At 73.1% G+C, this 54,768-nt stretch carries 53 protein-coding genes, 2 pseudogenes and 1 riboswitch (1 of these 56 only partly in view); of the genes and pseudogenes, 29 read left to right on the forward strand and 26 right to left on the reverse strand.

Annotated features, from left to right (window positions below):
• Positions 1 to 387 precede the first annotated feature (387 nt).
• Entirely contained in the window at positions 388 to 1,878 is a 1,491-nt protein-coding gene (locus ACFYE1_RS12755; protein WP_387743300.1) for a NupC/NupG family nucleoside CNT transporter, read from the reverse strand.
• Between the two features lie 154 nt (positions 1,879 to 2,032).
• Between ACFYE1_RS12755 and ACFYE1_RS12760 the strand changes: the two are divergent.
• The 3 genes and pseudogenes from ACFYE1_RS12760 to ACFYE1_RS12770 all read left to right on the forward strand — a co-directional run.
• Positions 2,033 to 2,935, forward strand: a pseudogene (locus ACFYE1_RS12760) (nucleoside hydrolase); the annotation flags it as partial.
• A 36-nt stretch (positions 2,936 to 2,971) separates the two neighbouring features.
• Positions 2,972 to 3,907, forward strand: coding sequence for a ribokinase (locus ACFYE1_RS12765; RefSeq protein WP_387743505.1), 936 nt, complete (start codon positions 2,972 to 2,974; stop codon positions 3,905 to 3,907).
• A gap of 269 nt (positions 3,908 to 4,176) precedes the next feature.
• Positions 4,177 to 5,193: a CPBP family intramembrane glutamic endopeptidase gene (locus ACFYE1_RS12770; RefSeq protein WP_387743303.1), complete on the forward strand. Its 1,017-nt coding sequence runs from the start codon at positions 4,177 to 4,179 to the stop codon at positions 5,191 to 5,193.
• Between the two features lie 66 nt (positions 5,194 to 5,259).
• On the opposite strand, the gene ACFYE1_RS12775 is transcribed toward ACFYE1_RS12770, so the two are convergent.
• The 4 genes from ACFYE1_RS12775 to ACFYE1_RS12790 all read right to left on the reverse strand — a co-directional run bounded on the left by ACFYE1_RS12775 (position 5,260) and on the right by ACFYE1_RS12790 (position 7,802).
• Positions 5,260 to 5,556: a hypothetical protein gene (locus ACFYE1_RS12775; protein ID WP_387743305.1), complete on the reverse strand. Its 297-nt coding sequence runs from the start codon at positions 5,554 to 5,556 to the stop codon at positions 5,260 to 5,262.
• Positions 5,557 to 5,781: 225 nt separating this feature from the next.
• Positions 5,782 to 6,042 carry a TM2 domain-containing protein gene (locus tag ACFYE1_RS12780; RefSeq protein WP_387743307.1) on the reverse strand — a complete coding sequence of 87 codons (261 nt, stop codon included), beginning with the start codon at positions 6,040 to 6,042 and terminating at the stop codon, positions 5,782 to 5,784.
• Complete coding sequence (locus ACFYE1_RS12785; protein ID WP_387743310.1) at positions 6,039 to 6,920, reverse strand: HNH endonuclease family protein; 882 nt, start codon at positions 6,918 to 6,920, stop codon at positions 6,039 to 6,041. Before ACFYE1_RS12785 ends, ACFYE1_RS12780 begins: the two co-directional genes overlap by 4 nt.
• A gap of 108 nt (positions 6,921 to 7,028) precedes the next feature.
• On the reverse strand, positions 7,029 to 7,802 hold the full coding sequence (locus ACFYE1_RS12790) for a hypothetical protein (protein ID WP_387743313.1): 774 nt from the start codon (positions 7,800 to 7,802) through the stop codon (positions 7,029 to 7,031).
• A gap of 418 nt (positions 7,803 to 8,220) precedes the next feature.
• Here ACFYE1_RS12790 and ACFYE1_RS12795 point away from each other — a divergent pair, with 418 nt between their 5' ends.
• Positions 8,221 to 9,327, forward strand: coding sequence for a zinc-binding dehydrogenase (locus ACFYE1_RS12795; protein ID WP_387743315.1), 1,107 nt, complete (start codon positions 8,221 to 8,223; stop codon positions 9,325 to 9,327).
• Between the two features lie 23 nt (positions 9,328 to 9,350).
• On the opposite strand, the gene ACFYE1_RS12800 is transcribed toward ACFYE1_RS12795, so the two are convergent.
• The 3 genes and pseudogenes from ACFYE1_RS12800 to ACFYE1_RS12810 all read right to left on the reverse strand — a co-directional run.
• Positions 9,351 to 12,530 carry a DEAD/DEAH box helicase gene (locus tag ACFYE1_RS12800; protein ID WP_387743318.1) on the reverse strand — a complete coding sequence of 1,060 codons (3,180 nt, stop codon included), beginning with the start codon at positions 12,528 to 12,530 and terminating at the stop codon, positions 9,351 to 9,353.
• An 89-nt stretch (positions 12,531 to 12,619) separates the two neighbouring features.
• The gene (locus tag ACFYE1_RS12805) at positions 12,620 to 13,339 is read right to left on the reverse strand and encodes a histidine phosphatase family protein (protein WP_387743320.1); all 720 of its coding nucleotides are present in this window, start codon (positions 13,337 to 13,339) and stop codon (positions 12,620 to 12,622) included.
• 94 nt (positions 13,340 to 13,433) lie between these two features.
• Positions 13,434 to 13,619 (reverse strand): annotated as a pseudogene (locus ACFYE1_RS12810) (IMP dehydrogenase); the annotation flags it as partial.
• 6 nt (positions 13,620 to 13,625) lie between these two features.
• Here ACFYE1_RS12810 and ACFYE1_RS12815 point away from each other — a divergent pair.
• A complete protein-coding gene (locus ACFYE1_RS12815; protein WP_387743508.1) occupies positions 13,626 to 14,033 on the forward strand; it encodes a helix-turn-helix domain-containing protein in 408 nt (135 codons plus the stop codon).
• A gap of 64 nt (positions 14,034 to 14,097) precedes the next feature.
• On the opposite strand, the gene ACFYE1_RS12820 is transcribed toward ACFYE1_RS12815, so the two are convergent.
• On the reverse strand, positions 14,098 to 14,481 hold the full coding sequence (locus ACFYE1_RS12820) for a hypothetical protein (RefSeq protein ID WP_387743323.1): 384 nt from the start codon (positions 14,479 to 14,481) through the stop codon (positions 14,098 to 14,100).
• Positions 14,482 to 14,573: 92 nt separating this feature from the next.
• On the opposite strand from ACFYE1_RS12820, the gene ACFYE1_RS12825 reads away from it, so the two are divergent.
• Complete coding sequence (locus tag ACFYE1_RS12825) at positions 14,574 to 15,779, forward strand: cupin domain-containing protein (protein ID WP_387743326.1); 1,206 nt, start codon at positions 14,574 to 14,576, stop codon at positions 15,777 to 15,779.
• Positions 15,780 to 15,846: 67 nt separating this feature from the next.
• Positions 15,847 to 16,686, forward strand: a complete 840-nt coding sequence (locus ACFYE1_RS12830; protein ID WP_387743511.1) for a sucrase ferredoxin — start codon at positions 15,847 to 15,849, stop codon at positions 16,684 to 16,686.
• Positions 16,687 to 16,883: 197 nt separating this feature from the next.
• Here the strand turns inward: ACFYE1_RS12830 and ACFYE1_RS12835 are convergent, their stop codons facing one another.
• Both ACFYE1_RS12835 and ald read right to left on the reverse strand, forming a co-directional pair.
• Complete coding sequence (locus ACFYE1_RS12835; RefSeq protein ID WP_387743329.1) at positions 16,884 to 17,552, reverse strand: SDR family NAD(P)-dependent oxidoreductase; 669 nt, start codon at positions 17,550 to 17,552, stop codon at positions 16,884 to 16,886.
• 169 nt (positions 17,553 to 17,721) lie between these two features.
• Complete coding sequence (gene ald, locus ACFYE1_RS12840) at positions 17,722 to 18,837, reverse strand: alanine dehydrogenase (RefSeq protein ID WP_387743331.1); 1,116 nt, start codon at positions 18,835 to 18,837, stop codon at positions 17,722 to 17,724.
• A gap of 109 nt (positions 18,838 to 18,946) precedes the next feature.
• On the opposite strand from ald, the gene ACFYE1_RS12845 reads away from it, so the two are divergent.
• The 3 genes from ACFYE1_RS12845 (at position 18,947) to ACFYE1_RS12855 (ending at position 21,373) form a co-directional block, all read left to right on the forward strand.
• Entirely contained in the window at positions 18,947 to 19,456 is a 510-nt protein-coding gene (locus ACFYE1_RS12845; RefSeq protein ID WP_387743334.1) for an Lrp/AsnC family transcriptional regulator, read from the forward strand.
• 138 nt (positions 19,457 to 19,594) lie between these two features.
• Positions 19,595 to 20,308, forward strand: a complete 714-nt coding sequence (locus tag ACFYE1_RS12850) for an HNH endonuclease family protein (RefSeq protein ID WP_387743337.1) — start codon at positions 19,595 to 19,597, stop codon at positions 20,306 to 20,308.
• A 402-nt stretch (positions 20,309 to 20,710) separates the two neighbouring features.
• Positions 20,711 to 21,373 carry a YitT family protein gene (locus ACFYE1_RS12855; protein ID WP_387743339.1) on the forward strand — a complete coding sequence of 221 codons (663 nt, stop codon included), beginning with the start codon at positions 20,711 to 20,713 and terminating at the stop codon, positions 21,371 to 21,373.
• Between the two features lie 52 nt (positions 21,374 to 21,425).
• Here the strand turns inward: ACFYE1_RS12855 and ACFYE1_RS12860 are convergent, their stop codons facing one another.
• On the reverse strand, positions 21,426 to 22,139 hold the full coding sequence (locus tag ACFYE1_RS12860) for a TSUP family transporter (RefSeq protein WP_387743342.1): 714 nt from the start codon (positions 22,137 to 22,139) through the stop codon (positions 21,426 to 21,428).
• A 222-nt stretch (positions 22,140 to 22,361) separates the two neighbouring features.
• Between ACFYE1_RS12860 and yczE the strand changes: the two genes are divergently transcribed.
• The 10 genes from yczE (at position 22,362) to ACFYE1_RS12910 (ending at position 32,418) form a co-directional block, all read left to right on the forward strand.
• The gene (yczE, locus tag ACFYE1_RS12865; protein WP_387743344.1) at positions 22,362 to 23,009 is read left to right on the forward strand and encodes a membrane protein YczE; all 648 of its coding nucleotides are present in this window, start codon (positions 22,362 to 22,364) and stop codon (positions 23,007 to 23,009) included.
• A gap of 251 nt (positions 23,010 to 23,260) precedes the next feature.
• A complete protein-coding gene (locus ACFYE1_RS12870; protein ID WP_387743346.1) occupies positions 23,261 to 24,061 on the forward strand; it encodes an ATP-binding cassette domain-containing protein in 801 nt (266 codons plus the stop codon).
• Positions 24,061 to 24,831 (forward strand): ABC transporter ATP-binding protein, encoded by a 771-nt coding sequence (locus tag ACFYE1_RS12875; protein ID WP_387743349.1) that lies wholly within the window; start codon positions 24,061 to 24,063, stop codon positions 24,829 to 24,831. Before ACFYE1_RS12870 ends, ACFYE1_RS12875 begins: the two co-directional genes overlap by 1 nt.
• 202 nt (positions 24,832 to 25,033) lie before the next feature.
• Positions 25,034 to 26,578, forward strand: coding sequence for an ABC transporter substrate-binding protein (locus ACFYE1_RS12880; RefSeq protein WP_387743514.1), 1,545 nt, complete (start codon positions 25,034 to 25,036; stop codon positions 26,576 to 26,578).
• 50 nt (positions 26,579 to 26,628) lie between these two features.
• A complete protein-coding gene (locus ACFYE1_RS12885) occupies positions 26,629 to 28,431 on the forward strand; it encodes an ABC transporter permease subunit (RefSeq protein WP_387743352.1) in 1,803 nt (600 codons plus the stop codon).
• Positions 28,432 to 28,505: 74 nt separating this feature from the next.
• On the forward strand, positions 28,506 to 29,327 hold the full coding sequence (locus ACFYE1_RS12890; RefSeq protein WP_387743355.1) for a metal ABC transporter ATP-binding protein: 822 nt from the start codon (positions 28,506 to 28,508) through the stop codon (positions 29,325 to 29,327).
• On the forward strand, positions 29,324 to 30,250 hold the full coding sequence (locus ACFYE1_RS12895; protein ID WP_449274641.1) for a metal ABC transporter permease: 927 nt from the start codon (positions 29,324 to 29,326) through the stop codon (positions 30,248 to 30,250). Before ACFYE1_RS12890 ends, ACFYE1_RS12895 begins: the two co-directional genes overlap by 4 nt.
• A gap of 2 nt (positions 30,251 to 30,252) precedes the next feature.
• Entirely contained in the window at positions 30,253 to 30,642 is a 390-nt protein-coding gene (locus ACFYE1_RS12900; RefSeq protein ID WP_387743357.1) for a Fur family transcriptional regulator, read from the forward strand.
• Positions 30,643 to 30,700: 58 nt separating this feature from the next.
• The gene (locus ACFYE1_RS12905; RefSeq protein ID WP_387743359.1) at positions 30,701 to 31,720 is read left to right on the forward strand and encodes a metal ABC transporter substrate-binding protein; all 1,020 of its coding nucleotides are present in this window, start codon (positions 30,701 to 30,703) and stop codon (positions 31,718 to 31,720) included.
• Positions 31,721 to 31,878: 158 nt separating this feature from the next.
• Positions 31,879 to 32,418: a hypothetical protein gene (locus tag ACFYE1_RS12910; RefSeq protein ID WP_387743361.1), complete on the forward strand. Its 540-nt coding sequence runs from the start codon at positions 31,879 to 31,881 to the stop codon at positions 32,416 to 32,418.
• A 49-nt stretch (positions 32,419 to 32,467) separates the two neighbouring features.
• On the opposite strand, the gene ACFYE1_RS12915 is transcribed toward ACFYE1_RS12910, so the two are convergent.
• Complete coding sequence (locus ACFYE1_RS12915) at positions 32,468 to 33,697, reverse strand: chorismate-binding protein (RefSeq protein WP_387743364.1); 1,230 nt, start codon at positions 33,695 to 33,697, stop codon at positions 32,468 to 32,470.
• Between the two features lie 205 nt (positions 33,698 to 33,902).
• Positions 33,903 to 35,117 (reverse strand): MFS transporter, encoded by a 1,215-nt coding sequence (locus ACFYE1_RS12920; RefSeq protein ID WP_387743366.1) that lies wholly within the window; start codon positions 35,115 to 35,117, stop codon positions 33,903 to 33,905.
• A gap of 457 nt (positions 35,118 to 35,574) precedes the next feature.
• Between ACFYE1_RS12920 and ACFYE1_RS12925 the strand changes: the two genes are divergently transcribed.
• The 3 genes from ACFYE1_RS12925 to ACFYE1_RS12935 are packed head-to-tail and all read left to right on the forward strand — an operon-like array spanning position 35,575 to position 38,723.
• On the forward strand, positions 35,575 to 36,306 hold the full coding sequence (locus tag ACFYE1_RS12925) for a YcnI family copper-binding membrane protein (RefSeq protein WP_387743369.1): 732 nt from the start codon (positions 35,575 to 35,577) through the stop codon (positions 36,304 to 36,306).
• A gap of 29 nt (positions 36,307 to 36,335) precedes the next feature.
• Complete coding sequence (locus tag ACFYE1_RS12930) at positions 36,336 to 37,169, forward strand: PTS sugar transporter subunit IIA (RefSeq protein ID WP_387743372.1); 834 nt, start codon at positions 36,336 to 36,338, stop codon at positions 37,167 to 37,169.
• A gap of 12 nt (positions 37,170 to 37,181) precedes the next feature.
• Positions 37,182 to 38,723, forward strand: a complete 1,542-nt coding sequence (locus ACFYE1_RS12935; protein WP_387743375.1) for a PTS ascorbate transporter subunit IIC — start codon at positions 37,182 to 37,184, stop codon at positions 38,721 to 38,723.
• Between the two features lie 10 nt (positions 38,724 to 38,733).
• Here the strand turns inward: ACFYE1_RS12935 and ACFYE1_RS12940 are convergent, their stop codons facing one another.
• The gene (locus tag ACFYE1_RS12940; RefSeq protein ID WP_387743378.1) at positions 38,734 to 39,834 is read right to left on the reverse strand and encodes an alanine racemase; all 1,101 of its coding nucleotides are present in this window, start codon (positions 39,832 to 39,834) and stop codon (positions 38,734 to 38,736) included.
• Positions 39,835 to 40,005: 171 nt separating this feature from the next.
• Positions 40,006 to 40,950 carry an NAD(P)/FAD-dependent oxidoreductase gene (locus tag ACFYE1_RS12945; protein WP_387743381.1) on the reverse strand — a complete coding sequence of 315 codons (945 nt, stop codon included), beginning with the start codon at positions 40,948 to 40,950 and terminating at the stop codon, positions 40,006 to 40,008.
• 98 nt (positions 40,951 to 41,048) lie between these two features.
• Here ACFYE1_RS12945 and ACFYE1_RS12950 point away from each other — a divergent pair, with 98 nt between their 5' ends.
• Complete coding sequence (locus tag ACFYE1_RS12950; RefSeq protein ID WP_387743384.1) at positions 41,049 to 41,699, forward strand: helix-turn-helix domain-containing protein; 651 nt, start codon at positions 41,049 to 41,051, stop codon at positions 41,697 to 41,699.
• A 43-nt stretch (positions 41,700 to 41,742) separates the two neighbouring features.
• On the opposite strand, the gene ACFYE1_RS12955 is transcribed toward ACFYE1_RS12950, so the two are convergent.
• On the reverse strand, positions 41,743 to 43,113 hold the full coding sequence (locus tag ACFYE1_RS12955; protein ID WP_387743387.1) for an MFS transporter: 1,371 nt from the start codon (positions 43,111 to 43,113) through the stop codon (positions 41,743 to 41,745).
• 229 nt (positions 43,114 to 43,342) lie between these two features.
• Between ACFYE1_RS12955 and ppgK the strand changes: the two genes are divergently transcribed.
• Entirely contained in the window at positions 43,343 to 44,197 is an 855-nt protein-coding gene (ppgK, locus tag ACFYE1_RS12960) for a polyphosphate--glucose phosphotransferase (protein WP_387743389.1), read from the forward strand.
• Positions 44,198 to 44,212: 15 nt separating this feature from the next.
• Here ppgK and ACFYE1_RS12965 read toward each other — a convergent pair whose 3' ends face one another.
• The gene (locus ACFYE1_RS12965; protein WP_387743392.1) at positions 44,213 to 44,404 is read right to left on the reverse strand and encodes a hypothetical protein; all 192 of its coding nucleotides are present in this window, start codon (positions 44,402 to 44,404) and stop codon (positions 44,213 to 44,215) included.
• Positions 44,405 to 44,754: 350 nt separating this feature from the next.
• On the opposite strand from ACFYE1_RS12965, the gene ACFYE1_RS12970 reads away from it, so the two are divergent.
• Complete coding sequence (locus ACFYE1_RS12970; protein WP_387743394.1) at positions 44,755 to 45,102, forward strand: hypothetical protein; 348 nt, start codon at positions 44,755 to 44,757, stop codon at positions 45,100 to 45,102.
• A 48-nt stretch (positions 45,103 to 45,150) separates the two neighbouring features.
• On the opposite strand, the gene ACFYE1_RS12975 is transcribed toward ACFYE1_RS12970, so the two are convergent.
• The 5 genes from ACFYE1_RS12975 to ACFYE1_RS12995 all read right to left on the reverse strand — a co-directional run bounded on the left by ACFYE1_RS12975 (position 45,151) and on the right by ACFYE1_RS12995 (position 48,512).
• Positions 45,151 to 45,354 carry a hypervirulence associated TUDOR domain-containing protein gene (locus ACFYE1_RS12975; protein ID WP_387743396.1) on the reverse strand — a complete coding sequence of 68 codons (204 nt, stop codon included), beginning with the start codon at positions 45,352 to 45,354 and terminating at the stop codon, positions 45,151 to 45,153.
• Between the two features lie 246 nt (positions 45,355 to 45,600).
• Entirely contained in the window at positions 45,601 to 47,271 is a 1,671-nt protein-coding gene (locus ACFYE1_RS12980; RefSeq protein ID WP_387743399.1) for an MDR family MFS transporter, read from the reverse strand.
• Complete coding sequence (locus tag ACFYE1_RS12985) at positions 47,268 to 47,894, reverse strand: TetR/AcrR family transcriptional regulator (protein WP_387743402.1); 627 nt, start codon at positions 47,892 to 47,894, stop codon at positions 47,268 to 47,270. Before ACFYE1_RS12985 ends, ACFYE1_RS12980 begins: the two co-directional genes overlap by 4 nt.
• A 97-nt stretch (positions 47,895 to 47,991) precedes the next feature.
• The gene (locus ACFYE1_RS12990) at positions 47,992 to 48,321 is read right to left on the reverse strand and encodes a DUF3140 domain-containing protein (RefSeq protein ID WP_387743405.1); all 330 of its coding nucleotides are present in this window, start codon (positions 48,319 to 48,321) and stop codon (positions 47,992 to 47,994) included.
• Entirely contained in the window at positions 48,318 to 48,512 is a 195-nt protein-coding gene (locus ACFYE1_RS12995) for an FCD domain-containing protein (protein ID WP_387743408.1), read from the reverse strand. Before ACFYE1_RS12995 ends, ACFYE1_RS12990 begins: the two co-directional genes overlap by 4 nt.
• Positions 48,513 to 48,700: 188 nt before the next feature.
• Between ACFYE1_RS12995 and ACFYE1_RS13000 the strand changes: the two genes are divergently transcribed.
• Positions 48,701 to 50,227, forward strand: coding sequence for an AMP-binding protein (locus tag ACFYE1_RS13000; RefSeq protein ID WP_387743411.1), 1,527 nt, complete (start codon positions 48,701 to 48,703; stop codon positions 50,225 to 50,227).
• A gap of 18 nt (positions 50,228 to 50,245) precedes the next feature.
• Here the strand turns inward: ACFYE1_RS13000 and ACFYE1_RS13005 are convergent, their stop codons facing one another.
• From ACFYE1_RS13005 to thiE, 3 genes are all read right to left on the reverse strand, one after another.
• Positions 50,246 to 51,157: a VOC family protein gene (locus tag ACFYE1_RS13005; protein ID WP_387743413.1), complete on the reverse strand. Its 912-nt coding sequence runs from the start codon at positions 51,155 to 51,157 to the stop codon at positions 50,246 to 50,248.
• 162 nt (positions 51,158 to 51,319) lie between these two features.
• The gene (locus tag ACFYE1_RS13010; protein ID WP_387743415.1) at positions 51,320 to 52,354 is read right to left on the reverse strand and encodes a hypothetical protein; all 1,035 of its coding nucleotides are present in this window, start codon (positions 52,352 to 52,354) and stop codon (positions 51,320 to 51,322) included.
• Between the two features lie 99 nt (positions 52,355 to 52,453).
• Positions 52,454 to 53,173, reverse strand: coding sequence for a thiamine phosphate synthase (thiE, locus tag ACFYE1_RS13015; protein ID WP_387743418.1), 720 nt, complete (start codon positions 53,171 to 53,173; stop codon positions 52,454 to 52,456).
• A 15-nt stretch (positions 53,174 to 53,188) separates the two neighbouring features.
• Positions 53,189 to 53,292: riboswitch (TPP riboswitch) on the forward strand.
• Here thiE and ACFYE1_RS13020 point away from each other — a divergent pair.
• A complete protein-coding gene (locus ACFYE1_RS13020; RefSeq protein ID WP_387743420.1) occupies positions 53,288 to 54,688 on the forward strand; it encodes an FAD-dependent oxidoreductase in 1,401 nt (466 codons plus the stop codon). (Overlaps the previous riboswitch by 5 nt.)
• Positions 54,685 to 54,768, forward strand: the 5' end (the start) of a protein-coding gene (thiS, locus tag ACFYE1_RS13025; protein ID WP_387743423.1) for a sulfur carrier protein ThiS. Its footprint extends 156 nt past the window's final position; only the first 84 of its 240 coding nucleotides appear in the window; it begins with the start codon at positions 54,685 to 54,687; its stop codon lies off the right edge, out of view. The genes ACFYE1_RS13020 and thiS overlap by 4 nt, the downstream gene beginning before the upstream one ends.

The following is a 54,768-nucleotide window of genomic DNA, read 5'->3' on the forward strand; positions in this document are numbered from 1 at the left end:
TGCCGCGACACCGTGCTGCTGACCACGGTGATCGCGATGCTGACCATGGCGGTCGTGGCCCTGCTGCTCTCCTGAACCCGGCCAGGGCACGGGGCCTGCGCGGACTCCGGGTACGCCCGGGAGCGACCCTGTCGCACGACCACGACCCGAGGAGTCCGCCCCCTGGAGGACACCCTTCTCGGCAGTTCCGGCCTCTTCGTCTCCCGGATGGCCCTGGGAACCGGCCCGAGCCCGCGGAGGCGGAGTTCTCCGCCGGGCAACGGGGCCACGTCGTCGGGCAAGGACCAGGCCGAGGCGCAGGAGGGCAGGCCTTCTCGAGACCGGGACGAACCAGGACCCTGCCCGGGACCAGTGGGCGATCCTGCCTGCAGTGCTCCCACGAGGAGGTCAGCCGATGAGCATGCCCGCGATCGCGGCGCTCATGAGGTTGGCGAGCGTCCCGCCGAGCACGGCCCGCAGGCCGAGCTGGGCGATGTCCCGGCGGCGGCTCGGGGCGATGCCGCCGAGTCCGCCGAGGAGGATCGCCAGGGAGCCGAAGTTCGCGAATCCCGTCAGCGCGAAGGTGACGATGGCCTGGGTCTTCGCGGAGTAGGTGTCGATCTGCGGGGCGAAGTCGGCGAACGCGACGAACTCGTTGAGCACGAGCTTCTGCCCGAGAAAGCTGCCGGCGTCGAGCGCCTCGGCCCAGGGCACCCCGACGGCGAACATCACCGGCGCGAAGACGTACCCGAACAGCTGCTCGAGGGTGAGGTCGCCCATCCCGAACAGGCCGCCGATCGAGCCGAGGATCACGTTGGCGAGCGCGATGAGCGAGATGAAGGCGATGAGCATCGCCCCGACGTTGAGGGCCAGGCTCAGGCCGTCGGACGCGCCGCGGGCGGCGGCGTCGATGACGTTGGCCGGCGCCTCGTCCTCGTCGGCGGGGTCGCCCGCCGCGTCCGTCGCGGACACCCCCTCCGGGTCGGCGGACCGGGCGACGTCATCGGGCCGGACGGCGTCGCCGTCGTTCCGGTCCGCGGTCTGGGCGTCCTGCCGGCGGGCGATCTCGAGGGCCGCGTGCGACGTCGCCCCGCGCCGGGCGCCGCCGGCAAGCCACCGCCGCGCGCCGCGGGCCTCCTCCCTCGCCGGTTCGTCACGCACCGGGTCACCGGTGCCCCGGTCGGTGCTCGCCGGGCTGCCGGCGACTCCTGGATCACCCGCGGGCGCGGCCGCCGGCGCCTCCATCGCCCCGGTGGGGACGAGGATCTTGGCCATGAGCAGCGCGGCCGGCGCCGCCATGAACGAAGCGGCGATGAGGTACTCGAGCGGCGCACCGAGCAGGGAGTAGCCCACGAGCACCGAGCCGGCCACGGTTGCCAGCCCGCCGCACATGACGGCGAAGAGCTCGGACCGCGTCATCTTGGCCACGTAGGGCCGGATGACCAGCGGCGCCTCGGTCTGCCCCACGAAGATGTTGGCGGCCGCGTTCATCGACTCCGGCGTCGTCGTCCCGAGGAGCTTCGCCAGCCCGCCTCCGATGATCTTCACGACCCACTGCAGGACGCCCAGGTAGTACAGCACCGACGTCAGGGCCGCGAAGAACACGATGACCGGCAGCACCTGGAAGGCGAAGACCCCGCCCTCCTCGGGCAGCACCGGGCCGAAGAGGAAGTCGATGCCTGCGGCGGAGGAGTTGATGACGGCCTGGACCGCCCTGGTGACGGTCTCGAGCACGGCGCGACCGGCCGGGACGTAGAGCACGAGCACGCCGAAGGTCACCTGGAGGGCCAGCGCCAGGGCGACGGTCCGGATCCGGATCCTGCGGCGGTCCACCGAGAACAGGAGCGCAATGGCGAGGAGCGCGATCATCCCGCCGATGCCCCAGAACACGTCGACCATGTGCGTTGTCCTTCCGTCGAGGATGCCCAGGCTGCCGGCAACAACGTCGGTGCGGTGTCTGCCCGGTGCGAACGGCGACGCCGGCGTGGTACGGGGTACTCTAGCCGGAGCGTTGCGGAGTCCCTGTCGTCGACCGGTTCGAAGGGTGAGAGCGATGGCCGATCCGGAGGCCCGGCCCTTCTACCTGGACTGCGACACCGGCATCGACGACGCCATCGCCCTGACCTACCTGATGGCCACACCCTCGGTCGACCTGCGGGGCATCGGCACCGTCAGCGGCAACACCGACGCCGTGACCGCTGCCCGCAGCACCGTGGATCTGCTGGCCCTGCTGGATCGGCCCGACATACCGGTCGCGGTCGGCGCCCAGCACCCCCTCGGCAGCCGGTTCGGCGGAGGCAGCCCGGCAGTGCACGGCGCCAACGGCATCGGGGGCGTGCAGCTGCCGAGGGCGGACGCTGCACCGGTGACCGAATCGGCGGACGCGATGCTGATCCGGCTGGCCCACGACCATCCGGGCGAGCTCCACGTGGTGGCCATCGGCCCGTTGACCAATCTCGCCCGCGCCCTGCGGCAGGACCCCGCTCTGCCCGAGCTGGTGGGCAGTGTCACCGTCATGGGCGGTGCCGCGCTGGTCCCCGGCAACCGGACGCCGGTGGCCGAGGCCAACATCCTGCACGACCCCGAAGCGGCCGCCGAGGTGCTCGCCGCCCCGTGGGAGGTGACCCTGGTGCCGCTGGACGTCACCATGACCCACCTCCTGGACGAGGACCAACGAAAGCAGATCGCCGCCATCGATCATCCGGTGATGCCTCCGCTGGCCGCGATGCTCGAGCGCTACGCCGGCTTCTACGTCGACGTCTTCGGCCGGCCGTCGTCCGCCGTGCACGACCCGCTGGCCGCAGCGGTGGCGGCGGGCACCGTCCGGCCCGGCCTCGCGCCGGTGGTCCGGGTCCAGGTCGACACGACCGACGGCCCGGGGCGCGGTCAGACGATCTGCGACATGCGTGGCCGCTACGCCGGATATCCCACTCCGGCCGGGGCCCGGTGCCGGGTGGTGCTGGAGCTGGCGGAGGACTTCGCGCCGCACCTCCTGAGGGCGTTCCGCCGGCTCGCCCCGTCGTCACCGGAGGAGTCCGCACGGCCGGCGCTCACCGTGGTGGGCAGCATCAACATCGACCTGACGGCGGTGTGCGAGCGGCTGCCAGCTCCTGGGGAAACCGTCGGCGGCGCTGCCCTGCACCGGCAGCCGGGTGGCAAGGGCGCCAACCAGGCCGTCGCCGCGGCGCGACTCGCCGGGCGCTCACGGATGATCGGCGCCGTCGGCGACGACCCGGACGGCGACGTCGTCCTCCGCAGCATGGCAGCCGCCGGAGTCGACATCACCGGCGTCGGACGCGTGCCGGCGCCGACCGGCACCGCCCTCATCGCCGTGGATCGTCACGGGGAGAACCAGATCGCGGTCTGTGCCGGTGCCAACGCCGACGTGTCCGTCGAGGGCGTGACCTTCGCCCCGGACGAGGTCGTGCTCTGCCAGCTGGAGATCGAGCTCGACACCGTGCGCGAGACCGCCCGGCGGACCACCGGCTTCTTCGCCCTGAACGCCGCCCCGGCCGTGCCCCTCCCGGGGGATCTGGTGGACCGGTGCGACCTCATCATCGTCAACGAGTCCGAGTACGCCCTCCTCCCCGAGCTGGCCGACGCCGAGCTGGTCGCGGTGACCCGTGGCGGCGAGGGCTCGGCCCTCTACGTCCACGGGCGACGAGTCGCCTTCGCCCCCGGCAACACGGTGGCCGTGGTCAGCACGGTCGGCGCCGGTGACGCGTTCTGCGCCGCGCTGGTGCTGGCCCTGACCTCCGGGCTCGACCACGAGACGGCGCTGCGCGCCGCCAATGCCGTGGGCGCTCATGCCGCCGGCGACCCCTCCGCACAACCGGCCTTCTTCCCGCTGGCGCACTACCTGCCGCCCCCGGACGACGCCGAGAAAGCCTCATCGGCCGACGGATCACGCTCTCCTGATCGTCCCTGACCGCGCGCGGAGCCGCTCCTCCGGCGGCAGAGGGCTGCCGATCAGCGGCCACGGGGAGTCGTCCCGGTCCCTCCGGTGACGCCGCGACCGCCGGACCGCCCCGGTGAGCACCGCCCGGGTGTGGATTCCTCCGGCCGGCTCGACACCTCGTGCGGAGCCGGGCCAGCTCGTGGTCCCGGAGTTCCGGGGCCGTCATCGGGAACTAGCCTGGGCACATGACCTCGCACCCTCCGCGGCGACCGGCTCCCTGGCAGCCCGAAGGGCCGGCCGTGTCCGGACCCCCGGGCCTCGGCCGCCCTGTCCCGCCCGCCGGCCGGGCGGGGGCGCCCACCCCGTACCCGGGGCCTCCGGGAGAACCCGTTCCGCCCACCGGTGGTCCGACGACGGCGGCGCCGCTCACCCACTCGGAGTTCTACCGCACGCCCCGGAACCGCTGGTGGAAGGGGTTCCTCAGCATCCTGGCGCTCGGCGCGGCGATCATGCTGTTCTCGATCGTGCTGGCCTTCGCCGCCACGGCGATCGACGTCCTCCTGGGCAGCACCACGATGGAGGAGCTCGGGAGCGGGCAGATCACCATGACGCCGGTGCTGCTGCTGGCGACCAACCTGTCGCTGATCGCCTCGGCCGCCGTCGCCGTGCTCCTCCACCGCTATCTGCACCGGCAACCGGTCGGCACGCTGCACTCGGTGGTGGGCCGCTTCCGGTGGGACTGGCTGGGGCGGGCGTCCGTCGTCGTCGTCCCGCTGTTCGTGGCCTACGTGGCGGTCGTGGCGCTCGTCGAAGCCCAGCGTCCGGTCGTCCTGGACGCGACCGCCTGGGCCTTCCTCGCGATCGTCCTGCTCACCACGCCCCTGCAGGCGGCGTCCGAGGAGTACATGTTCCGCGGCGTGATCCAGCGCGCGGCGGGCTCGTGGGTTCCCGGGGCCGTCCCGTCCCTGGTGCTCGGCACCCTGGTGAGCGCGGTCCTGTTCTCCCTCGCGCACTTCGCGACCGACGTCTGGCTCATCGCCTACTACCTCGTCTTCGGGATCGCGATGTCGCTGCTGACCCAGTTCACGGGCGGGCTCGAGGCGGCCTCGCTCGTGCACGCGGCGAACAACGTCCTGCTGTTCATCGTGTCCGCGTCCACGGGAATGATGAGCGAGGGGTTCGACCGCTCCGCCGGCGCGGGCGGCCCGGTCATGCTGTTCCCGATGCTCGTCGTCGCGGCTGTGGCCGCCGTCCTGATCGTTCTCGGCCGGCGGCGGGGACTGCAGCACCGGGCCGTTCCGCCAGCGACTGCCTGAGGCCGTTCCGCCGGCGACGGGAAGGTCCGACCGGTGGGTGAGGCCCACCGGTCCGGACCCAGTGGGCTAGAGCTCGCGGTCCTCCGTGACGTCGAGGTCGCGGAACGTGGGCTCCCCGTCCATGAGGTCGGTCAACTTCCTGGCGTACTCCTGGGTCTGCGGGAGCTGGGAGTTCTCCATGGCGGACTCGTAGGAGTCGAAGAAGACGATCTCGCAGTAGCGCTTCGGGTCGTTGCGGTCCGTTGTGGTGAGGACGCGGCGAGCCGTGCGGTTCCCCTGCGAAGCCTGCTCCCACTCCGCATAGACCTGGGCCACCTCCTCCGGCTTCGAGGTGGTGTATTCGATCAGCTGGATGAAGGCCATCACGCACACTCCTTGGGATGTGACCCCCTGCCCCGGGCCACCAGTTTAAGCCCGGGCCGCCGGGCCGGCGCTCAGATGACGGTCATGGTCCCCTGACCCGCCGGGGAGTCTTCGGGGGTTTGGCCGGCGGCCCGGTGCGGCAGCTGCCGGGCCCGTCGATCCCACAGTCCCCGCCGAGGACGGACCGGCGGACCGATCAGCGAGCACGCCCGGCGCGAGGTCTGGTCACAGCCGGCCGCTGTTGATCCGCCGGAGACGTCGGGTCAGGAAGAAGCCGTCGAGCAGCGACCAGAGGCCGAGTCCGCCGAGCGTGAGGGTCATGGCGATGCCCCTCTTCCAGTCCCCGAGGTAGTAGCGGTGCAGTCCCAGCCAGCCGAAGAAGATCCAGAGCAACCAGGCGTCGGTCGGGTTCCGGTAGTGGCGCTGGTGGCGGGACGTCCTGTTCCGGGGGCGCGGTCTGCCGACGACGGGGGCGTTCCCGATCACGTCAGGTCCTCGTTCCGGTGGTCGGTGGGAAGCTCCTGGCCGGGGCAGGCGGACAGGACCTCGGCCATGGCCGCCTTCTCCGGAGAAGTCACCCGGAGCCCGTACTTGGCCTTCACCGCGATCTGGGTGGCCACGTACTCGCAGTGGAAGGACTCCTCGGGCGGCAGCCACTCGTCGGCCGGGGAGTCGGACTTCGCCGCGTTGACGGAGCCGTCCACGGCCAGCAGGTTCAGCGGGTCGTTGTAGAACTCGACCCGCTCGGCCGGGGAGAGGCCGCTCGCCCCGGAGACCCACGCGTTGCCGGCGGCCACGACGTGGTCGATCTGCACGTCCGAGGAGGTGGTGACCCCACGGGTGAAGAAGATCGGGGTGCCGGTGTAGGGGTCGTCCAGCGTCCCCGACTCCACCCGGCACCCGTCATGGGACTCGACATCGGTCAGATCCCTGGCGAGGATCTCGTTGCGCGTGTCCACGCAGTTCCCGTCCGCGTCGACCCAGTCGCCGAACAGGGCAGAGCGGTCGTAGTCGGACAGGGAGCCACGGGCGGCCACCTCCAGTCCGTCCAGGGCGGCGAGGGCTTCCGACGACGACGTCCGAGCCGCTGTGGGCTCCGGCGAGGCGGTGACCAGCCTGTCCTCGGTCGTGGTGGGAGACGGCGAGGGGGTCGGCGCCGTGGTGCCGGCAGCGGCCGCCGGCGGCAGCGGGGACGACTCGGCGACCAGTGCGGAGGGCGCCGCCGACAAGGCGACGGCCAGCACGCTGCCCACCATGGCCAGGTGCGCCGGCACGGCGAGGAGCCATCTGCCGGTCCGGAAACCAGGATGGGAGGTGAAGGCGGTGCGCCCGGGATCAGGGGGCGACTGGCGGGCGGTGGTCATGGTTCTCCTGGGGGACACGAAGGATCCGGGGGGCATGTCGGCGGGCGCTGGTTCCTGGACCGCGGAATGACGCTGACGGATCCGGGCCCGCAGGGTGGTCCGCGGGGGTCACCGTCCGAGGTCCTCGGCCGCGGCGTCCCAGGCGGCGTGGGCGTCCCGGGTCTGGGTGGGCCGGTAGGTGTTCCGCAGCTGGTCGAACGCGGCGTTGCGCTGCTGGGCCAGGAACGCCGCGGAGCCCTGCGTGGCGGCGTCCTGGCGGACCCGGTCCCGGGCCGCCGTGATGGTCTCCATGATCCGCTCCGCAGCCTCGGTGCCGCCCTGGAGATAGGCCTCCCGGACCTCCCGGTCCTCGTGGAAGAGGTACTGCTCGCTCGTCTGACCCCGCGCGGCGTCGAACGGGCTGTCGGCCAGGTCGGAGACCATGGCGGCCATCCAGTCCAGGCGGGCATCGACCTTCTGCCGCCAGGCGGGCGTGACAGCCTGTGGCCGGAGGGCCCAGACATCCGCACCGTGCTCGCGGAACCGCTCGACGCTCCAGTCGGCCCTCGGCACCACGCCCAGCGTCCTGGACAGGGACGAGAGCTCGCTGAGGGCCTTCTGGGTGTTCCTGGGCCGGAGATGCCACTGGAGCCAGGCCGAGCGCATGTCCTCCGCACCGGCCCGCCGGGCCGCCGCAAGAGCCTTGTGCTCGGGTCGCCGGGTCGGCGAGGGCACCGACCCGTGGAACATCTTCTGCACGGCGGCGGTCACGGCACTGCCCAGCACGTAGACGAGCCGCAGGACCAGCACGATGAGGCCCAGTGCGGCGAAGAACAGGCCCACGGGCTGGATGAGCGGCAGGAGCTCCGGGAGCAGCTCGGGCAGGGAGACGGTGGTGGTCATGGTGGATCCCCCGACGACGTGTAATTGCTTAAGCATGCACATTACCCACACTGCCTCCCGGAGCGACGTCCGTTCGGGGCTCCGGAGACCGGTACATGCACTGCCGGAGCGGCGCCCGGTGCCGGCGAGCCACGACCCTTGTCCGAAGGCCCAGGTCAGCGCCGGATCCCCGGGTGCAGAAGGCGCCGATCAGCCGGGACGCGCCCTGTCCCCTCTTCGGAGGGCGGTGCCGTGTGTGACGGAATAGGGCGCAGCAGAGGCTTTCGGGTGGGGTGGATCCGAGAGGACCGACACCACGGGCCCCGGGGAACCAAGAGACTCTCCGGTGGAACTCCGGGCCGCACGTCGTCTCGATAACCGGGGGATCGGACGGTACGGTGAACGGCGTCACACCCGTGCACCGAGACCGGAGGTCGTCGTGAAGATTCGTGGAGCCGTCCTGGAGACCATGGAGGCCTCTGCCCCGTACGCGGAGTCCCAGCCGCTGCGCGTCGAGGAGTTCGAGCTCGGCGAGCCCGGGCCCACCGAGCTGCGCGTGCGGATCACCGCCGCCGGGGTGTGCCACTCCGACCTCTCCGTGGTCAACGGCAACCGGCCGCGGCCCCTGCCGATGCTCCTGGGGCACGAGGCGGCGGGCGTCGTGGAGCACGTGGGCGCCGAGGTCACCGACCTGGCCGTGGGCCAGCACGTGGTCATGGCGTTCCTGCCGCGCTGCGGCGAGTGCGCCGCGTGCAAGACCGAGGGCCTGCTGCCGTGCACGGTCGGCTCGAAGGCCAACGCCTCCGGCACACTCATCGAGGGCTCCCAGCACCTCACCTCCGAGACCCGCGGGAACGTCTACCACCACCTGGGGGTCTCCGGGTTCGCCACGCACGCCGTGGTGGACCGGCGCTCCGTGGTGCCCGTGGGCGAGGACGTCCCGGCCGCGATCGCGGCCGTCATGGGCTGCGCGGTGCTCACCGGGGGAGGGGCCGTCATCAACGCGGCGCAGGCCACCCCCGACGACGCCGTGGCCGTGGTCGGCCTCGGCGGCGTGGGGCTCGCCGCGGTGCTGGTCGCCAAGGCCGTGGGCTGCCGCCGGGTCATCGCCGTGGACGCGCTGGCCGAGAAGCTGGAGCTGGCCAAGGAGTTCGGCGCGGACGAGGCGCTCACGCCGGACGAGCTCGTGGCGCTGGAGGACAAGCCCCGCGTGGTGATCGAGGCCGCCGGGCACCCCCGGGCGTTCGAGACCGCGTTCAACGCCACCGCCGTGGGCGGGGTGACCGTCACCGTGGGCCTGCCGGCGCCGGGTGCCATGTCCCAGATCGAACCGCTGAAGATCACCGCCGAGGCCCGCCAGATCATCGGCAGCTACCTGGGCTCCGCCGTGCCGGCGGTGGACATCCCCAAGTACGAGCAGATGTGGCGCGACGGAAAGCTACCGCTGGAGAAGCTGATCACCTCCCACATCACGCTCGACCAGATCAACGAGGCGATGGACGAGCTGGACGCGGGGCGGGCGGTGCGGCAGGTGATCGAGTTCTGAGCTGCGTCCCTGAGCGAGTGTCCCTAACTGAGGGGCGCGACCGTACTCGCGGCAGAGAACACGGTAGATGGCATCTGGCGGCGCAGTTTCCAGATGATCGACATGGGCTTGGACCCTTCGTGCGACACGTAGTCGACAGGGCCCAAAAAGACATAAGGCGCAGTCATTTTCTCTTGTTCTGAGAATTCTCGAACAAACAGCATGATGTGGCTGTCCTGCCGGGTGTGGTGCTGATACCGCTGTCCGGATGAGGACTCCGGCGTGGTCTGATTCTGCGATTCCCAGTGGAAGAGCGTCTCGGAGATTGCATAGTCCTTATACATGGTGTTGGGTGAGAAGTCCTTCTCCGACTTGCGGAGCGTGACGAGCAGCGCCTCGCAGCGCGAAAACGGAATCCACGACACTCCTTCGCGCACCGTGCCGGGAGTGCGCTGACCTTCTTCTCCCATGCCCAGACCGGCCAGAAGCTCTTCCCGGGTGTAGTGCGCATGGGTCTGCAGGGGAATGTCGGCGTAGCCCTGCCCCAGCGGCTGCGGCAGGTTGCGTGCGTTGTCGGCGGTGACATCGATGAGCTGCGTCGACTCATCCCGCAGGATGGCGTGCGACCGGAGCAGTTGGAGCCCGCTTTCCAGGTCGGCCGGCCCGCCGCTCTTTGGGCCCTGCGGCCAGAAGGAGTAGTAAAGCATACGGGCCATCCGCTGCTCCATGAGCGGCAGAGACGATACCGGTGGTGCATCCGGTCGTAGCAGGGCCCCGTATGACTTGAGGCGGACAGGGTCATCTACATTTAGGAACGCCTTGGCGCGCTGCAGTAGACCGAGGACTTCCAGCTCATCATCCTCGGCGGGCCAGAGCACATCGGGGACCAACCCACCGGCGCGACGCAAAGTGTTCCAAGTCGTTGGCCGTCCATCGAACTTGCCCCGTCGATAGATGTCCGAGGCTTCCGAGAGAGAATCCATCAAGTACTGATGCAGGGTGTACGACTCCGGTGACGGATGCTGCGCCGCCAGAACCTTAATGTCGTCGACCACTTCCCGAACGTTCGGGTGTAATTGGCGCTTTACGTTGCTGAGCACTACGGATTGGGCGACCGCGTCAAAGACGATCTGCGTGCCGGAGGGAAGGAAGGGGAAGTCGTCTTCCAGGTCCCTAATCAGGCGAATCCGACCTGATCCCGTTACAGCACGGTATTTCAGGTCGAATCGGAACTTTCGGTGCTGGAATCCGATGAAATCCAGGACGGTTAGTACGGGTTTGTCGGGAGCTAGCCGTAGACCGCGTCCCAGCTGTTGGAGGAATAACGTGGGAGATTGCGTCGGTCGTAGCATGAGGATGGTGTCGACCTGCGGGATGTCGAGCCCCTCGTTGAACAGATCCACGGCAAAGACGGCCCGCAGTTCTCCGCGCTGCAGCGCTTTGAGAGCAGTCCGACGCTCGTCGCTGGAACTCTCCGCGGAAAGGGCCACCGATCGCAAGTCTGCTTCTGTGAACTTCCGTGCCATGTACTCAGCGTGGTCAACAGAGACGCAGAAGCCAATGGCTTTCATGCGGTACGGGTCGAGCACTTTGTCATTTAGGGCCTGCAGCACCTTGGCGGTGCGAGCGTCATTGCCCGTGTAGACGGCATTTAGGTCTTCTTTCTCATACCGTCCCCGCCGAAACTGCAGAGCAGACAGGTCGACGCCGTCTGAGACGCCGAAATAGTGGAACGGCGTCAGCAGCTGCTGATCGAGGGCATCCCACAGGCGCAGCTCGCTGGCGATGCGGCTCTCGAAAAACTTCTCCGCGACGTTGACGCCGTCGCCGCGCTCCGGAGTGGCCGTGAGCCCGAGAAGCTCCTGGGGTTGGAAATGTTCGATGATCCTCCGGTAGGTCGGAGCGTCGGCATGGTGGAACTCGTCGATAACCACCACGTCGAAGGAATCGGGGGCGAAGCGGTCCAGGCCCTTTGCGTTGAGCGATTGAATCGACGCGAAGACGTGCTTACCTCGTGCCGGCTGGTAACCATCCACCATCAGCTCGCCGAAGGCGCCGTCACGCAGCACGGTGGCGTAGGTTTGACGCGCCTGCTCGAGGATTTCGCGCCGATGCGCTACAAAAAGCAGTGAAAGCTCGTCTAAGGAGCCGGACTGCAGTCGACGATAGTCCAAAGCAGCCACGATGGTTTTTCCGGTGCCCGTGGCGGCGACAAGGAGATTCCGGTGGCGGTCATGAATGACGCGCTCGGCCTCCAGCTCCTGGAGCATTTGAGCTTGGTAAGAGTAGGGCTGAACATCAAGGTGGGCAATGGACACTTCCGAAGACAGCCGTCCGCCGCCTTCGGCCAGGGCAGTCGTCAAGCGCTCGGCGTCGTCGTCCGGGTTGTAGGGCTCGAAGCCCTCCGACGCCCAGTAGCTCTCAAAGGTTGCCTCGAACTTCTGGAGAAGTGCTGGGGTCGCGACGGAAGAAAGGCGCACGTTCCATTCCAAACCGTCAAGCATCGCGGCGTGCGACAGGTTCGAGCTGCCGACATATGCAGTGCTGAATCCTGTGTTGCGATGGAACATCCACGCCTTGGCGTGGAGGCGTGTATTGCGAGTTTCGTAGCTGATTCGGACCTCGGCGTCGTACTTGCGCACCAGCGCGTTGATGGCCTTGGCGTCACTGGCACCCATGTATACCGTGGTAAGTACACGGAAGGGAATACCGCGATCCTTCAACTGATGCAGCTCCTTGTCCATGACATGGAGCCCCGACCACTTCACAAAGGCGATGAGGAGGTCTACCCCGTCGGCGCTTTCCAGTTCCTTCGCGATTTCACGACCCACCTGTGGCTCGTGCGGAGTGTTGGTGAGCAGCGCCGCGTCTGATAAAGGAGTAGTCGGTCTTCGTAGTGGCTTTCCTCCATCTGGCGCAACGGATAGCAGTTGGCGGGGGCCGGGGGCGATATGTAGCGTGTCATCCGGCTTTTGATCCAGAAGCGCCAGAATGCGATTCGCTTCGTCGACGCGCGCCTGTGCCGGGACTGACTCCAGATGCGCGTTGATGCGATGCGCCAGATAGCGGCTTAATACGTGTGGGCTGTCCGCATCGTCCACGTCATCAAACGAGATTTTCTCAGGTGACAAGTGTGCTAGTTGACGGGATAGCCCAGCATCCTCGAGATGCTCATACAAACCGGGGAAAAGACGCTCGGTGGCAGTAGAGTGCGTTGGGCCCATAGGTGCAGCCTAGATGCAATGCATTGTCTACCTCTGCCAAAGGCCGGACTTTTAGATACCGTGTGGTAGCCGAATGACCCATCGTCGTCTCAGGGTGTACGGCGGGGCGTCCCATCTCCAGCATTCCCGGCGCTCTCATCGAGGGTGTCCTCGGCGCTCTCGCCCGTGATGTCCTCGGCGGCGCGGTCCTCCAGGCCCGGGCCGCCGAGCGGATCGCGATGCCAGGCCACTAGGTGCCACCCGCCGGCGGGCCGGTCCTCCAGTACGGCCGCGCCGGTGTTCATGATCTCCAGCTGTGCCGCCTCGTCGACGTCGATCCCGCCGCGCAGCGCGGTGTAGACGCGGATCGCGGCCCCGTGGCTGAAAACCGCCACCGTGTCCGCGGGGTCATGGGACCGCGCGATCTGCTGCAGGGCGGCGTCGAAGCGGCCGAGGAACTCGTGGCCGTCCGGGCCGCCGGACATGGGCCGGTTCAGGTCGCCGTGTATCCAGGCGACGAGACAGGAGATGTATGCGTGGTGGGCGTCAGGGTCCGCCCGCCTCTCCAGGTTCCCGGCCGAGATCTCCTCCAGGCCGGGACGGACCTGGACCTCCAGACCGCGGGCCTCGGCCAGCGGCGCGGCGGTGAGCTGAGTCCGCACCAGCTGCGAGGCGTGGATGCCGCTGATCCGCTCGTGGCATAGTGCGGCCGGGACCGCACGGGCCTGGACCCTTCCCAGGCCGGTCAGCGGGGCTCCGGGTACCGCCGTGTCGAGCTCACCCGAAACGTTGCAGGGTGTCTGGCCGTGGCGGATCAGCAGCAAGCGCATGGTTCCAGCGTAGGTACGCTCCTCGACCTCGGGGTAGCAGCCGCCCCTCGCTCCATCGGGCACCGCGGCTGCGGTCCCGGGGCCCCGCGGGAGCTCAGCCGGTGGTGCGCAGGACCTTAATGGCTCGGCGCTCGTCCATCGTCCGGTAGGCCTCGGTGGCCTGCTCCAGGGGCAGGGTGAGGTCGAACACCTTGCCCGGATCGATCTACCGGTCCCAGATCTGCTGGATGAGCTTGGGCAGGGCCTCAGGACGTTCGGCCTCCGCCGGCTGGCCGCCGTGGCCGAGCTGCTGGGGATCCTCGCCGACTCTCCGGAGGCGGAGCGCCGCTACCTGGACAGCCACGGCGGCTCCTACCGGCTGGACGCCGCCAAGGCCGAGGTCTTCAACCGGGCGCTGGGCTACATCACCGAACACCTGGACGGCCGGATGCTCGTGCCGGAGGTGGCCGAGGCCGTGGGGCTGAGCCGGGACGCGTTCTCCCGCCTGTTCGCCAAGGCCACCGGCGTGGGCTTCAACCGCACGGTCACCCGGATGCGGCTCACCGAGGCCTGCCGGCTGCTGCGCGGCACCGACCTGCCGGTCTCGGACATCTGCTACCGCGTGGGCTTCACGAACCTCTCCAACTTCAACCGGCACTTCCGGGCCACCACGGGCACCATGCCGTCCCGCTACCGGCGGATCGACCAGCTCTGAGCGCGACGCGGCGTCGTCGTGCACCCTGCCGAGACGGCGCACGACGCGCCGGTCGTTGTCCAGCTCACTCGAGGGCCGAGGCCGCGAGGGCTGTTCCCTCGCCCGCGCTGCACGGATAGCCTCGACTTGGGCGGTGCTGCTCACGCACCGCGTGTCCTGGTGACCAGGTGCCGGTGACGGCCCGGTCACCCGAATCTGGGAGGCCAACATGACTGATGCACAGCAGGATCCGAACCAGACGGAAGGTCCCGCCGACGGCGGAGCCTTCGGCGCCCCGGGCGTCCACGACGGCGGTGCCGATGGCGGTGCCGACAGCGGAGCCGAGGGCCCCGCTGACGGTGGGGCGGCCGGCACGCCGGGTGTCCACGACGGCGGCGCCGATGGCGGTGCTGACGGTGGAGCCGAGGGCCCGGCCGACGGTGGGGCGGCCGGCACGCCGGGTGTCCACGACGGCGGCGCCGATGGTGGTGCCGACGGCGGCGCGGACGGTGGCGCCGATGGTGGCGCCGACGGAGGAGCCGAAGGGCGAGCCGGCTGAGCGTGAACGCCGACCGCACTGACGGGCAGGACCCCGGCGCCCCTGGTGGCTCCGGGGTCCTGGAGACCCGCCTGATCGACATCGGCCGGGAGCGGTTCGCCCGTGACGTCTGGGGCCGGGCGCCGCTGCTCACGCGCCGGGCGGGCGGCTTCGCCGATCTGTTCTCCGCCGATGCCGTCGACGAGCTCATCTCGCGCCGCGGGCTGCGCACGCCCTTCCTGCGCGTCGCCAAGGACGGCTCGACGTTCCCCGACTCGTCCTTCACCTCTCCCGCCGGTGTCGGCGCCACCGTTGCCGACCAGCTCGACGACACCGCGCTGTGGCGCCGGTTCGCCGACGGCGCCACGCTGGTGCTGCAGGCCCTGCACCGCACGTGGGAGCCGGTCGCGGACTTCAGCGCCGCGCTGAGCAGCGAGCTCGGGCATCCGGTGCAGGCCAATGCCTACATCACCCCGCCGCAGAACCGCGGGTTCGACGACCACTACGACGTCCACGACGTCTTCGTCCTGCAGATCGAGGGGACGAAGCGCTGGGTCCTGCACGAGCCGGTGCACCCGGATCCGCTGCGGGACCAGCCCTGGACCGATCGCCGCTCCGCCGTGGCCGAGGCCGCGAAGGGCGAGGCACATCTCGACGTGGTGCTCGAACCCGGCGACGCCCTCTACCTGCCGCGCGGCTGGCTGCACGCGGCCCAGGCGCAGGGGGCGGTCTCCGTCCACCTCACGCTCGGGATCCACAACTGGACCCGCCACGGTCTGGCCGAGCAGCTCGCCCAGGAGGCGCTGGCTCTGCTGGCCGAGGATCCCCTGATGCGCCGGTCGCTGCCCGTGGGCGTCGACGGACCGGGCGAGGAGCTCGACACCGTCCGTGAGCGCCTGGTCGCCGCGCTCGCCGAGGCCGATCCCACTCCCCGGTTCCACCGCACCCGGCGAGGACAGGGGCGCCCGGCCCCGCTGGGTCCGCTGGCCCAGCTCGCCGCCGTCCAGGACCTGGACCCCGGGTCCCCCGTGCGGCTGCGCGGTGCACTGGAAGCACGGCTGGACGGCCCGCGCCTGAGCACGCGCGTGGGGTGGCTCGACTTCCCGGAGACCGATCTGCCCTCCGTCTCGCGCCTGCTCGACGGCGAGGTCCACACCGCGGGGGACCTGGGCGTCGAACTCGTCGAACGACTGTTGCGGGCGGGGGTCCTTGTTCCCTGTGACCAGTGACACCGCCACCGTGAATGCCTCGTGCCGCTTCTGGTGCGCCGACGGAGCCCGGGGGCGCGGCGACCCGATGGCGGGCACGGCGCCGCGCGGCGTGGTGTGGGTCCTCATCGAGTACCGAGGCGCATGGCCCGTCAACGGTTTCGACGACCTGGATCTGGAGCCCGAGGCCAAGGCCCTCGTGTCCTCCGCCGCGCAGGCAGCGCGGGCGCGAATCCTGCTGGTCCGGCGACACGGCCGCCGCAGCCGTGAGGGCCCCAGCCGGTGGGCCGTGCTGCGCCAGGACAGCTCCGGCGCCTGTCATCAGCAGTGGGGGACGTGGCGCCGCGATGAGGACCTCGCGGAGATCGCCACGGCCCTCCGCGTCCCCGGAGAGCTCGGCCATCCACCCGTCCTCCTGGTCTGCGCCCACGGTCAGCACGATCCCTGCTGTGCTGTGCGCGGACGGCCCGTGGGAAGTGCCCTCAGCGAGCGCTGGCCGGAGCTGGTCTGGGAGTGCTCGCACGTCGGCGGTGACCGGTTCGCCGCCAACGTGGTCGTCGCCCCGGACGGCGTCTACTACGGAGGACTCGACGCGGAGTCCTCCGTCACCACGGTCGAGGAGCACCTCGCCGGCCGGGTGCACGCGGAGCATCTGCGCGGGTACACCGATCTGTTCCCACCGCAGCAGGCCGCTGTCGCGGCCGCGCTCGAACGCTTCGGCCCGGCCGGCCGCCACGACTACACGGTCGCCGAATCAGTCCGCGACGGCGACCGCTGGCGGGTCCGTCTCACCGGCCGCCCACCTCAGCCGGGCCTCATCGACGTCGAACTGCAGTCCCACGCCGCCCCGCCGCATCAGCTGACCTGCCACGGACCGGCGACGAGCTCGGCCAGGGTCTACGAGCTCACCGCGATGCGCATCGTCTGAAGCACAGCGCGACCGGGGGCAGGGCTCTCCGGTCGCGACCGAGGACGACGAGGACCGCGGTGTCGTAGGACGTCTCCGGTGACCGGCCTGCACCCGCGGGTGCCACCGCGCCGGGCTCGGATCCCGGACCGAGTGAGGATGTGGTCGTCCGAGGCGGATCCCCGCAGCCGCGTCGTGGATCGCTCGCGGTCAGTGCCTCACCTGTGCTGGAGCTCGATGACAGAGTCGTTCAGGTCCGGCGCCTCGGCGGCCCACAGTCCGGCGTAGGCGTCCGCGAGCCGGTCCTCCAGGCCGGCCAGGGCCTTCACCCGGAAGATCACCGCGGCAGCGCGCAGCGGCTCGCCGGCCTCGCGGGCGGCCTTTGCATATCCCTGCGCCACCGCCCGGGTCCAGGCCTCGCTCGCGGCCTTCACGGCGGCGTAGTTGGCGCCACCCGCGAGCGGGCGGTCCACCGCGGTCGAGGACACGATCGCCAGCCGTCCCGCCGGCGAGGTCCGCAGGTCGTCGTCGACGGCGCGGCTGAGGTGGCGCAGCGCGGTGAAGGAGGCCTCCAGCGCCCGGTAGTCCTCCTCCGTCTGCCCGGCGAGCCCACCGCCGCCGCGCCAGCCGCCGACGAGGTGGAGGAGCCCGTCGATCGACGCGCCGCGGTCGTGCAGCCTGCGGGCGAGGTCGAGTACGGCGCGCTCGTCGGCAAGGTCCACCGTCTCCGTGTGGGCCCCCAGGGCTGCGAGGGGAGCGAGCTTCTCCGCGCGGCGCCCGGTGGCCACGACGCGGGCGCCGGCCGTGGTCAGGGCTCGTGCCGCCGCCAGTCCGGACGCGCTGGTGGCGCCCGCGATCAGCACGGTGCGGCCGGCCAGGTCGGTCATCGCTCCATCGTCCGTGGCGCGGATGCCGGCCGTCGACTCGATGACGCTCTTCGACGTCTGGTCGAGCGCCTCGACGAGCGCTGACAGCGGGAACTTGTCGTCCCTGAGTGCACGCCGGAGCGGCCCGCCGTCGTTGACGACGGACCGCCCCGGGGGCGAGCGCGGGTGCTCAGGCGGCCGCGAGCGCGGGCTCGGTGCAGTCGAGGCCGTGGGCCTCGCTCACGGAGCGGTGGGTGACGCGCCCGGCGTGGACGTTGAGCCCGGCGGCCAGGGCGGGGTCGGCGGCCAGCGCGGCCTCGGCGCCGCGGTCCGCCAGGGCCACGGCGTAGGGGAGGGTGACGTTGGTCAGCGCGTAGGTGGAGGTGTTCGGCACGGCTCCGGGCATGTTGGCCACGCAGTAGAACGAGGTGTCGTGCACCCGGAAGATCGGGTCCTCGTGAGTGGTGGGGCGGGAGTCGGCGAAGCACCCGCCCTGGTCCACGGCGATGTCCACCAGCACGCTGCCGGGCTTCATGGCCGCGACCATGGCGTTGGTCACCAGCTTCGGGGCCTTCGCCCCGGGGACGAGCACGGAGCCGATGACGAGGTCTGCCTCGGTCACGGCGCGCTCGACCTCCAGGGCGTTGGAGGCGATCGTCGTCAGGCGCCCGGCGTACTGGGCGTCGAGCTGGCGGAGCCGATCCACGTTGATGTCGAGGATGCTCACGTCCGCCCCCAGGCCCACGGCCATGGCGGCCGCGTTGGTGCCGGCCACGCCCGCACCGAGGACGGTGACCTTCGCCGGGCGCACCCCGGGCACCCCGCCGAGCAGCACGCCCTTGCCGCCGGCCGGGGCGGTCAGGGCTGCGGCCCCGGCCTGGACGGCCAGCCGCCCGGCGACCTCGCTCATCGGGGCCAGCAGCGGCAGGCGCCGGTCGGCGGTCTGGACCGTCTCGTAGGCGATGGCCGTGACCCCGGCCTCCAGCAGGGCACGGGTCAGCTCGGGCTCGGCGGCCAGGTGCAGGTAGGTGAACAGCACCAGGCCTTCACGGAAGTGGTGGTACTCGGCGGCCACCGGCTCCTTGACCTTCAGGATCATGTCCGCCCGGGCCCACAGCTCGTCCGCGCCGGCCACGATCCGGGCGCCGGCGGCGGTGTAGGCGTCGTCGGGGATCCCGGAGCCGATACCCGCGCCGGCCTCGACGAGGACCTCGTGGCCGCGGGCGACCAGCTCGTGCACGCCCGAGGTGGTGATGGCCACCCGGTACTCGTTGTTCTTCACTTCGCGGGGAACGGAGACGATCATGGTGGGCCCTTCCGAAGAAACGGTGATGCGGTAAGCAAAATCTACAATTTCTGCCTCTTCTCCGCTGTACGCTCGAAGATCATTCGGCACAACCAGCAAGACTGGCAGAATGGATCGGTCTGTGACGCATCCCACACCGCGCTCGCCGCAGGATCTGCGGCCCGCCCACCAGCTCGACGACCTCGACCTCCGGCTGCTCGGGCTGCTGCGGGACAACGCCCGGGCCACCAACCAGGCCCTGAGCGAGACCCTGGGCGTGGCGCCGTCCACGTGCCTGGCCCGGATCAAGGCGCTGCGACGGGCGGGCGTGATCCGCCGCTTCACCATCGAGGTGGAGCCCAAGGCGCTGGGGCAGACCATCGAGGCGCTGATCAGCGTGCGGCTGCGCCCCGGGGCCCGGCAGCAGATGGCCGCCTTCGGGGAGTCGCTGAAGACCGTCCCGGAGGTCTCCCAGTACTTCTTCCTGGGTGGAGTCGACGACTTCCTCATCCACGTCCGGGTGCGCGACACCGAGCACATCCGCCAGTTCGTGATCGAGCACCTGTCCTCGAACCCGGTCGTGGCCGCGACCCAGACCAGCCTCGTGTTCGAGCACGTGCCCGGCCCGCAGGGGCTGTGAGCGGGCGGGGCACGCCGTCGTCGGGGCGGTTGTCCCCAGAAGTGCTATCACGACACAACGCATGTATTTGCAATGGCAATGCCAGGATGAGGGAACGCCCCCGACGGCGCCTCACTCCCCTCATCCTGGAGGCCCCCGATGTTCCTCGGATTGTTGTCCCGTGCCCGCACTCCCCACGCCGGTTCCGCCTCCGGCGGCCCGCTCCGGGCGGCCGCGGCCTCGGTGGTCGTGGCCGGACTCGTCCTCGTCGGCGGCGCCGTGCCCGCCGAGGCGGCGACCACCTACAGCGCTTCGTTGCGCACCGCCGTGAAGTCCCTGCCCGTGGCCGCGGAGAGCAATGCCGGCTACGACCGGGCCGCGCAGTTCGGCACCTGGAACGACGCCAACCGCGACTGCCAGAACACCCGCGCCGAGGTGCTGCAGAACGAGTCCAGGGCGAGCATCAGCTTCACCACCAGCAAGCGGTGCACCGTCAAGGGCGGGCGCTGGATCACCACCTGGGACGGGCGAGTGCACACCTCGGCCACCACCGTGCAGATCGACCACACCGTGCCCGTCCACGAGGCCTGGGGCTCCGGGGCCCGGAACTGGACGAAGGCCAAGCGCGTGGCGTTCTACAACGACCTCGGCGACCACCGCGCGCTCAGCGCCCAGACCTCTGCGCTGAACTCGGCCAAGCAGGCCCGCGGCCCCGAGTCCTGGATGCCGCCGAGGAACCGGTGCGGCTACGTGGGGGAGTGGGTCGCGGTGAAGATCCGCTGGGGCCTCAAGGTCGACAGCGCCGAGAAGGCCGCCCTGACCCGGATCGCCGCTTCCTGCCCCAATGTCGCTCTCACCGTCCGGAAGGCCTGACCGGCGGACAGTCACCGGACGGGAGCGCCGTCCTCGGCGTCTCCTCGGGCACCCGGTGCGCCCGGACGCCGCCGCGGCCCCGGCCCGGGATTTGCGGGCCGAGACTGTGTCCCGCTGCGCCGACTCCTCTCGGCGGGCCGTCGAGCTCGCCGCGTCCCCGGCGGTGGGCCGGTGCCCTGAGCCGCGCCACCTGTCCCATCGAGGAGGCGGTGGCCGCGCTCGAGCACGGCGCCGAGAGCCGGGCGACCGGCACGAAACTCCGGATCCTCGTGGCCGGATGCCGAGCGTGGGTGCCACCGCACGGATCGCCCGCACCGGCCGGCGGGAGGCTCCCGGCTACTATCTGCTCGTGATATCGATCAGCAGCATCAGTGCCCAGCCGGCCGCCGTGCGCGGAACCCTGTGAGAAGGTCCGGTCCCGACGACGCCCTGCCGGGCCCAGGCGCGTCCCGGGGCCCGGCAGATCCGCCGTCCGCCCTGCGCCACACCCGGTTCGAGGACGCGGCCGGCCTGCTCGTCGGCACCTTCGTGGTCTCGTTCGGCCTGCACCTGCTGCACACCGTCGGGGCGGTGACCGGCGGGACCGCGGGCCTGGCCCTGCTGGTCGGCTACGCCGCCGGGCTGCCGTTCGGGGTGGTCTTCGTCGGCGTCAACCTGCCCTTCCTCGCCCTCGCGTGGTGGAAGAAGGGCTGGGTGTTCACGCTGCGCACGCTGATCGCGGTAGCGCTCGTCTCCGTCCTGGCCTCCGTGCACCCGGCCGGGCTGGGCGGGCTCAGCCCGGACCCGCGCTACGCGATCCTGGCGGGCAACCTGCTCATCGGCATCGGGGTGCTCATCGTCTTCCGCCACTCCGCCAGTCTCGGCGGGTTCAACGTCCTGGCGCTGCTGGCCCAGGAGCGCCTCGGCTGGAGGGCCGGACATGTTCAGCTGGCCTTCGACGTCGCCGTCGTCCTGCTCGCCCTCACGGTGGTGCCGCCGGTCGGCGTGCTGCTCTCCGCCTTGGGGGTGGTGGTGCTCAACACCGTGCTGGCCATGAACCACCGTCCGGGCCGCTACCTGGGGTGATGAGCGGTCCCTCCCGGACGCCGCGAGCCGGCGGCGTCGTCGGCGGTCCTGCTCAGAGCGCCTGCAGCAGGACGAGCACGGCGCCCAGCGTGGAGGCGCCGAGGCCCACCCGCCGGACGACCTGCCGGTTGATCCGTGCGTTGACGGCGCCGGACGCCGCGAAGCCGAGGACCATGGCCGGCAGGAGGACGGCGGCGAAGAGCAGGGTCCGGCGGTCGATCGATCCCACCGCCGTCAGCGCGGTGAGGGACAGCAGCGTGCCGAACAGGAAGAACGCGCTCATGGTGCCGCGCATCCGGGCGCGCGAGGACCCGTGCCACACGAGGGCCATGGGCGGGCCACCGATGGACGTGGCCGTCCCCAGGAGGCCGGAGGCCGCCCCCGCGACGGCGACGGTCGCGGGCCGCGGCCGCGGCTGCCAGCCGCACACGCTGAGCAGCACCGCGAGCAGCACGGTACCCGCCAGGACCAGCGCGAGCGTCCGGGCGGGCAGGGCGGCCACCAGGAGGGCTCCCGCCACCGTGCCGGGGACCTGCCCCATCACGGCCCAGCTGGCGTCCTTGACGTCCACGGCGGCGCGGTCCCGCAGCACGCCGAGCACGGTGAGCCCGGCCGCCACCAGGACGATGGAACCGGGCAGCAGGGTGGGATCGAACAGGGCGATCACGGGGGCGGCGAGCAGGCCCAGGCCGAAGCCGATCGCGCCCTGGAGGCAGGACGCCACGCTCACCACGAGCGCGACGACGGCGAGCTCCAAGCCGGTCACGAAGCACCTTCCGGTCGCGAAAAAAGGAATTGGTGCATTGTTCCACCTCCGGGAACACCCACAAGTCGTGCACCGGGCGTCATGGGGCTCGACGGCGCGGGGCTCGACGACGCGGGGGCTCGACGGCGCCGTGGGCGGACCGCTGCCTCGCTGTTGATGCTGACCTTGTGCCCGTGCGCCGCGCCTGTGCCCGTGCGCCGCGAGTGCCCCGGCGGTGCGAAGATGGTCCGCATGAACTGGAGTCCGCGTGCCCTGGCCCGCTCGATCGACCGGCCGGAATCGCGCAGGCTGCCCCGCCGGTTCGTCCAGCTGTTCGCCGGGCTGGTGCTCTACGGCATCACCCTGGGTCTGCTCGTGCGTGCCGAGCTCGGTGTCACCCCGTGGGACGTGCTGCACCAGGGCCTCTCCCGGCAGTTCGGGGTGAGCATCGGCACGGTGATCGTCGTCGTCAGCCTGCTCCTGCTGCTCGTGTGGATCCCGCTGCGCGAACGCCCCGGGCTCGGCACCATCAGCAACGCCCTGGTGGTCGGGGTGGTGCTCGACGCGACGCTGCTGGTGCTGCCTCCGGTCGAGTCGATGCCGCTGCGCGTGCTGCTCGTGCTCGCCGGCGTCCTCCTCAACGCCGTGGCGACCGCCGCCTACATCGGTGTGCACCTGGGGCCAGGCCCGCGCGACGGGCTGATGACCGGCCTGGTGCGACGCACCGGGGGATCCGTGCGGATCGTGCGCACCTCCATCGAGGTGACCGTGGTGCTTCTCGGGTGGCTGCTCGGGGGCACTGTGGGCCTGGGCACGGTGCTCTATGCACTGGCCATCGGGCCGCTGGTCCAGGTCCTGCTGCCGCGGCTGAGCGTCCGGCTCCACCGCTGACGTCGCTGCCCGGGTGCGGGACCCCGCTGAGCGGGACCCGGTGACCCCGGGCCCTCATCGTCCCGTGGGCGGGCATCACCCGTCCCGGTGCCGGCGGCTCGACCAGCGTTGAGCCGGTCGCCCCTGCTCGGACCCGGAAGCCTCTGCCCTGTGCGGGAACCTCTCACCCCCGGGTCACGCCGACTTGGTTTCTGAGAATGAAACTCATTACCATGAGAGCCTGTTGAGGCGGCTGATGGCAAGGGGAAAGCATGTGCGGTGCGACCGGAGTGGACGTGCGGGGCCTCGGTGTCTCCGTGGCCGGGCGGCCGTTGCTGCAGGGAGTGGACCTCCAGGTGGTGCCCGGACGGCGGGTGGCCCTGCTGGGAGCCTCGGGGTCGGGGAAGTCCCTGGCGGTGCTGGCCCTGCTGGGTCTGCTCGGGCACCGGTTCGAGGTGCAGGGCTCGCTGCGGGTCGCCGGCCGTGACCTGCCCTGGCGCCAGGCGCCGGGGCGGCGCCCGGGCATGGCGGCGGTCTTCCAGGACTCCCAGGCCGCGCTGAACCCCGTGGTGCGCCTGGACCGGCAGCTCCTGCCCGCCGTGGCCCGGCGGCGACGCCTTGATGCTGCGGGCGCCGGCCGGGTCGTGGAGGGGCTGCTCCGCGAGGTCGGCTTCGAGGATCCGGAGCGTATCCTGCACGCCCGTCCCTCCCAGCTGTCGGGCGGACAGCGGCAGCGGGTGTGCCTGGCGCTCGCCGTGGCCGCCGCTCCGGACCTGCTGGTGGCCGACGAGCCGACCACGGCCCTGGACATGATCAGTCAGCGCCAGGTGGTCGAGGCCCTGCGCCGCTGCACCGGCGAGGGCCGCGGCGGGCTGCTGTTCGTCACCCACGACGTGGCGGTCGCCGCCGACCTGTGCGACGACGTCGTCGTCCTGGAACGGGGGCGGGTGGTCGAGGCCGGGCCGATCCAGCAGGTGGTCGAAGCGCCGCAGGCGCCCTTCACCGCGGCCCTGGTCGAGGCCGCCCGCGCCGGTCTCCGTCCCACCGCGGCCCCGCTGGGCGTGGCCTCGTGATGTGGCAGGCAGAACCGGCGACGCTGCACGGCGTCGGGCTCACCAGGACCTACGGCACGGGCTCCGGCGCCGTGGCAGCCGTGCGCGGGGTCGACGTCGCGGTGCGCGAGGGCGAGGCTCTGGGAGTGGTGGGACCTTCCGGGTCGGGCAAGTCCACGCTGCTGTCCCTGCTGCTGGGCGTGGAGCGCCCGGACCGCGGCGAGGTCCTCTTCGACGGCGTGCCCCTGATCGGCCGGCGGCAGATCCGGCGGGCCCGGCAGGCCGTCCAGTACATCCCGCAGGACCCCGCCTCCAGCCTGGACCCGCGGCGCAGCGTCGAACGCCAGCTGCGGGAGCCGCTGCGCCGCTTCCGCATCCCGGGCGACCACCTGCGCCTGGTCCGGGACGCCCTGGCGCAGGTCGGTCTCGGCGCCGACCACCTGGGCCGGCGCGCCCACGAGCTCTCCGGCGGCCAGGCCCAGCGCGTGGCCATCGCCCGGGCCCTGGTGACCCGGCCCCGGATCCTCCTGGCCGACGAGGCGGTCAGCGGGCTCGACCTGCCGCTGCGCAACCAGGTGCTGGACCTGCTGGAGGACCAGCACGTCCGGGGAGGCCTGGGGCTGCTGTTCATCTCCCACGACCTCACCGCGGTCCGTTCCCTGTGCGGCCGCGCGCTGGTGCTCGACCACGGACAGGTGGTGGAGGAGGGCCCCACCGACCGGCTCCTCGAGACTCCTCGGCACCCGACGACGCAGGAGCTGGTGGATGCGGTTCCGCGACTGTCCGCCTGAGCGCACCCTGCCGGAGCGGACGGTGCCGGTGACCGACCGGGACCCGTGGTGGGCCGGCACACCGCGGGTCCCGCTGATCCTGCTCGCCCTGCTGTCCGCCGTCGCCCTGCCCCGGGTGCTCCTGGCGCACCGGGCTCCCGGGATCCCGACTCCACCATTCGCGTCCCCGTCCATCCGTCACCGCACCGAAAGGGCCCCCCTGATGTCCCCTCGCCCCTCCGCTCTCCGCCTCGCCCCCCGCAGCACCGGCCTCGGTCTCGCCGCGGTCAGTCTGCTGCTGCTCACCGGCTGCTTCAGCTCCGGCACCTCCGCCGCCGGGGGAGCCGGCGGCTCGACCGACGCCCGGGTCCGGGCGGCCATGATGCAGCCACCCCGTTCGGCGCTGTCCCCGTTCAGCGACGACGCCTTCAAGCTCTCCCGCTGGTCGACCGGAGAGACCCTGGTCCGCCTGGACGAGGCCGGGGACGCGCAGCCGATGCTGGCCACCGCGTGGGAGCAGCTCGACGAGACCACCTGGTCCTTCACGATCCGCGACGGTGTCACCTTCCACGACGGCACCGAGCTCACCGCGCAGAACGCCGCCGATTCCCTGGCCCGGGCCGTGGCGGCCGAGCCGGCCCCGCGCATCCTCGACGGGGTGGAGATGGACGTGACGGCCGAGGGCGACACCGTGCGGGTCACCACCGCGGAGGTCGACCCGCTGGTCCCGCAGCGGCTGTCCAGCCCGCAGCTGTCGGTCCTGGCCCCGGCCGCCTACGAGGGGACCGCGGTGACCCCGGTGGGCCACGGCACCGGGCCCTTCGAGCTCACCGCCCTGGACGGCACCTCCGGGGCCACCCTGGAGCGCTACGAGGACTACTGGGGCGACCCGGCCGCCGCCGCCGGCATCGACGTGTCCTTCGTGCCCGACGGCACCGCCCGGGCCGCCGCGCTGCGCACCGGGGAGGCCGACGTCGTCGAGTCCGTCCCGGTCGGACAGGCCGCCCAGGTCGACGAGGAGCTGCTGACGGAGGTGCCGATGCCGCGCACCAACACGCTCTACCTCAACACCGAGGACGGCCCGTTCGCCGACCCCGCCCTGCGCGCGGCCGCCCGCCAGGCCCTCGATCCGCAGAGCCTCGTGGACGGGGTCTACGAGGGCCGGGCCGATGTGGCCGCCGGCCTGCTGGGTCCGGCGATCCCCTACGCCGCGGAGGGCCGGGACACCGACGAGTACCGTGAGCCGCTCGCCGCCCGCGCCGAGGCCGGGGACCCGGCCGGGGAGAAGATCACCATCGGCACCTTCACCGACCGCGCCGAGCTGCCCGAGGTCGCCGTCCAGCTCCAGCAGCAGCTGGAGGCCGCCGGTTTCGAGGTGGAGCTCGACGTCCGCGAGTACCAGTACATCGAGGCCGACGCCCTCGAGGGCGACTTCGACGCCTTCGTCCTCTCCCGCGCCACCGTGCTGGACTCCGGTGACCCGGTGGCCTACATGGTCAGCGACTTCGGCTGCGAGGGCTCCTTCAACCTCTCCCAGTTCTGCTCCGAGACCGTCGACGCGGCCCTGGACCGGGCGGAGCAGGCCACACCCGGCGAGGAGCGCCGCCGGGCGATCCTGGCCGCCGAAGCGACGATCCTGGCCGAGGACGCCGCGATCCCGATGCTGCACGAGCGCGTCATCCAGGGCGAGCAGAACGGTGTGGTGGGCGCCGCCCGCGATCCGCGCGAGCGCGAGCTGATCACGGCCGAGACCACCGTCGCCGAGTGACGGGCCGAGTGGCGGGCCGAGCGAGGGGCCGAGTGACGGGCCGGGGAGGGGTGGCGGCCCTGATCTCGCGCGTCCTGGCGTTCACCGCCGTGGTCGTGCTCACCGGGGCCCTGCCGTGGCTGTCCGGCAACAGCCCGGAGTACACGGTCCTGCGCGCCCGCTACGCCGACCGGCCGGCCACCCCCGAGGTGCTGGCCCAGGTCCGGGCCGAGCTGGGCCTGGACCGCGGCCCGGTCCCGGTCTTCGCCGACTGGGCGTCCGGCGCGCTCACCGGGGACCTCGGCACCTCCTGGATCAGCGGGCGCCCGGTCCTGCCCGGTGTCCTGGACGCCCTGGGGGTGTCCCTGACCCTGATGGGCGCGGCCCTGGCCGTCGCCCTGGTCATGGCCGCCCTGGTCTGCGTCCCCGCCGTCCGGAACGGGCTGGCCGGGCGTCCCTCCCGGGGGGCCGGCGCGGCGGCCGCCGCGCTGACCGCGCTGCCGGAGTTCCTGCTGGCAGCCGTGCTGCTGATCGTCCTGGCGGTGTGGTGGGGCTGGCTGCCGCCCTACGGGTGGCGCGGTCCCCAGCACGTGGTGCTGCCGGCCCTGGCCCTCGGCCTGCCCGCGGGCGGACTGATCGGCCGGCTGCTCACCACCGCGCTCGCCGGGGCGTTCGCCGAACGCTGGGTGCACACCTGGGCCGTGGCCGGGCACTCCCGGGCCCGGATCACCGCCGCCGCCCTGCACCGGGCCCTGCCCGGGGTGATCGGGCAGCTCGCACTGGTCGTCGTCGGGCTCACCGGCGGAGCCGTGCCGGTCGAGGAGGTCTTCGCGATCCCCGGTCTGGGCCGGACCCTGCTGGGCGCCGCCGCGTCCCAGGACGTCCCCGTGCTGCAGGCGGGGGTCCTCCTGCTGCTCGCTCTCGCCGCCCTGTGCGGTGGGTCGGCCGCCCTGGTCCGCCGATCGCTGCTCGGGCCCGCCGCCCGCTCCGGTGACCTGCCCGTCCCGGGGCCGCCGCCGGAGCGGCGCCGGTCGTGGTGGGCGGTGCCGGCGGGCTCGGCCGGGCTGCTGCTGGCCCTGCTCGCGGCGGGACTGTTCCGGGACCCCTACACCTCCGCCCACGCCCGGCTCGAGCCGCCCTCCTGGGCGCTGCCGCTGGGGGCCGACGCGTCCGGCCGCGACGTGCTGGCGCGCGTGGGCCACGGCGCGCTGGACACCCTGGGCCTGGCCCTGGTCGTGGTCGCCGCGTGCCTGCTGCTCGGCCTGGTCATCGGGGTGACCGGGGCGTGGTCCACCGGCCCGGTGGAGGTCACCAACGCGGCGCCTCCGATCATCGCCGGCATCCTCGTCGTCGCGGTGGCCGGCCCGTCGGCGGCCGGGGCCGCCCTGGCCGTGACCCTCGTGAGCTGGGCGCCCCTGGCGGCCCACACGGCCGCCCTGGTCGCCGAGATCTCGGCCCGCCCCTACGTGCGGGTGCTGCCCCTGCTGGGGGTGGGCCGCGCTCGCGTCCTGGCCGGCACCGTCCTGCCCGCTCTGCTGCCGGAGGTGGCCCGGCACGCGATCCTGCGCCTGCCCGGCACCGCCCTGGCCATCGCCGCGCTCGGCTTCCTGGGACTGGGGCAGCAGCCCCCGGCCCCGGAGTGGGGGCTGCTCCTGGCCGAGGGCATCGGCTACGTCGAACGGGCCCCCTGGACCGTGCTCGGTCCCGCCGGGGCCCTGGTGCTCGCCTCCGTCCTGGCCGTCTCGCTCTCCAGCGCCGAAGGAGCGCGGCGGACGGCGGGGCCCGGGGCGGGACCGGCCACCACGCTCCCCGCTCCCGGCCCCGGGACGGAGCGCGTGGGGAGCGCCGCTCCGGCGGGGCCGGTGCGGAGCTGATCCCGCCGGAACCACGTCGCCGCTCCACCGGCGTCGAATTGACCCTCGTTCTCATTTTCTTGAGAATGGCTCTCATGAAACTTCGATCCGGTCCGCCGGTGCCGGCTCCTGCGGACCGCTCGGCGATCCGCACCGAGGACCTCACCGTGGTCCTCGGTGCTGCTCCCGTGCTGCGCGGGGTGGACCTGGCCGTGGCCGACGGCGAGGCGGTGGCGCTGATGGGCGGCAACGGCTCCGGGAAGTCGACCCTGATCAAGGCCCTGCTCGGCGTCGTGCCCGCCGCGTCCGGCGAGGCCCGGCTGTTCGGCGCCGACGTCACCGGCGCGCGCCGGGCCGTGCCGTGGGCGCGCATCGGGTACGTCCCCCAGCGCGTCGGCGTCGGCGCCGGGGTGCCGGCCACCGCGCTGGAGGTCGTCGCCTCGGGGCTGACGGGGCACCGGCGCCTGCGCCCGGGCACAGGCGGCCGGCGCGCGTGCCTCGACGCCCTGGAGCAGGTCGGGCTGGCCGACCGGGCGCGGGAGAGCGTGGCGATCTTCTCCGGCGGCCAGCAGCAGCGCGTGCTGATCGCCCGGGCGCTGGTGCGGCGGCCCCGGCTGCTGCTGCTGGACGAGCCCCTGTCGGGAGTGGACCAGGTCTCCAAGGAGGCCGTGGCCCGCATCCTGGCGCAGCTGCAGGCCGACGGCACCACGCTCCTGGTCGTGCTCCACGAGCTGGGCGAGCTGGCGCCGCTGCTGGACCGCGCCGTGGTGCTGCGCCACGGACGCATCGTCCACGACGGCAGCCCTCCGCTGCCGGCACCGGGGCACGACGCCCCCGATCACGAGCACCTGCACCCCCACGGGGACGCGCCCTCCGCCGTTCCGACCGCCCCCGATCTCCACGGAAAGCCGCAGTGACCATGATCGAGACCCTCGCCACCATGCTGGCCAGCCCGCTGATGCAGCGCGGTCTGCTGATCGCGGCCCTGGTGGGCGTCTCCGCGCCGGTGATCGGCACCTACCTCGTCCAGCGGCGACTGGCCCTGCTCGGCGACGGCATCGGCCACGTGGCCCTGACCGGGGTGGCCATGGGCTGGCTGGCCGGTTCGGCCGCCGGCCTCACCCCGCACGACGCCCTGGCCGTGCCCGGAGCGGTGGTCGCGGCCGTCATCGGCGCGGTGCTCATCGAGGTGATGCGCACCAAGGGACGCACCAGCGGCGACGTCGCGCTGGCCCTGCTGTTCTACGGCGGCATCGCCGGCGGAGTGCTGCTCATCGGACTGGCCGGCGGCACGTCGGCGAACCTCACCGGCTACCTCTTCGGCTCCATCGCGACCGTCACCCCCCTGGACGTCTGGCTCACCGCCGGGCTGGCCGCGGTGGTCCTCGGTCTCGGGCTCGGCCTCCGCCCGGCCCTGTTCTCCCTGTGCCACGACGAGGAGTTCGCCCTCGCCACCGGTCTGCCGGTGCGGGCCCTGAACATCCTGGTGGCTGTCATGGCCGCCCTGACCGTGTCCGTGTCGATGCGCGTGGTCGGCGTCCTCCTGGTCTCCGCCGTGATGATCGTCCCGGTGGCCGTGGCCCAGCTGGTCGCCCGCTCCTTCGCCGGGACCATGGGGGCGGCCATGGCCGTGGGGGTCGGGGTCTGCGTGACCGGCCTGTCCGTCACCTACTTCCACCCGCTGTCCCCGGGGGCCACGATCGTGGTGCTGGCCATCGCCTGCTACGTGCTGGCCCTGATCGCCCGCCCCCTCCTGGGGCGCACCCGGCGCCACGGCGGACCGCACGGCGCGCACCGCCTCCACGACGTCGAGGACGACCTCCAGCTGCGAGGAGCATGACCATGTCCCGGACCACCCGTCAGCGCTCCGCCCTGACCGAGCTGCTCGAGCGGACCCCCGAGTTCCGCTCCGCCCAGCAGCTCCACGCCATGCTGGGGGAGCAGGGGGAGTCCGTCTCCCTCGCCACCGTCTACCGGAACCTCAACGCCCTGGCCGAGGCCGGGGAGGTCGACGCCCTCGCTGCCCCGGGAGGGGAGACCCGGTACCGCCGCTGCCGGCGCACCGAGCACCACCACCACCTGGTGTGCCGCCGCTGCGGGCACACCGTGGAGGTCGCCGAGACCCAGGTCGAGCGGTGGGCCACCCAGACCGCCCGCCGGCACGGGTTCACGGAGGTCTCCCACGCGATCGAGATCCACGGGACCTGCGACACCTGCCGGCGCGGCTCCTGAGCGGCCCCCTCCGCCGGTGTTTTGACAATGATTCTCAGATTGGCTGAGAATTGTTCTCATGACCCCGTCTCGTGCTCTCACCGTTCCGCTCTCCCTGACCGCCGCACTCGCACTGGCCTCCTGCGCCTCCGGCTCGGCCGATCCGACGGCCGCCACCGCGGGGAGCGCGGGGGAGGCGCTGAGCGTGCAGGCCTCCTTCTATCCGCTGCAGTACGTCACCGAACGCGTCGGCGGGGAGCTCGTGGAGGTGGAGTCGTTGACCCCGGCCGGCGCCGAACCGCACGACCTGGAGCTGTCCCCGGCCGCCGTCGACGGACTGCGCACCGCGGACGCCGTGGTGTACCTCTCCGGGTTCCAGCCGGCGGTCGACGACGCGGTGGCCCAGGCGGCTCCCGAGCACGTCCTCGACGCGGCGCACGCCGGGGTGGAGGGCGAGGAGTCCCACTCCGCCGAGGAGCACGGGTCCGCGGAGGAGGCGCACACCGGAGAAGCCCACGGCGGGGAGGAGCACGCCGGGGACGACCACGCAGCAGCGTCCGGGGAGGACGGCCACGACCACGGCGGGGAGGACCCGCACTTCTGGCTGGACCCGGAGCGGCTGGCCGCGGTGGCCACGGAGGTCGCCCACGAGCTGGCCGAGGTCGACCCGGGCCACGCCGCGGTCTACGAGTCCAACGCCGAGCAGCTGACCACGGAGCTGGCCGCCCTGGACGAGGAGTTCGCCGCGGGGCTGGCCACCTGCGAGCGGAACACCGTCGTGGTCTCCCACGACGCCTACGGGTACCTGGCGGACAAGTACGACCTCGAGCAGGTGGCCATCGCCGGGCTCGACCCGGACACCGAGCCCTCCCCGGCCCGGCTGGCCGAGATCGGCGAGGTCGTCGAGGCCGAGGGCGTCACCACGGTGTTCGCGGAGTCCCTGGTCAACCCGAAGGTCGCCGAGACCCTGGCGGCCGAGCACGGGATCGAGTCGGCGGTGCTGGACCCGGTGGAGGGCCAGGCCGACGAGAACGCCGACTACCAGCAGGTCATGCGCACCAACCTCGAGACGCTGCGCACCGCGCTGGACTGCGCGTAGGACGACGGGCCGCCGCCTCCCGGCCGAACGGCGGTACCCGGCATCCGCCGAGCGGAACCGTCCCACGACCGGGCGCCGGCGGCGTAGCGTAGAGCGTCCGGGCGCGACCGCCTCGTCGTCGTCCCGCCGCCCCGCCGCACCGCTAGGAGACATCGCCCGTGGAACCCCTGCCGCTGGAGCCCCTCACCCGCTTCCTGACCGTGGAGCACGCCGCGGACCTCACCGGGCTGGCCGCGCGCATCCCGGGCTCGGGCTTCCTCTGCTTCTACCCCAACGACGAGGAGTACACGGGCTTCGTCGACGCGACGGGCCGGCTCTGGCTGCGCGGCGACGACGCCACGCCCGCCCGGGAGCTGCTGGAGGTGCTCGAGCCGCCGTTCCGCATCGCCTATCCGGTGGCCCCGGCCGTCACCGGCGACGAGGAGGCGGTCGTCTCCGCCGGGGTGCTGCAGACCCCCGAGGAGCTGGAGGCCTACCGGGCCCGTTTCGCCGACGTCGAGGGAGAGGCGGACCTCGACCACCAGGCCCACGCCGTGGACGCCGCCGGCCAGCACTGGACGCTGATGGCCGGCACCGAGCCGGGGGAGGTGCTCGCCCTGTGCTTCGGCCGGGACGAGGCGGGCGTGCCGTTCTCCGAGCAGACCTCCTTCACCGCCGAGTCCATGCCCCTGCCGATCACCGTGGTCGAGCTCGACTGAGCTCCGGTCCCGGCGGCGGGGGTCGATGCCGCTTCTCGGACGTGACCGGTCAGGCGGCGTCCGGGACCGCGGCGGCCCGCTCCAGGGCGCCGGCGGCCGAGAGTGCCGCTCGCACGGTGCCGAGGTTCGCCGCCGTCTCCGCCAGGGCGCCGTCCACGGTGGAAGCGGGGTCCAGCTCCGCGGCGGCGTGCAGCCGGGCCTGGGCGCCGTGCAGGTGGACGCTGCGCAGGACCGGCACCCACTGGCCGTGCCCGGCGGCGTCGGTCCAGCCCACGAGACCCGCGAAGGCGCCGCGGGGCCGCGGCTCGAGCTCACGGATCAGGGACAGGGCATCCCGTGACGGGGCGCCACCACCGGCGGCGGCACGGTGCACCGCCACCGCCGCGTGCAGCGCGCTGGTGCCCCGGTGCAGCCGGCCGGTGAGGCGGGTCGCGAGGTGCCAGGCGGCGTCGGTGCCCAGCACGCTCGGCTGCCCGGGCACGTCCAGGGACGCGGCGTGCGGTGCCAGACGGCGGGACAGCTGCTCGACGACGTGCTGGTGTCGCCGGCGCGCGGTGGGGGAGCGCAGCAGGGACTGCTGGGCGGCCGCGTCGCCCGAGACCGTGAGGTGGCGTGCGGCGCAACCGGTGTAGGGATGGGCGGCGAAGCCGGTCGGCCGCACCTCGGCCGTGAGCTCCGGACCCGCGCCGAGGACCGGGCCGCCGTCCCGGGGGCGCACCAGGAAGGCGTGGCCGCCCGGGGCGCGGGCCACCAGCTCGTCCCACAACCGGTCCAGGTCCACGGGGGCGGGGAGCTCCAGGTCCAGGGTGCGGGCCAGCACCAGGTGCTGTGCGGCGCCGCGGCCGATGCGGTCCAGGGCCTCGGCGAGCGCCTCGCGGTGGTCGGGTTCCGGCGCCGGGGCGGCGGGCACGAGCTGCCGCGCCAGGGGCACCGGGGCCGCCGGCGCCGGGCGGGGCACCCACACGGGCCGCTCGGCGAGGAACAGGTCGGCCGGCTCGTCCGGGTCGAAGGGGATGGTGCCGCATACCACCGGCCGCGCGGCGCCGCGGGTCCGGGCACCGGCGTCGACCACCTCACGGGTGACCTCGCCCAGGCGGGCCAGGACCGCCTCCACACTGCCGTCCGTGATCCGTTCGGTGGGCAGATCCCGGTCGCGTCGGGCGAGGAGGATCCCGTGGCGGCCCGCGAGCGCGACGTCGCCGTCGAGGCCGGGAGCCCGTGCCGTGCCCCGGGGGAGGGGGACGGGCGTGCCGGCGGGGAGCGTGGTTCCACGGATCATGGGTGGGGCCTTCGGTCGAGCGGATCGGGGCAGGTTAGGGCACCCTCAGTAGTTCGTGGCTCGACTGTAACAGTCCGTTCCGGATTAGCTGACACATCTCTGCCCTAATCCGCTCGGCGAGGACGCGCTCTCGGCGAGGCGGGCGTCCCGCCCCGGGATCCCGGGGTTCCCGGCGGCCGCCGGGGACCTCCCCGGGCGGGTGCGCCTACGGGCGGCGGCGGGTCTCCGCGACGGCCAGGAGGCCGCCGACCAGGAACACCACGGTGGCGCCCAGCACGACCAGCAGGGGGACGGTCCACCCTCCGGTGCCGGAGTTCAGCGCGCCGACCAGGGGCGGGCCGACGGTCGCGGCCAGGTAGCCGCTGCCCTGGATGCGGGCGGAGGTCCCCGCGGCCTCGGCGTCGGTCCGCACGATGCGCGCGACGATCGAGAAGATCGTGGTGAAGCCCCCGCCCTGGGCGATGCCGCCGACGGCGGACCAGAGGAGATAGCCCTCGGGTGCCACCAGCAGGCCGACCGGCAGGGCCATCCACAGCGCGCCGATGACGGCCACGGGCGCCCACGCCGGGGTGCGGGCGGCCACCAGGGGCACCCCCAGGGCCCCCGCGATGGCGGCGACCTGGAAGAGCGAGGCGCTCGCCCCGGAGGCCGCCAGGCTCAGCCCGCGGGTGTCGGCCAGCAGCGTGGGCAACCAGGCGGTCACGGAGTAGTAGGAGAAGGCCTGCCCGCAGAAGGCGAAGGTCAGCCACCAGCCGGTCCGCCGGACCAGCGCGGTGCCCCGAGCAGCCCTCAGCACCCCGGTGGCGGTGGTGGGCTCGGCGGGGGTGGGGGCGGCGGGCGGCGTGCCGGCCCGGCGGCGCGCCACGCCCAGCCAGAAGACCAGGGCCGCCAGCGTCAGCACGCCCCAGGCGGCCAGCGCCCAGCGCCAACCCACCACCGCGGCCAGCGGCGCAGTGCCCAGGGCGGTGATCATCGACCCGACGTTGAGCGAGGCGGTGTAGGCGGCGGTCACCACGGGGACCCGGCGCCAGGAGACGTCCCGGCGGATGATCACCGGGACCACGATGTTGCCGATGGCGATCGCGGCGCCGATGACCACGGTGCCGGCCAGGACCACCGGGGCGGGGCCGGCCGAACGGACCACGGTCCCGGCGAGCACGCCCGCCAGGCATGCCAGGACCGCCGCCTCCGGCCCGAAGCGCCCGATCAGCTTCGACGCCAGCGGAGTGACCAGGGCGAAGAGCAGGACCGGCAGGCCCGTCAGCAGGCCCGCGGTCGCCGACGAGAGCCCGAGATCCGCCTGGAGCTGCGAGATCACGGGGGTCGGGGCGATGATCGGCCCGCGCAGGCTCAGCGCGACGAGCACGATGCCGACGACGATCCACGGCAGGCCGCGCGCAGGCACGGAGCCCCGGCTCATCCCAGCCCTCCCTGGGTGCGCAGCAGCGGCCGGCGTTCGCCGACGGCGCGGCGTCCGGCGATCTCCGGGCACAGCGCGGACGTGACGCTCATGGCAGCTCCTGGGACAGGGCGGGACGGGGGCACTCACCGGCGGGCGCGCATCCGGTGGAGTCAGGCCGGAGCGGCCGGCTCAGGGGTGCTGGTGCGCCTCCGCTCCCCCGTGGCCTCCGGCGGGCGGGGCGGGTGCTTCCGCCAGCTTGCCAGATCCGCGCCGCAGATCGGGACGGACGTGCGCATCACCACACCCCCCGGATGGTGTGCCGGAGTCCGGCCGCCGGTAGGTTCGTGCTGGTCACCCGGCGCGACGCCGGGCGGTCCCGGCGCGGGGGCAGCGCGCCACAGCCGTCACCGACGACGGACCCGGCGCTGCCCACGCCCCCGGGTCCCGGAGGCACGCACGAAAGGCTCCCCATCCCATGACCCACCCGACCTCCCGCGTGGCCGCGGCCGGTTCCGCCCTGCTGCTCGCGACCGGGCTGACGGTGATCGGCCTGTCGCCGGCCGCCGCGCACGTCTCGGCGTCCTCCACCACCACCGCGGCCGAGGGCTACGCCCGGATCACGTTCACCGTGCCCAACGAGTCCGACACCGCCTCCACCGACAGGCTCGAGGTGCGGCTGCCCACGGACACCCCGCTCGGGTCGGTGCGGGTGCAGCCGGTGGAGGGCTGGACCGCCGAGCTCACCGAGGAGGAGCTGCCGGAGCCGGTGCCGGTGGGGGAGGGCGCCGTCACCGAGGCCGTCACCACCATCACCTGGACCGCGGACGAGGAGCACGCGATCGCCCCGGACCAGTTCCAGACCTTCACGGTCTCGGCAGGGCCGCTGCCGGCCGAGGGCACCACCCTGGTGATGCCGGCGACCCAGTCCTACACCGACGGCCGCACCGTGGCTTGGGACCAGACCGCCGCCGAGGGCGAGGAGGAGCCGCAGCACCCGGCGCCCTCCCTGACCACGACCGCCGCCGAGACGGAGGGCCACGCCCACGGCGCGTCCGCCGAGCACTCCGCCGAGGCGACCGCCGCCGACGCGTCCCCGACCGGGCAGTCGTCCACGGACAACGCCCTGACCTGGGTCGCCGTGGTCGCCGGCGTGCTCGGTCTGGTCGCCGGGATCGCCGCCCTGCTCCGGACGCGCCGCAGGGGCTGACCCGGCGCTCCCGGCCTAGGATGGTCGACATGTCCGACCTCAGCCGTCTGCTGGATCTCGCGTCCATCCGCCTCGACGAACCGGCGGGCGACTGGCGCGAGGCCGTCGCCCGCGCCGGCGAGCTCCTCGAGCGCCGGGGCGCCGCCGGCGGCGAGTACACCCGGGCCATGATCGCCAACGTCGAGGAGAACGGCCCGTACATCGTCGTCGCGCCCGGCTTCGCCTTCGCCCACGCCCGGCCCACGGGGGCCGTGCACCGCACGGCGATGTCCTGGGTCCGGCTGGCCGTGCCGGTCGAGTTCGGGCACGCCACGAACGACCCCGTCACCCACGTGGTGGCACTGGCCGCCGACGACAGCACGGCGCACGTGCGGGCCATGCGGGACCTGGCCACTCTGCTGGGCTCACCCGAGACCCGGGCGGCCCTGGACCGGGCGAGCACGTCCGAGGAGATGCTCTCCGTGCTCTCCGCGCTCTCGGAGGACACACCGTCAGCCGGCGTGCCGACCTCGTCCGCGACGACCTCCGCGACCACCGCCACGGCGACGCCCGCGCGGACGGAGACCGCCGCCGAGAGCCGCAACAAGATCCTGACCGTCTGCGGCAACGGGCTCGGCACGAGCCTGTTCCTGAAGAACACCCTGGAGCAGGTGCTCGACCGCTGGGGCTGGAGCCGGTACCTCACGGTCGAGGCGACCGACACCATCTCGGCCCGCGGCAAGGCCCAGGAGGCCGACCTGATCCTCACCTCCGGGGAGATCGCCCGCACCCTCGGGGACGTCGGTGTCCCCGTGAAGGTGATCGAGAACTTCACTAGCACCACCGAGCTCGACGCCGCCCTGCGCGAGCTCTACGACGTCTGAGGCAGGCAATCCGTGAACTGGCTCGTCAGCATCCCCGAGTTCCTGGTCAGCGAGATCCTCGCCGTCCCGGCGTTCCTCATCGGCATCATCACCGCTGTCGGCCTGGCCGCCCTGCGCAAGAGCACCGGCCAGATCATCGGCGGCGCCATTAAGGCGACGCTCGGCTTCCTGCTGATCGGCGCCGGGGCCACCCTCGTGGTCGCCTCCCTGGAGCCCCTGGGCGCCATGATCCTGGGCGCCACCGGCGCCCAGGGCGTGATCCCCACCAACGAGGCCATCGCCGGGATCGCCCAGGCCGAGTACGGGGCCCAGGTCGCGTGGCTGATGATCCTCGGCTTCGCCGCGAGTCTCGTGCTCGCCCGCTTCACCCCGCTGCGCTACGTCTTCCTGACCGGCCACCACGTCCTGTTCATGGCCACGATGCTGACCATCATCCTCGCCACCGCCGGGTACGACGGATGGGTGACCGTGCTGCTCGGCGCCGTGCTGCTCGGCATCCTCATGGTGTCGCTGCCGGCCCTCGCCCACCCCTGGACCCGCCGGATCACCGGTGACGACAGCGTGGCCATCGGGCACTTCGGCACCGCCGGGTACATCGCCGCCGGGGCCGTGGGGCAGGTCGTGGGGAAGAACAGCCGGTCCACCGAGGACACGAAGCTGCCGGAGGGGCTGCGCTTCCTCCGCGACTCCATGGTGGCCACCGCGCTGTCCATGGCCCTGATGTACGTGGTCCTCGCCGTGCTCTTCCTCGCCCGGGCCGGGACCGAGGAGGCCTTCACCGCGTTCGAGGGCGGCGCCACCGGCGTGGGCAACTACCTGATGATGTCGATTACCCAGGGCCTGCAGTTCGGCGTGGCCGTCGCCGTCATCCTCTTCGGCGTGCGCACCATCCTCGGCGAGCTCGTCCCGGCCTTCCAGGGCATCGCCGCCAAGGTCGTCCCCGGCGCCATCCCGGCCCTCGACGCGCCGATCGTCTTCCCCTACGCGCAGAACGCCGTGCTGCTGGGCTTCCTCGCCAGCTTCGTGGGAGGTCTGCTCGGGCTGCTCGTCCTCTCCGTCTGGCTCAACCCCGCCCTCGGGCTCGCCCTGATCCTGCCGGGGCTCGTCCCCCACTTCTTCACCGGCGGTGCGGCCGGCGTCTACGGCAACGCGACCGGAGGGCGCCGCGGAGCCCTCGCCGGCGGCTTCGTCAACGGCCTGCTCATCACGTTCCTGCCCGCGTTCCTGCTGTCCGTCCTGGGCGCCTTCGGCGACGAGAACACCACCTTCGGCGACGCCGACTTCGGCTGGTTCGGGATCGCCGTGGGCTCCGCGGCCAAGATCGGGTCCGTCGGCGGCATCGTGGTCATCGCCCTGATCGGACTCGGGGTGCTGGCGCTGGCGATCGTCGTGCAGCGCAAGGTGGTCGAGACCCGCTGGGATCCGGCCGCCGGCCGCGCCTGGCCCGGGGCCTCGGGCGCCCAGGAGACCGCGGACGCGGCGGGCCCCTCCCGCACGTTCCCCAGGATCGCTCCGCCGAAGGGCGCGCCCGCTCCGCCGCCGCCGCCGCGCTGACGCGGCGGGGTCAGGAGTTGCGGCCCCGCGCGGCCACGGTCCAGCGCTCCAGCAGCGCCCCGCCGCGCACCACGGCCACGTCGTCGACGAGGTTCATGGTGAGGCACACATGGTTGGGGATCACGCGCAGTCGCTCGCCGAGAGCGGGCAGCGGGGCGTCCTCGGGCCAGACGACCGTGGCGTGGTGCTCCGACAGCGCCGTGATCCGGGCGTCCGGGTGGTCCATCAGCCGACCGTATCCCGTGGCCCAGGCCGGCCGGTCGCTGCCGAGGACCTTGCTGCCGGCGTCCAGGACGACCCGCCGCGGCACCGCGTCCCCGCCCTCGTGCCGGCTGACCACGGTCGCGGCCACGGTCAGGGCGATGTCCTCGAGGGCGCACCGGCCGAGCTCCAGCTGCTGGGCGTCGCCGAAGACGTAGACCCCCGGCCGCACCTCCGTGGCCGCGGCGCTGTCGGTCAGCAGCGCGCTGGGCGTGGACCCGCCGCTGCGGCGCAGCACCGCGAAGCCCGCGGCCTCCAGCTGCCCGGCCGCCCGGTCCAGGGCCTGCTGCTCCTGCGCGGCGGCCTCGACCGGCATGCCGGGGGCATAGCTGTGCCCCGGGAAGGTGAAGACGCCCTCGACGCGCAGGCCGGCCCGGGCCGCGGCGCGGGCGACGTCCGCGGCGGCCTCCGGGCGGACCCCGCTGCGGTGGTGGCCGCTGTCGACCTCCACCAGCACGGCGATGTCGCCCGCCGCGTCCCCCAGCTGCTCGCCCATGGCCGCGGCGGCCTCGGCCGAGTCCACGCCGACACTGATCCGGACCGCGGCGCTCAGCCGGCGCAGGCGCTCCGCCTGCCGCGGACCGACCCACAGCGGATACGCGATGAACAGGTCCTCGGCCCCGTGCGCGGCGAAGACCTCGGCCTCCCCGAGCGTGGCCACGGTCAGCCCGGCCGCGCCCGCGGCGAGCTGCAGCGCGGCGATCTCCGGGACCTTGTGCGTCTTGGCGTGCGGGCGCAGCCGCAGCCCCCGCTCGCGCACGGCCGCGGCCATCCGCTCGACGTTCCGCTCGAGCGTGTCCCGGTCGATGAGGACGTCCGGGGTGTCGACTTCTTCGGGGATGCGGTGCATGGGGCTCCTCGCCGTGGCACGTTGCGGTGGGTCCGGTCCATGGTAGGTCCGGTCGGGGCCCCACGGGTCGCCCCCCGGACGGCCTGCCGGACGGCGGTGCTGCCGGACGGTGGTGCTGCGGGGCTGGTCCTGTGCGACAGGGCGGCGGGACCCGGTCGGGCCCGGCGGTGGTCAGACGGCTGCCCGTGCCCGCACGGCGGCGGCCGCGTCCTCGGCCACGAGGTCCGCGTTGATCGCCGCGGCCGCGCCGACCCCCGCCCCCGCCGCGGAGGAGACCATGGCCGAGAGGTCGCCGGCGTTGCCGGCCGCCCACACCCCGGGGATCTCGGTGCCGCCCATCGGGCCCGCGGCGATCAGCGCCCCCGCGGGGTGGTCGGTCAGGGTGCCGCCGAGCTGCTCGTACAGGTCGGCCCGGGCCACGAGCCGGGGCGCCACGACCAGGGCGTCCACCGGGACCTCCGGACCGTCCTCGAGGACCACGGCGCGCAGGACGTCCTCCTCGAGGCGCAGCCGCTGCACGGGCCCCTCGACCACGCGGACCCCGAGGGCGGAGAGCTGCTCCCACGCCTCGGCACCGGGGTCCGGCATCCGGTCCGGGAAGAAGGTGACGTCCTCGCTGAGCTGCCGGAACAGCAGCGTCTGGTGGATGCTCATGGGCCCGGCACCGAGCACGCCGATGCGCCGGCCGCGGACCTCCCACCCGTGGCAGTAGGGGCAGTGCAGCACGCTCCGCCCCCACAGCTCCCGCACGCCGGGCAGGTCGGGGAGCTCGTCGACCAGCCCGGAGGCGAGCAGCAGCCGCCGCGCGCGCAGCACGCCGCCACCGGCGAGACCGACCGTGAACCCGTCTCCGGCGGCCCGGGCGGTGACGGCGCGGTCCCGCACGATCTCCGCCCCGTACTGCTCGGCCTCCCGCCGGCCGACGGCGAGCAGTTCGAGCGGCGGGATCCCCTCGCGGCCGAGGAGGTTGTGCGCACCGCCGGCCGGGGCGTTGCGCGACTCGCCGGCGTCCACCACGGCCACCGAGCGCAGGGAGCGCGCCAGGGCGACGGCGGCGCTCAGGCCGGCGGCACCGCCTCCGACGACCACCACGTCATGGGACGAGTTCCGGCTCATGGCACACCTCTGCTCTCCTGCGATCTCCTCCGGCCGGGAACTTCCGGCCACGGCACCACGGTAGACGTCCTATGCGCACAAGACATACCATCTTGCTCATGACGCAAGAACTTGACCTGGACGCCGTGATCCGCCGGCGCATCCGCGGTCTCCGGCTGGCGCGCGGCTGGTCCCTGGACTCGCTCGCGGCCCGGTGCCACCTCAGCCCGTCCACGCTGAGCCGGCTCGAGACCGGGCACCGCAGGATCGCCCTCGACCAGCTCGTGCCCATCGCCCGGGCCCTCGACACCTCGCTCGACCAGCTCGTCGAGTCCCCCGAGGACGAGGACGTGGTGATCCGCCCCCAGCCCAGCAGCACGCCGGGGCTGACCACGTGGCTGCTCTCCTCCGAGCGGGCCCTGCACGGGATGACCGTGGCCAAGATGCGCATCCAGCCGGGCCGGCCGCCCGCCCCGGCCCGGCTGGCGGTGCACCCGGGCCGGGACTGGTTCACCGTGCTCTCCGGAACCGCCCGCCTCCACCTCGGCGAGCGGGTCATCGTGGTCGAGGCCGGTCAGGCCGCGCAGTTCTCCACGATGGTCCCGCACGCCATCGTGGCGCAGGGCGGGCCGGTGGAGATCCTCACCGTCCTCGACCACGACGGCGAGCGCGCCCACCTGCACGCGGACGACTCGGCCGACGACCGGCGGGTGCCGGCCTCGGCCGACGGGCCGGAGGCCGGCGGGGCCGAGCGCGACCCGGCGGGGTGACGCACGTCCGGGACCAGGACGCCGGGGCCGCGGGCCGCCCGGCTCAGGAGCCCGGTGCCGCCGGCACCGTCTCGGCGCGCCCCGGCGAACCGCGCCGCGCGCCCGGGCCCGGGAGCTGCGGGATCAGTGCCACGGCCCCGGCGGCGACCAGCGCCACGGCGGTGAAGACGATGAAGTTCCACTGGAACGGCAGGGCCGCCGAGCCGATCCAGCCGCCGATGAGCGGGCCGGAGATCGCGCCCACGCGGGCGAAGGACAGGGCCCACCCGGTGGCGGTGGCGCGGGAGTGGGCCGGGTAGTACTCGGCCACCCAGCCGGTGAGCACCAGCGAGGTGGAGATCGAGCCGATGCCTGCCAGGGCCACGAACACGTAGTTGATCACGATGCTGTTGGGGAACATCAGCAGCAGGATGCCCACCCCGCCCAGCAGGTAGAAGACCACCAGGATCAGCTTCTTGCCGTACGCGTCCGCGGCGCGGCCCAGGGCGATGCCGCCGATGGCCGACGCCAGGCTGAAGACCACCAGGAACGTCAGCGCGGGGCCGAGCTCGTAGCCGGCCGAGCGCATGATCGAGGGCAACCACGTGTTGAGGCCGTAGACCAGGACCATGCCGCAGAACAGGGAGACCCAGAAGAACACCGTGGCGACCAGGTAGCCGCCGGAGAACATGGCCGCCAGGGACTGCTTCCAGCCCGCGGACCGTGCCTCCGCCTCCTCGGAGGACACCGGCGTCCAGTCGCTCTCGACGAACGGGACCACGTGGAGGCGCTCCGCCAGGCGGGCGGCCTCCTCGCGGCGGCCCTTGCCCACGAGGTACTCGAGGGACTCGGGCAGCAGCCTGGCGACCAGCGGCAGCAGGACCACGGGCAGGAACCCGACGCCGACCACCCAGCGCCAGCCCAGCGTGGGCAGCAGGACGATCGCCACGAGCGCGGCGGCCAGGATGCCGAGGGAGTAGCCGGAGTACATCACGCCGTAGTTGAAGGACCGGCGCCGCGGCGCCGAGTACTCGATGGTCAGGGCAGCGGCCACGGGGATGATCCCGCCCATGCCGAGCCCGCCGAGCAGGCGGAAGAGCCCGAAGACCTCCGGGGTGGGCGCCAGCGCGGCGCCCAGCTGCATGGTGGTGAAGATGGCCATCGAGGCCAGCAGCATCTTCTTCCGGCCGATCCGGTCCGAGAGCGTGCCGATGACCATGGCCCCGACGAGCATGCCGATGAGGGCGTAGGAGCCGAGACCGCCGAGCTCCAGCGGTGTGAGGTCCCAGGCCCGGTGCTCCGCCAGCGCGGGCAGGACGGCGCCGAGCACTCCGACGTCGTACCCCTCGGCCAGGATCGCGAGCCAGCAGGCGAGCAGCACCCGGTTGGTGGTCTTCTGCGGCACGGGCCACGCGGCGGAGGGGGAGCTGGTCATGCGGGGAAGTCCTTCGAAAGGCGGCGGGACGCCCGGGCTCCGGCGGGGCGCGGGCGCTCGCCGGGGTGGCCGGGACTCCTCGATTCTAGGGAACGCCCGGGGCGGGACGGGCCGCCCCGGGCGAGTCCCGGGTCCCCGCGAATAATTGCCGTCCCCGCCCGGTTGTACAGTCGAACCGGCGCCGCCCGCTCCAGGGCGCGCCGTCCGCGCCTCGATCCAGGACCGTGAGATGACCTGTGCCCTGCCGTCCGTCCGGACGCCCCCGACCGTCCCACCCGCCTCCGACGGCGACGACGCCCGCTGCCTCGGAGTGGACATCGGCGGGACGACCATCAAGTACGCGGTGGTGGACCCGGTCCGCGGGGCCACCGTCGGCCCGGTCCGCCGGGTGCCCACGCCCGCGCCGGCCACCCCGGCCGCGGTGGTGGCCGTCCTGCGCGAGGTCCTGGAGACTCTGGAGAGCGCGCCCGGGTCGGGCGGGCCCCTGACCGGCGTGGGCGTGGGCGTCCCGGCCATCATCGACCACGGCATCGCCCGCTCCGCCGCCCACCTCGACGACTCCTGGATCGGCACGGACGCCCGGGAGCTGCTCGCCACCGGGCTGGGGCGCGAGGTCGCGGTGCTCAACGACGCCGACGCCGCCGGGCTGGCCGAGGTGCGCTTCGGCGCCGCCCGCGGCGCGGCCGGCACGGTGCTGGTGATCACGCTGGGCACCGGGATCGGCTCGGCGCTGTTCCTGGACGGGGAGCTGATCCCCAACAGCGAGTTCGGCCACGTGTGGCTGGACGGCCGGGACGTCGACGGCTGGGCCGGCGCCTCCGCCCGGACGGAGGAGGCCTTGGACTGGCCGACCTACACGGACCGGCTCCAGCGCTACCTGTCCCACCTCGAGCGTCTGATCTCGCCGGACCTGGTCGTCCTCGGCGGGGGCATCAGCGAGCGGCACCAGGAGTTCCTGCCCCGGTTGCGGCTGCGCGCCCGCGTGGCCCCGGCACAGCTGCGCAACGCCGCAGGCATCGTCGGCGCCGGACGCCAGGCCCACGTCGGGGCGGTGCGGGCGACCAGCCTGGTCGGCAGCCGCTGAGCCGGCCCGGGGCGATCAGCCCCGGGTGTGCTCCGGCGTCGGGGGAGCGGCCTGGGGCCTCGGGACGGTCCCGCGGGTGTCCAGCGGGCCGGTGCTCCCCGCGGTGGTCCTCCCCGTGGCCTTCCGCTCCGGCAGCGCGCCGTGGCGCGTCCGGTCCTGCTGCTCCAGCCGGCAGAGCGCGGCGTTGTTCATGTTGATCGTGATCACGGTGTCGACCCCTTGTAGCCCATGACAGCGAATGTATGCGGACCGCGGGGCCGCGCCGCCGCCCTCGGGGCGTTCCGTGCGTCACACTCGACCGGTTCGCGCATCAGCCCTGGTGAGAAGGGGGTCGGTGGCGCAGCGGGCGGGGCTTTGTGACGCCGGGCGACGCTCCGGGGCGCCGGCACCTGAAAATTCGTGCGCCCGGGACCGCGGACCCTGGACCGATGAAAAGGACGCTTCCCCTGTGTGACGCATCTCTCTATCATGGAGACCGACAGCGTCGTCGAGCACCCCGCCCGGCACCGGGACCCCCTGCAGGTCCTGATGCGCTCGCACGACTGGAGATCCCCGCCATGAGCATTTCTGAACTGACCTCTGTCCCCGACGACACGGGACCCCTCGACGTCCTCCACGGCATCGGCGTGGGACCGGTGGTCGACCCGGTCTCGTCCATCACCGTCTCCCACGTGGCGCGCTACCGCATGCGCACCGACCGTGCCGGGCTGGACCTCCGTGCGGGCGAAGTGGTGCTGTGCTCGCCCTACGACCCGGTCGAGCTGGGCATGGTGGTCCTGGTGCGCTGCGAGGCCGACGGGTACAGCCCCGGAGCCCTGATTCCGGCGGCCGACGTCGAGTACCTCGAACCGGCCGGCTTGTCCTTCGGCCCGTTCGTGTGGGACACGCCCGGCGTCCGCGGCTGAACGCCGGTCCCGGCCCTCCTGCCACTGGGCCTGTCCCCAGGCAGGCAGCTAGGCCTCGGTGAGAGCGTCCGCCTTGTGGGTCGCGCGCGCCCCGGAGCTGTCGGACTCCACGATGTAGTGGGGATCGTCCGTGCTGGCGCGGTACGTGCGGCCGTCGAGCTCGAAGTCCTCGGTCTTCTTCTCGACCACGGTGCCCTCGGTCGTGCCCTGAGGGGTGTTCCACGTGACCTTGGTGCCCTTGCTCAAGCTCATCTGCTGCTCCTCTGCTCGTTCCGGTGCGCGTGCGACCTCGTGCGGCCGCCGGTGCGGGTGCCCGGCCGTGCCCGAGCACGGTCCTCAGCCTACGGAGCGAACCGTGGTCCGGCGACCCCCGGCTGAGCGGCGTGCGGCCGGGCCGGTACGGCTGCGCCGTTGCTGCCGGGCCCGGGGTGCTGCGCCGGTGCTCCCCGGCCGCTGTTGCCGCCGCTTCGGTGCCGGGGTGGTGCTGCCGCGCCGCAGCTAGCGGGTCGCGGAGGCCGGCTCCAGGACGGCCGGGTCCTCGCGCGGATCGACGGCGTCCCGGTCCGCGCAGCCGGCCCGCCGGCCGGCCGGCTCGTCGGCGGAGACCGCGAGGCGGCCCTCGGCGAGCGCCTCGGACTCGGTGTCCGTCTCGACCGTCGTGGCCAGCGGCTTCTCGGCGACGAAGCACAGCACGGCGGCCGCCAGCAGGCCCAGGGGCATGATCCACAGGTAGATGGGGGTCAGGGCATCGTTGTAGGAGCTCACGATCAGGTTCCGCAGCGCCTCCGGCAGGGAGGCGACCACGGCGGGAGTGAGCGAGTTGGCGCCGCCCGCGCCGCCCTCGAGCGCGGCCGCCGGGAGGCGCTCGGCCATCATGTCGGCCAGTCGGCTCGCGAAGACGCTGCCCACCACCCCCGAGCCCAGGGTGGCGCCGATCTGGCGGAAGAAGTTGTTCGCCGCGGTGGCCGTGCCGACCTCCCGCAGGGGGAAGGTGTTCTGCACGATCAGCACCAGCACCTGCATGGACAGGCCCAGTCCCAGGCCCAGGACCGCAATGTAGAGGCACACGTGCCACACCCCCTGCTCGGCGGTCAGGGTGGCGAGCAGGCCCATGGCCACGGCCACGATCACGCTGCCGGCCACCGGCAGCCACTTGTAGCGACCGGTCCGGCTCACGGCCTGTCCGGCCAGCACCGAGGTCACGAGCAGGGTGCCCATCATCGGCACCATCAGCAGTCCGGACCGGGTGGCGTCGACGCCGAAGACCATCTGCAGGTAGGTGGGCAGGTAGCCGAGAGCCCCGAACATCGCGACGCCGGTGAGCAGGCCGGCCAGGGTGGTGAGGACGAAGTTGCGCTCGCGGAACAGGTGCATCGGGATGATTGGCTCGGCGGTGCGCCGTTCGACGGCCACGAACGCCGCGGCGCTCACGAGCGTCCCGGCGACCAGGCCGAGGATCAAGGGGTCGGTCCAGGCGTACTTGCCGCCGCCCCATGTGGCGAACAGCACCAGGCAGGTCGTGGCCGCGGCCAGCAGCACCATGCCGCCGACGTCCAGGCGCGCCCGGCCGCCGTGCCGGGGGAGCTTGAGGAACAGGACGGCTCCGGCCAGCGCCAGCAGGCCGAGCGGGATGTTGATCCAGAAGACCCAGCGCCAGCCGGGCCCCTCGGTGAAGAACCCGCCGAGCAGCGGACCGATCACCGAGGACACGGCGAACACCCCTCCCATGACGCCCATGTACTTGCCGCGCTCCCGGGCCGGGACCACGTCGGCGATGGCGGCCTGGGAGAGGATGATCAGCCCGCCGCCGCCGAGTCCCTGGATCGCGCGGGCCGCGATGAGGACCTCGATGGTGCCGGCGAGCGCGCCGACGGCGGAGCCGGCCATGAACACCAGGATCGCGGCCAGCAGCAGGGGCTTGCGGCCCATGAGGTCCCCGAGCTTGCCGTACACGGGCATCATGACCGTCGAGGCCAGGATGTAGGCCGTGATCACCCACAGCATCTCGTCGACCCCGTTGAGCTCGCCCACGATCGTGGGCAGCGCCGTGCTGAGCACGGTCTGGTTCAGTGCGGCCAGCAGCATGGAGAGCATCAGGCCGACGAAGAGCAGCGCGAGGTGCCGGGAACCGGTGCCCGGTTCGGCCCGGTGGGCGGGAGTGCGGGTCATGGGAGCTTCTCCTGGAGGCGGTGGAGGAGGGTGAGCGCCGACTCGTGGTCCTCGGCCGGCAGGCCGTGCGCCGGGGAGTAGCCCTCGGCGGTGATGGCGAAGCGCAGCGGGACGCCGCCGAGGATGACCAGCATCCGGGCGACCTCGTCCACGCGGTGCCCCCCGATCCCGGCCGACCACTCCGGGTCCCGTGACAGCAGGTCCGCGAGGGTGCGGCGCACCAGGGCCTCGGCCTCGAGCATCAGCTCGTGCCGGCGGCGGCCCAGGCCCGGGTGGTCCTGCAGCAGCTTCCGGCGCCGATCCGCGTCACGTCCCGCGTAGGCGCTGCGGGTCACGGCCAGCAGCAGGCGCGAGACCTGGCCCAGCAGGTCGTGCTCGAGGGAGAACCCCTCCAGCAGCTCCGGGTCCAGCGAAGGGGCCCGCATGCCCAGGACGGCGTCCTCCTTGGCCGGGAAGTAGTTGAAGAACGTGCGCGGGGAGACACCGGCCGCGGTCGCGACGGCCTCCACCGTGGTGCCCTCGACCCCGTGCTCGATCGCGAGGGCGGCTGCCGCCTCGTGGATCGCTGACCAGGTCTCGGCCTTCTTGCGGGCGCGCAGGGTGGGTGGGGAGTCGTCGTTCACCCCCACATTTTTGCACCTCTGCACGTTTTGCACAACTGCAATGTCATGGATGTGGGCCGCCCGGCTCGCCCCGTCGGGCCGGGCGCAGCGCTCCGGCTCAGTCCTCGAGCGGGTCGTGGCCCCAGTTCATGAGGGAGTAGCGCCACCGGGTCTCGCGCACGTCGCCGTCGGGCCGCTGCGCCAGGTGGCGGTGGACGTAGCCGACCACCTTGCGCATGTGCTCGTGGTCGGCGTCGGTGCGCTCGCTTTTCGGCTTCTGCAGGATCTCCACGATGCGCCGCCCGGAGCGGTGGCCCACCGACTCCCCGCCGTCGTCCTGGCCCACCGAGGTGGACTCGTCGGTCTCCAGCCACGTGGACAGCTGCCCGGCGGTCATGTTGACGGCCTCGTCGAAGTCCTTGCCGGTGGTGTCGTCGCTGCTGCTCATGCCTCGCTCCTCAGGACCAGCTCGGTGTACTCGTCTTCCTGGATCCTCACGTGCGCCCGCGCCCGCGACCCGGCCGCCTCCGCGTCGTGCCCCAGGACGGCCTCCGCGATCGCTCGGTGCTCGTCCAGGCTCCTGGCCGTGCGGTCGCCCACTCGCAGCCGGAGGCGGCGGTAGGCCTCCAGGTCCGCCATGACCTCGGTTCACGCGAAATACCCTACAGTCCACCCATATACACAACAGCGTTCTCGATGTACACATCGTTCCGGAGCTGGTCATGAACGCCGCATCCCCTGCTGAGGAGACGGACCGACGGGGCCGGGGGACGTCCGGCCGAGGAGGCGGACGCAGCCTGCCGACAGACCACCCTTGAGGAGACGACATGAGGACCATCCACCAGCTGTTCGAGGACGCCGCGGCGAGGCACGGTGACAAGGCGCTCACCGTCGAGCCGGACGGGCGCCGGCTGACCTACGCCGCAGTGCACGAGCTGACCGAGCGGCTGGCCGGGACCCTGACCGCCCTCGGCGTGCGGCCCGGTGACCGGGTCGCGGCCAAGGTCGAGAAGCTGCCCGAGGTCATCGCGCTCTACCTGGCCACCCTGCGGATCGGCGGGATCTACCTGCCGCTGAACACGGCGTACACCGGCAGTGAGCTCCAGTACTTCGTCGAGGACGCCCGGCCGGCGCTGTTCGTCTGCAGCCCCGGGGAGGAGGAGGGGCTGGCCGGGCGCAGCCCCGACGGCGTCTCCTTCGTGTCGCTGGGCCCGCACCGGACCGGCACGCTCTTCGAGCCGCAGGACGCCCGCCCGGCGCCTCCGGTCGACGTCGAGCCCGACGCACCGGCGGCCATCCTCTACACCTCGGGCACGACCGGGCGCTCCAAGGGCGCCGTGCTGACCCACCGCAATCTCGCCAGCAACTGCGCCACCCTGACCGGGGCCTGGCAGTACGGGCACGACGACGTGCTCATCCACGCGCTGCCGATCTTCCACATCCACGGGCTCTTCGTGGCGGTCAACATGTCGGTGACCACCGGGGCCACCATGCACTTCCTGTCCACGTTCGACCCGCAGTCGATCCTCGACCTGATGCCGGAGTCCACGGTGCGCATGGGGGTGCCCACGTTCTACACCCGGCTGCTCCGGCACCCGGACCTGACCGCCGAGCGCACCCGGACCATGCGGCTCTTCGTCAGCGGATCGGCGCCCCTGACCGCCGAGACCCACCACGAGTGGCGGGACCGCACCGGCCACGCGATCCTCGAGCGCTACGGCATGACCGAGACCGGCATGATGTCCTCCAACCCCTACCGCGGCGAGCGCCGGGCCGGAACCGTCGGTCCGCCCCTGCCCGGCATCAGCATCCGCGTGGCCGAGCGGGGGACGAACACCGGCCTCCCGGCGGGTGAGATCGGCTCGATCCAGGTCTCGGGCCCCAACGTCTTCCGGGAGTACTGGAACCAGCCGGAGAAGACCGCCGACGAGTTCACCGACGACGGGTACTTCGTCACCGGGGACCTGGGCGTGTTCGACGACGACGGCTACCTCTCCATCGTCGGGCGGGACAAGGACCTCATCATCTCGGGCGGCTACAACATCTATCCCAGGGAGATCGAGGAGCTCATCGACGAGCACCCCTCGGTGCGGGAGTCGGCGGTCGTCGGTGTGCCGCACCCCGACCTCGGGGAGGTGCCCGTCGCCGTCGTCGTGCCCCAGGGCGACGGTCCCGCCGATCCGACAGCGATCCTCGAGGCCGTCCGGCCGCGGCTGGCGCGGTTCAAGCAGCCGCGGGCGGTCGAGTTCGCCGACGAGCTGCCGCGGAACGTGATGGGAAAGGTCCAGAAGGCCGCGCTGCGCCAGGAGCACGCAGGCCTGTTCCAGCAGGCACCGACCGGACCGGAGAGCTGAGGAGGAGCGGGAAGGGCTTCAGGCCGCGACGCCCACCTGGATCAGCGTGCTCCAGGGGTCCTCGAAGCGCAGCACCGCGCCGTCGTGCCGGGTGGCGATCCGGTGGTCCGCGAGCCGGGACTCCAGGGCCGCCACGTCGTCGGCGCTCGGCAGGTCGATGTTGACCTGGCCCAGCCCCAGCGACGCCGCGCGCGGGCCGGCCCCGGCGCTCCGCCAGGTGTTGAGCGCGATGTGGTGGTGATAGCCGCCGGCGGCGATGAACAGGGCGGAGCCGATGTCGCTCATGACCTCGAAGCCCAGGACGTCCACGTAGAACTGCCGGCCCAGCGGGATGTCGCCCACCTGCAGGTGGACGTGGCCCAGGGTGGCCGGCGGTGCCGCCGGGAGCCGTCCGTCCTGCTCCGCCAGGTGCTCCTGCAGGAAGCCGTTCGGGTCAAGGGGGTTGGAGGCCAGGGTCAGCAGACCGCTGGGCTCCCGCCGCCACGTGTCGCGGGGCCGGTCCGTGTAGAGCTCCACCCCGTTGCCCTCGGGGTCGTCGAAGTAGAAGGCCTGGCTGTAGAGGTGGTCGGCGCTGCCGGTGAAGGAGCGGGGCGCCATGGTCGCCACGGACGCCAGGGCCGCGGCCAGGGCGGACTCGTCCTCGAAGACGACCGCGGTGTGGAACAGGCCGGCCTGCCCGCGGCGGGCCGGGGGGAGCTCCTCGACCCGGCGCAGCCGCACGACCGTCCGGCCGTCCCGGCCCAGGACCGCGGTGTCCCCGGCGTGGGCGAGCACGTCGAGGGTGACGGCGTCCGAGTAGTAGGCGACCATCGTGTCCAGATCGGAGACGAGCAGCTCGACAGCACCCATCCGGGTGCCTGCGGCCAGCAGGTCCTCGGCGGGGCGCTTGGTCAGACTCCGCGGGTCGGGGTTCTGGGGAAAGATCGGCATCTCGGGGTTCTCCGTCGGCAGGGACAGCACATTGGTTGATGTGTCCCCAAGACTATCCCGATAAGCTTTCCGTTGCAAGTAAATGGGGGTCCGGGGGACCGGGACCCGCGAGCGGACCGCCGCGAGGTCCCGGTCTGTCCGGGGGCCGCCGGGGCCTGACGGTCAGAGGATGAAGATCAGCGCCGCGATGACCGCCAGGATGCCCAGGAAGACGAATCCCCACGCCTTGAGGTTGTCGGAGTCGTCCTCCTCGGGCTCGGCCGGGCGCGGCGGCCAGCCGCCGGGGCCGGGGCCGAACACCGGTCCGGAGGCCCCCTGCCCGCCGGCTCCGGGTCCTCCGGGCGGCTGCTGCTCGACGCCGTACCCGGCAGCTCCGTACCCGGGGGCACCCTGTCCAGGTGCCCCCGGCCCGGGGAACTGCCCCGGGAACTGTCCGGGCGGCGGGGACGGGGTCGCGGGGCTCACGCCCCACTGCGGGTTCTCGGGCGAGCCCGCGGGGGGAGCGCCCGGCGGGGGCGTGCCCGGCCGGACGTCGCCGGCCGCCGCCGGTGTCGATCCCGCGGGCGGTCCCGGCACCGGGGGAGCCGCTGGGGGCAGGGTCTCGCCCGAGAGCACGGGCCCGTCCTCGCGGTGGCCCTTCTCCGCCTCGGTCAGCAGGGTCACGAACTGCTCGAGCTGCTCGGACCCGTCGTACTCCCGCGCCAGGAAGCGCTCGGCGCGGCGGCGCACCACCCGGTAGACCCTCCCGTCGTCGGGAATCCCGAGGTCCCGGGCGGCCCGCGCCACGGCGAGCGGAGGCTGCTCCGGAAGGGGGTTGGTGCCCCACTCCAGGAGCCCGGTCAGCAGCGGGCGCTCGAGCACGGTGGCCAGGGCCGCCCGGGCGCCCGGCACCCGGGTCAGCTCCAGCAGCCCGCTCGGCGGCGCGGACGGGCACCCAGGCACGTCGCTGGGCAGCCGGGCGGCGCGCTCCAACCAGAAGGTGTCGCCGAAGAGGGTGGCGAGCAGCACGGCCGCGGCGAGCCGGTCGTCGCTCGGCGCGGCGTCCTCCGGTGCGCCCTGCTCCCAGTGGGTGCCGAGGGCGCGGCGGGCGGGCTCACCGGCCAGACGGACGCGCAGCTGCGCGTCCTCCGGGCCGCGGGCGGTCTCTGCGGGACGCTCCACCGCGTGCCGCACCTGGGGGTCGAGCTCGGGGTCCATGGGCCACCTCTCCGTCGTCGTCCTGGGTCCATGCTCTCAGAACGTGCTGGGCGGCGGCGGGGAGCCGACGGTGAACAGGGGTCGCGAGCCGCCCCGGGCTCAGGCGGGGAGCAGGCTGCGCAGCTGCCCCGCGGCGACTCGGGGGTCGGAGGCCTCGGTGACGGCGCGGACGACGACAACGCCGCGCGCCCCGGCCGCCAGCACCTGCGGGAGCCGCTGCTCGTCGATGCCGCCGATGGCGAACCACGGCACGGGCGGGGCCTCCGCGTCCGCGTCCAGCCGGGCCTCCGTCAGCCCGGCGACCGCGCGGACGAACTCCAGCCCGGTGGCCGGGCGCCCCGGCTTGGTGGGCGTGGCCCAGACGGGACCCGTGCAGAAGTAGTCGACGTCCGGGTCCTCGAGCGCCGCCCGGGCCTGTCCGAGGTCGTGGGTGGAGCGCCCGATCAGCACGTCGGGGCCCAGCAGCTGCCGGGCCTGGGCGGGGGCGAGGTCGTGCTGGCCCACGTGGAAGACGTCGGCGCCCACCAGCGCGGCGATGTCGGCGCGGTCGTTGACGGCGAACAGGGCACCGTACTCGGCGGCGACCCGGCCCAGCAGCCGCAGCGCGGCGATCTCCTCGTCCGCGTCGATGCTCTTGTCCCGCAGCTGCACGATGCTCGCGCCACCGGCGTACGCGGCGTGCAGGAACTCCTCGAGGTCGCCGCGGTCGCGGCGGGCGTCCGTGCACACGTACAGCCGGGCGGCGAGGAGCTTCGCCGTCCGGGCGTCTCGCAGGGAGGACTCGGCAGGGGCAGAGGTGTCACGGGTATGCTGGGCCACACGCTGATGATAGGTCAGCGGTTCTGCGGGAGCCCCATCGAGGGCTGAGAGGGCGTCCAACGCCGACCGCCACACCTGATGCGGATCATGCCGCCGTAGGAAAGGACGTTCCGTGTGACTTCCGCGCACCCCGCCCCGACGACCGCACCGCACGCGCTGGTCGGGCAGCCCGAGCACGTCCGGGCCGACGTCGCCGTGATCGGCGCCGGAGTGATCGGCCTGGCCACCGCCTGGGAGCTGCGCCGCCGCGGCCGCTCGGTGGCCGTGGTGGACCCCGAGCCGGGCTCCGGCGCGAGCCGCGCCGCGGCCGGGATGCTCGCCCCGGTGAGCGAGGTCCAGTACCAGCAGGAGCCCCTGTACCCCCTCATGACCGCCTCGGCCGCCGAGTACCCGGCGTTCGTGGCAGCCCTCGAGCAGGCCGCCGTGGGGTCGGTGGGCCACCGGGCCACCGAGACCCTGGTCTGCGGCGTGGACGCCGCCGACCGGCAGGCCCTGGCGGAGCTCCGCGAGCTGCAGGGCCGCCACGGCATGACCGTGGAGCAGCTGACGCTGCGGGCCGCCCGGGCCCTCGAGCCCGCCCTGAGCCCGCGGCTGTCCGCCGCGTTCCGGATCCCGGACGACCACCAGGTCGACCCGCGCCGCCTGGTGGCCGGGCTGCTCGCCGCCCTCGTCACCCCGGCGCTCCCGGAGCCCGCTGAGGACTCGGAGCCCGCTGAGGACTCGGAGTCCTCGAGGCCTCCGGAGCTCTCCGAGCCCTCGGCCGCTCGTGACGGCGGACCGGCCCGCCTCGTCCACGACCGCGCCACGGGGCTGCGCCGCAACGCCGAGGGCGCCGTGACCGGCGTCCGCCTGGCCGGCGGCGGGATGGTCTCCGCGACCTGGACGGTCCTGGCCCCCGGCGCCGACCTCGGTGACCTCGAGGGGCTGCCGGAGGACTGGCACCCGCCCCTGCGGCCGGTGCACGGGGACATCCTGCGGGCCCGGGTCCCCGGCGGGGCGCCCGAGCTGATCGAGCGCACCGTCCGCGGCCTGGTGCACGGGGCGCCCGTCTACCTGGTGCCCCGCACCGACGGCACCGTGGTGATCGGGGCGACCTCCCGCGAGGACGGCCTGACCGGCCCCAGCGCCGGCGGCGTGTTCCGGCTGCTGCGCGACGCCCAGGCGCTCGTGCCCGGCGTCGCCGAGCTCGAGCTGATCGAGGTGCTGGCCCGCGCCCGGCCCGGCACCCCCGACGACATCCCGTACCTGGGCCGGGTCCGCGACCCGGACGGCTCGCCCGTGGCGGGGCTCGTGGTCTCCACCGGCTACTTCCGCCACGGCGTCCTGCTCGCCCCGCTGGCGGCCCGGCTCGCCGCGCAGCTGGTGGCCGGAGGCACCGGACCCGATCCGGCCGCCGACGCCGAGCACCTCGCCACCACCGATCCGCACCGCTTCGACCGACCGGTCGAGGCCCGTCGAGGGGATCCCGGGCCGGCCGCCGCCGGACCCGGACCCCGGAGCAGGAGCTCCCGATGACCGCCATCACCCTCAACGGCCGCCCGCGCCACGTGGCGGAGGAGACGACCGTCGTCGACCTCGTCGCCGAGACCGTCGGC

Source organism: Kocuria nitroreducens (assembly GCF_042879195.1).
In the GTDB taxonomy this organism is placed as follows: Bacteria; Actinomycetota; Actinomycetes; order Actinomycetales; family Micrococcaceae; genus Kocuria; species Kocuria nitroreducens.

What these genes read in the sequence shown, in the direction of transcription:
- ACFYE1_RS12755 (WP_387743300.1), bottom strand. Translation starts at nt 1,878, where the DNA reads ATGGTCGACGTGTTCTGGGGCATCGGCGGGATGATCGCGCTCCTCGCC.
- ACFYE1_RS12775 (WP_387743305.1), bottom strand. Translation starts at nt 5,556, where the DNA reads ATGGCCTTCATCCAGCTGATCGAATACACCACCTCGAAGCCGGAGGAG.
- ACFYE1_RS12785 (WP_387743310.1), bottom strand. Translation starts at nt 6,920, where the DNA reads ATGACCACCGCCCGCCAGTCGCCCCCTGATCCCGGGCGCACCGCCTTC.
- ACFYE1_RS12790 (WP_387743313.1), bottom strand. Translation starts at nt 7,802, where the DNA reads ATGACCACCACCGTCTCCCTGCCCGAGCTGCTCCCGGAGCTCCTGCCG.
- ACFYE1_RS12800 (WP_387743318.1), bottom strand. Translation starts at nt 12,530, where the DNA reads ATGGGCCCAACGCACTCTACTGCCACCGAGCGTCTTTTCCCCGGTTTG.
- ACFYE1_RS12805 (WP_387743320.1), bottom strand. Translation starts at nt 13,339, where the DNA reads ATGCGCTTGCTGCTGATCCGCCACGGCCAGACACCCTGCAACGTTTCG.
- ACFYE1_RS12830 (WP_387743511.1), top strand. Translation starts at nt 15,847, where the DNA reads ATGGCGGGCACGGCGCCGCGCGGCGTGGTGTGGGTCCTCATCGAGTAC.
- ACFYE1_RS12835 (WP_387743329.1), bottom strand. Translation starts at nt 17,552, where the DNA reads ATGACCGACCTGGCCGGCCGCACCGTGCTGATCGCGGGCGCCACCAGC.
- ald (WP_387743331.1), bottom strand. Translation starts at nt 18,837, where the DNA reads ATGATCGTCTCCGTTCCCCGCGAAGTGAAGAACAACGAGTACCGGGTG.
- ACFYE1_RS12845 (WP_387743334.1), top strand. Translation starts at nt 18,947, where the DNA reads ATGGATCGGTCTGTGACGCATCCCACACCGCGCTCGCCGCAGGATCTG.
- ACFYE1_RS12850 (WP_387743337.1), top strand. Translation starts at nt 19,595, where the DNA reads ATGTTCCTCGGATTGTTGTCCCGTGCCCGCACTCCCCACGCCGGTTCC.
- yczE (WP_387743344.1), top strand. Translation starts at nt 22,362, where the DNA reads ATGGTCCGCATGAACTGGAGTCCGCGTGCCCTGGCCCGCTCGATCGAC.
- ACFYE1_RS12870 (WP_387743346.1), top strand. Translation starts at nt 23,261, where the DNA reads ATGTGCGGTGCGACCGGAGTGGACGTGCGGGGCCTCGGTGTCTCCGTG.
- ACFYE1_RS12875 (WP_387743349.1), top strand. Translation starts at nt 24,061, where the DNA reads ATGTGGCAGGCAGAACCGGCGACGCTGCACGGCGTCGGGCTCACCAGG.
- ACFYE1_RS12880 (WP_387743514.1), top strand. Translation starts at nt 25,034, where the DNA reads ATGTCCCCTCGCCCCTCCGCTCTCCGCCTCGCCCCCCGCAGCACCGGC.
- ACFYE1_RS12890 (WP_387743355.1), top strand. Translation starts at nt 28,506, where the DNA reads ATGAAACTTCGATCCGGTCCGCCGGTGCCGGCTCCTGCGGACCGCTCG.
- ACFYE1_RS12900 (WP_387743357.1), top strand. Translation starts at nt 30,253, where the DNA reads ATGTCCCGGACCACCCGTCAGCGCTCCGCCCTGACCGAGCTGCTCGAG.
- ACFYE1_RS12905 (WP_387743359.1), top strand. Translation starts at nt 30,701, where the DNA reads ATGACCCCGTCTCGTGCTCTCACCGTTCCGCTCTCCCTGACCGCCGCA.
- ACFYE1_RS12915 (WP_387743364.1), bottom strand. Translation starts at nt 33,697, where the DNA reads ATGATCCGTGGAACCACGCTCCCCGCCGGCACGCCCGTCCCCCTCCCC.
- ACFYE1_RS12920 (WP_387743366.1), bottom strand. Translation starts at nt 35,117, where the DNA reads ATGAGCCGGGGCTCCGTGCCTGCGCGCGGCCTGCCGTGGATCGTCGTC.
- ACFYE1_RS12925 (WP_387743369.1), top strand. Translation starts at nt 35,575, where the DNA reads ATGACCCACCCGACCTCCCGCGTGGCCGCGGCCGGTTCCGCCCTGCTG.
- ACFYE1_RS12930 (WP_387743372.1), top strand. Translation starts at nt 36,336, where the DNA reads ATGTCCGACCTCAGCCGTCTGCTGGATCTCGCGTCCATCCGCCTCGAC.
- ACFYE1_RS12940 (WP_387743378.1), bottom strand. Translation starts at nt 39,834, where the DNA reads ATGCACCGCATCCCCGAAGAAGTCGACACCCCGGACGTCCTCATCGAC.
- ACFYE1_RS12945 (WP_387743381.1), bottom strand. Translation starts at nt 40,950, where the DNA reads ATGAGCCGGAACTCGTCCCATGACGTGGTGGTCGTCGGAGGCGGTGCC.
- ACFYE1_RS12950 (WP_387743384.1), top strand. Translation starts at nt 41,049, where the DNA reads ATGACGCAAGAACTTGACCTGGACGCCGTGATCCGCCGGCGCATCCGC.
- ACFYE1_RS12955 (WP_387743387.1), bottom strand. Translation starts at nt 43,113, where the DNA reads ATGACCAGCTCCCCCTCCGCCGCGTGGCCCGTGCCGCAGAAGACCACC.
- ppgK (WP_387743389.1), top strand. Translation starts at nt 43,343, where the DNA reads ATGACCTGTGCCCTGCCGTCCGTCCGGACGCCCCCGACCGTCCCACCC.
- ACFYE1_RS12970 (WP_387743394.1), top strand. Translation starts at nt 44,755, where the DNA reads ATGAGCATTTCTGAACTGACCTCTGTCCCCGACGACACGGGACCCCTC.
- ACFYE1_RS12975 (WP_387743396.1), bottom strand. Translation starts at nt 45,354, where the DNA reads ATGAGCTTGAGCAAGGGCACCAAGGTCACGTGGAACACCCCTCAGGGC.
- ACFYE1_RS12980 (WP_387743399.1), bottom strand. Translation starts at nt 47,271, where the DNA reads ATGACCCGCACTCCCGCCCACCGGGCCGAACCGGGCACCGGTTCCCGG.
- ACFYE1_RS12990 (WP_387743405.1), bottom strand. Translation starts at nt 48,321, where the DNA reads ATGAGCAGCAGCGACGACACCACCGGCAAGGACTTCGACGAGGCCGTC.
- ACFYE1_RS12995 (WP_387743408.1), bottom strand. Translation starts at nt 48,512, where the DNA reads ATGGCGGACCTGGAGGCCTACCGCCGCCTCCGGCTGCGAGTGGGCGAC.
- ACFYE1_RS13000 (WP_387743411.1), top strand. Translation starts at nt 48,701, where the DNA reads ATGAGGACCATCCACCAGCTGTTCGAGGACGCCGCGGCGAGGCACGGT.
- ACFYE1_RS13005 (WP_387743413.1), bottom strand. Translation starts at nt 51,157, where the DNA reads ATGCCGATCTTTCCCCAGAACCCCGACCCGCGGAGTCTGACCAAGCGC.
- ACFYE1_RS13010 (WP_387743415.1), bottom strand. Translation starts at nt 52,354, where the DNA reads ATGGACCCCGAGCTCGACCCCCAGGTGCGGCACGCGGTGGAGCGTCCC.